At 61.7% G+C, this 55,146-nt stretch carries 57 protein-coding genes and 1 riboswitch (2 of these 58 running past the window's edge); of the genes, 26 read left to right on the top strand and 31 right to left on the bottom strand.

The genetic code is table 11. The features are described 5' to 3' along the window. From FEZ60_RS19915 to FEZ60_RS19905, 3 genes are all read left to right on the top strand, one after another. Positions 1-212, top strand: partial view of a DUF3558 domain-containing protein gene (locus FEZ60_RS19915; RefSeq protein ID WP_172936822.1) — the 3' portion only. The gene continues 304 nt to the left of window position 1, outside the view; only the last 212 of its 516 coding nucleotides appear in the window; its start codon lies off the left edge, out of view; the stop codon is at positions 210-212. 31 nt (positions 213-243) lie between these two features. Beyond that, complete coding sequence (locus FEZ60_RS19910; protein ID WP_172936821.1) at positions 244-585, top strand: hypothetical protein; 342 nt, start codon at positions 244-246, stop codon at positions 583-585. A 392-nt stretch (positions 586-977) separates the two neighbouring features. Next, positions 978-1,874 carry an MBL fold metallo-hydrolase gene (locus tag FEZ60_RS19905; protein WP_172936820.1) on the top strand — a complete coding sequence of 299 codons (897 nt, stop codon included), beginning with the start codon at positions 978-980 and terminating at the stop codon, positions 1,872-1,874. A gap of 17 nt (positions 1,875-1,891) precedes the next feature. On the opposite strand, the gene FEZ60_RS19900 is transcribed toward FEZ60_RS19905, so the two are convergent. The 3 genes from FEZ60_RS19900 to FEZ60_RS19890 form a co-directional block, all read right to left on the bottom strand. Further along, positions 1,892-2,245, bottom strand: coding sequence for a UBP-type zinc finger domain-containing protein (locus FEZ60_RS19900; RefSeq protein WP_095888600.1), 354 nt, complete (start codon positions 2,243-2,245; stop codon positions 1,892-1,894). Positions 2,246-2,306: 61 nt separating this feature from the next. Then, on the bottom strand, positions 2,307-3,746 hold the full coding sequence (locus FEZ60_RS19895; RefSeq protein ID WP_095888601.1) for an ATP-binding protein: 1,440 nt from the start codon (positions 3,744-3,746) through the stop codon (positions 2,307-2,309). 9 nt (positions 3,747-3,755) lie between these two features. After that, entirely contained in the window at positions 3,756-5,432 is a 1,677-nt protein-coding gene (locus FEZ60_RS19890; protein WP_095888602.1) for an FAD-dependent oxidoreductase, read from the bottom strand. Between the two features lie 1,151 nt (positions 5,433-6,583). Between FEZ60_RS19890 and FEZ60_RS19880 the strand changes: the two genes are divergently transcribed. Both FEZ60_RS19880 and FEZ60_RS19875 read left to right on the top strand, forming a co-directional pair. Further along, a complete protein-coding gene (locus tag FEZ60_RS19880) occupies positions 6,584-7,084 on the top strand; it encodes a DUF3558 domain-containing protein (RefSeq protein WP_172936818.1) in 501 nt (166 codons plus the stop codon). 20 nt (positions 7,085-7,104) lie between these two features. Beyond that, on the top strand, positions 7,105-7,452 hold the full coding sequence (locus tag FEZ60_RS19875) for a hypothetical protein (protein WP_242484722.1): 348 nt from the start codon (positions 7,105-7,107) through the stop codon (positions 7,450-7,452). A 56-nt stretch (positions 7,453-7,508) separates the two neighbouring features. On the opposite strand, the gene FEZ60_RS19870 is transcribed toward FEZ60_RS19875, so the two are convergent. Together FEZ60_RS19870 and FEZ60_RS19865 are read right to left on the bottom strand one after the other, a co-directional pair. Beyond that, on the bottom strand, positions 7,509-7,970 hold the full coding sequence (locus tag FEZ60_RS19870) for a 6,7-dimethyl-8-ribityllumazine synthase (RefSeq protein WP_033236033.1): 462 nt from the start codon (positions 7,968-7,970) through the stop codon (positions 7,509-7,511). Positions 7,971-8,016: 46 nt separating this feature from the next. After that, positions 8,017-8,529, bottom strand: a complete 513-nt coding sequence (locus tag FEZ60_RS19865) for an Lrp/AsnC family transcriptional regulator (protein ID WP_033236034.1) — start codon at positions 8,527-8,529, stop codon at positions 8,017-8,019. Between the two features lie 209 nt (positions 8,530-8,738). Here FEZ60_RS19865 and FEZ60_RS19860 point away from each other — a divergent pair, with 209 nt between their 5' ends. Both FEZ60_RS19860 and FEZ60_RS19855 read left to right on the top strand, forming a co-directional pair. Then, positions 8,739-9,857, top strand: a complete 1,119-nt coding sequence (locus tag FEZ60_RS19860) for a Glu/Leu/Phe/Val dehydrogenase dimerization domain-containing protein (protein ID WP_172936817.1) — start codon at positions 8,739-8,741, stop codon at positions 9,855-9,857. A 150-nt stretch (positions 9,858-10,007) separates the two neighbouring features. Further along, the gene (locus FEZ60_RS19855; protein ID WP_172936816.1) at positions 10,008-11,126 is read left to right on the top strand and encodes a class I SAM-dependent methyltransferase; all 1,119 of its coding nucleotides are present in this window, start codon (positions 10,008-10,010) and stop codon (positions 11,124-11,126) included. Between the two features lie 10 nt (positions 11,127-11,136). Here the strand turns inward: FEZ60_RS19855 and FEZ60_RS19850 are convergent, their stop codons facing one another. From FEZ60_RS19850 to FEZ60_RS19820, 7 genes are all read right to left on the bottom strand, one after another. After that, complete coding sequence (locus FEZ60_RS19850; protein WP_045071423.1) at positions 11,137-12,483, bottom strand: hypothetical protein; 1,347 nt, start codon at positions 12,481-12,483, stop codon at positions 11,137-11,139. A gap of 116 nt (positions 12,484-12,599) precedes the next feature. Further along, a complete protein-coding gene (locus FEZ60_RS19845; RefSeq protein WP_045071422.1) occupies positions 12,600-13,088 on the bottom strand; it encodes a hypothetical protein in 489 nt (162 codons plus the stop codon). 172 nt (positions 13,089-13,260) lie between these two features. After that, on the bottom strand, positions 13,261-13,869 hold the full coding sequence (locus FEZ60_RS19840; RefSeq protein ID WP_172936815.1) for a LysM peptidoglycan-binding domain-containing protein: 609 nt from the start codon (positions 13,867-13,869) through the stop codon (positions 13,261-13,263). A 226-nt stretch (positions 13,870-14,095) separates the two neighbouring features. Continuing rightward, positions 14,096-14,899, bottom strand: coding sequence for an ABC transporter ATP-binding protein (locus FEZ60_RS19835; protein ID WP_172936814.1), 804 nt, complete (start codon positions 14,897-14,899; stop codon positions 14,096-14,098). Continuing rightward, positions 14,896-15,699: an ABC transporter permease gene (locus tag FEZ60_RS19830; RefSeq protein ID WP_172936813.1), complete on the bottom strand. Its 804-nt coding sequence runs from the start codon at positions 15,697-15,699 to the stop codon at positions 14,896-14,898. The genes FEZ60_RS19835 and FEZ60_RS19830 overlap by 4 nt, the downstream gene beginning before the upstream one ends. Continuing rightward, on the bottom strand, positions 15,677-16,696 hold the full coding sequence (locus FEZ60_RS19825; RefSeq protein WP_045071414.1) for an ABC transporter substrate-binding protein: 1,020 nt from the start codon (positions 16,694-16,696) through the stop codon (positions 15,677-15,679). Before FEZ60_RS19825 ends, FEZ60_RS19830 begins: the two co-directional genes overlap by 23 nt. Continuing rightward, positions 16,693-17,451 carry a TenA family protein gene (locus FEZ60_RS19820; RefSeq protein WP_172936812.1) on the bottom strand — a complete coding sequence of 253 codons (759 nt, stop codon included), beginning with the start codon at positions 17,449-17,451 and terminating at the stop codon, positions 16,693-16,695. Before FEZ60_RS19820 ends, FEZ60_RS19825 begins: the two co-directional genes overlap by 4 nt. Continuing rightward, positions 17,439-17,534: riboswitch (TPP riboswitch) on the bottom strand. (Overlaps the previous gene by 13 nt.) A gap of 105 nt (positions 17,535-17,639) precedes the next feature. Between FEZ60_RS19820 and FEZ60_RS19815 the strand changes: the two genes are divergently transcribed. Then, entirely contained in the window at positions 17,640-19,208 is a 1,569-nt protein-coding gene (locus FEZ60_RS19815; protein ID WP_172936811.1) for a carboxylesterase/lipase family protein, read from the top strand. A 3-nt stretch (positions 19,209-19,211) separates the two neighbouring features. Here FEZ60_RS19815 and FEZ60_RS19810 read toward each other — a convergent pair whose 3' ends face one another. Both FEZ60_RS19810 and FEZ60_RS19805 read right to left on the bottom strand, forming a co-directional pair. After that, positions 19,212-20,459, bottom strand: coding sequence for an MFS transporter (locus FEZ60_RS19810; protein WP_346343386.1), 1,248 nt, complete (start codon positions 20,457-20,459; stop codon positions 19,212-19,214). Between the two features lie 134 nt (positions 20,460-20,593). Next, positions 20,594-20,869, bottom strand: coding sequence for a GNAT family N-acetyltransferase (locus tag FEZ60_RS19805; RefSeq protein WP_045071408.1), 276 nt, complete (start codon positions 20,867-20,869; stop codon positions 20,594-20,596). A gap of 559 nt (positions 20,870-21,428) precedes the next feature. Here FEZ60_RS19805 and FEZ60_RS19800 point away from each other — a divergent pair. Beyond that, positions 21,429-21,758, top strand: coding sequence for a hypothetical protein (locus FEZ60_RS19800; RefSeq protein ID WP_033236037.1), 330 nt, complete (start codon positions 21,429-21,431; stop codon positions 21,756-21,758). Positions 21,759-21,781: 23 nt separating this feature from the next. Here FEZ60_RS19800 and FEZ60_RS19795 read toward each other — a convergent pair whose 3' ends face one another. Together FEZ60_RS19795 and FEZ60_RS19790 are read right to left on the bottom strand one after the other, a co-directional pair. Continuing rightward, on the bottom strand, positions 21,782-22,423 hold the full coding sequence (locus FEZ60_RS19795; RefSeq protein WP_141486629.1) for a Type 1 glutamine amidotransferase-like domain-containing protein: 642 nt from the start codon (positions 22,421-22,423) through the stop codon (positions 21,782-21,784). A gap of 13 nt (positions 22,424-22,436) precedes the next feature. Continuing rightward, positions 22,437-23,255, bottom strand: a complete 819-nt coding sequence (locus FEZ60_RS19790; RefSeq protein ID WP_172936810.1) for a maleylpyruvate isomerase family mycothiol-dependent enzyme — start codon at positions 23,253-23,255, stop codon at positions 22,437-22,439. A gap of 162 nt (positions 23,256-23,417) precedes the next feature. Between FEZ60_RS19790 and FEZ60_RS19785 the strand changes: the two genes are divergently transcribed. Then, positions 23,418-24,956, top strand: coding sequence for an AMP-binding protein (locus tag FEZ60_RS19785; protein WP_172936809.1), 1,539 nt, complete (start codon positions 23,418-23,420; stop codon positions 24,954-24,956). A gap of 7 nt (positions 24,957-24,963) precedes the next feature. On the opposite strand, the gene FEZ60_RS19780 is transcribed toward FEZ60_RS19785, so the two are convergent. Further along, positions 24,964-25,329, bottom strand: a complete 366-nt coding sequence (locus FEZ60_RS19780) for a DUF488 family protein (RefSeq protein WP_095888751.1) — start codon at positions 25,327-25,329, stop codon at positions 24,964-24,966. A 276-nt stretch (positions 25,330-25,605) separates the two neighbouring features. Here FEZ60_RS19780 and FEZ60_RS19775 point away from each other — a divergent pair, with 276 nt between their 5' ends. From FEZ60_RS19775 to FEZ60_RS19765, 3 genes are read left to right on the top strand one after another with little or no spacing between them, the layout of a single operon-like run. Continuing rightward, positions 25,606-26,715, top strand: coding sequence for a Re/Si-specific NAD(P)(+) transhydrogenase subunit alpha (locus FEZ60_RS19775; protein WP_045071404.1), 1,110 nt, complete (start codon positions 25,606-25,608; stop codon positions 26,713-26,715). Continuing rightward, entirely contained in the window at positions 26,715-27,038 is a 324-nt protein-coding gene (locus FEZ60_RS19770; RefSeq protein ID WP_033236042.1) for an NAD(P) transhydrogenase subunit alpha, read from the top strand. The genes FEZ60_RS19775 and FEZ60_RS19770 overlap by 1 nt, the downstream gene beginning before the upstream one ends. Beyond that, a complete protein-coding gene (locus FEZ60_RS19765) occupies positions 27,038-28,468 on the top strand; it encodes an NAD(P)(+) transhydrogenase (Re/Si-specific) subunit beta (RefSeq protein WP_141486625.1) in 1,431 nt (476 codons plus the stop codon). The genes FEZ60_RS19770 and FEZ60_RS19765 overlap by 1 nt, the downstream gene beginning before the upstream one ends. Positions 28,469-28,526: 58 nt before the next feature. On the opposite strand, the gene FEZ60_RS19760 is transcribed toward FEZ60_RS19765, so the two are convergent. From FEZ60_RS19760 to pdhA, 5 genes are read right to left on the bottom strand one after another with little or no spacing between them, the layout of a single operon-like run. Continuing rightward, entirely contained in the window at positions 28,527-29,165 is a 639-nt protein-coding gene (locus FEZ60_RS19760; RefSeq protein ID WP_172936807.1) for a hypothetical protein, read from the bottom strand. 40 nt (positions 29,166-29,205) lie between these two features. Further along, a complete protein-coding gene (locus FEZ60_RS19755; protein WP_287163581.1) occupies positions 29,206-30,390 on the bottom strand; it encodes an MFS transporter in 1,185 nt (394 codons plus the stop codon). Between the two features lie 29 nt (positions 30,391-30,419). Continuing rightward, positions 30,420-31,433 (bottom strand): dihydrolipoamide acetyltransferase family protein, encoded by a 1,014-nt coding sequence (locus tag FEZ60_RS19750; protein WP_172936806.1) that lies wholly within the window; start codon positions 31,431-31,433, stop codon positions 30,420-30,422. Further along, positions 31,430-32,407 (bottom strand): alpha-ketoacid dehydrogenase subunit beta, encoded by a 978-nt coding sequence (locus FEZ60_RS19745; RefSeq protein ID WP_172936805.1) that lies wholly within the window; start codon positions 32,405-32,407, stop codon positions 31,430-31,432. The genes FEZ60_RS19750 and FEZ60_RS19745 overlap by 4 nt, the downstream gene beginning before the upstream one ends. Continuing rightward, a complete protein-coding gene (gene pdhA, locus FEZ60_RS19740) occupies positions 32,404-33,498 on the bottom strand; it encodes a pyruvate dehydrogenase (acetyl-transferring) E1 component subunit alpha (RefSeq protein WP_172936804.1) in 1,095 nt (364 codons plus the stop codon). Before pdhA ends, FEZ60_RS19745 begins: the two co-directional genes overlap by 4 nt. Before the next feature lie 233 nt (positions 33,499-33,731). Here pdhA and FEZ60_RS19735 point away from each other — a divergent pair, with 233 nt between their 5' ends. Continuing rightward, on the top strand, positions 33,732-34,760 hold the full coding sequence (locus tag FEZ60_RS19735) for a phosphotransferase family protein (protein WP_045071389.1): 1,029 nt from the start codon (positions 33,732-33,734) through the stop codon (positions 34,758-34,760). On the opposite strand, the gene FEZ60_RS19730 is transcribed toward FEZ60_RS19735, so the two are convergent. From FEZ60_RS19730 to FEZ60_RS19720, 3 genes are read right to left on the bottom strand one after another with little or no spacing between them, the layout of a single operon-like run. Continuing rightward, positions 34,757-35,221, bottom strand: coding sequence for a thioesterase family protein (locus tag FEZ60_RS19730; RefSeq protein WP_033236050.1), 465 nt, complete (start codon positions 35,219-35,221; stop codon positions 34,757-34,759). The two genes, FEZ60_RS19735 and FEZ60_RS19730, sit on opposite strands and share 4 nt — an antisense overlap. Further along, positions 35,218-36,441 (bottom strand): benzoate/H(+) symporter BenE family transporter, encoded by a 1,224-nt coding sequence (locus tag FEZ60_RS19725; RefSeq protein ID WP_172936803.1) that lies wholly within the window; start codon positions 36,439-36,441, stop codon positions 35,218-35,220. The genes FEZ60_RS19730 and FEZ60_RS19725 overlap by 4 nt, the downstream gene beginning before the upstream one ends. Positions 36,442-36,477: 36 nt before the next feature. Beyond that, positions 36,478-36,951 carry an Lrp/AsnC family transcriptional regulator gene (locus FEZ60_RS19720; protein ID WP_045071385.1) on the bottom strand — a complete coding sequence of 158 codons (474 nt, stop codon included), beginning with the start codon at positions 36,949-36,951 and terminating at the stop codon, positions 36,478-36,480. Between the two features lie 125 nt (positions 36,952-37,076). Between FEZ60_RS19720 and FEZ60_RS19715 the strand changes: the two genes are divergently transcribed. Then, positions 37,077-37,700, top strand: coding sequence for a LysE family translocator (locus FEZ60_RS19715; RefSeq protein ID WP_116104311.1), 624 nt, complete (start codon positions 37,077-37,079; stop codon positions 37,698-37,700). 24 nt (positions 37,701-37,724) lie between these two features. Next, positions 37,725-38,561, top strand: coding sequence for a sulfurtransferase (locus FEZ60_RS19710; protein ID WP_172936802.1), 837 nt, complete (start codon positions 37,725-37,727; stop codon positions 38,559-38,561). A 3-nt stretch (positions 38,562-38,564) separates the two neighbouring features. Here FEZ60_RS19710 and FEZ60_RS19705 read toward each other — a convergent pair whose 3' ends face one another. Then, positions 38,565-39,026 (bottom strand): DUF6328 family protein, encoded by a 462-nt coding sequence (locus FEZ60_RS19705; RefSeq protein ID WP_033236054.1) that lies wholly within the window; start codon positions 39,024-39,026, stop codon positions 38,565-38,567. Between the two features lie 13 nt (positions 39,027-39,039). Next, entirely contained in the window at positions 39,040-39,858 is an 819-nt protein-coding gene (locus FEZ60_RS19700) for a shikimate 5-dehydrogenase (RefSeq protein WP_172936851.1), read from the bottom strand. A gap of 129 nt (positions 39,859-39,987) precedes the next feature. Here FEZ60_RS19700 and FEZ60_RS19695 point away from each other — a divergent pair, with 129 nt between their 5' ends. Beyond that, entirely contained in the window at positions 39,988-41,559 is a 1,572-nt protein-coding gene (locus tag FEZ60_RS19695) for a molybdopterin-dependent oxidoreductase (protein ID WP_172936801.1), read from the top strand. Between the two features lies 1 nt (position 41,560). Here FEZ60_RS19695 and FEZ60_RS19690 read toward each other — a convergent pair whose 3' ends face one another. After that, positions 41,561-42,232 carry an HNH endonuclease family protein gene (locus FEZ60_RS19690; RefSeq protein ID WP_245006185.1) on the bottom strand — a complete coding sequence of 224 codons (672 nt, stop codon included), beginning with the start codon at positions 42,230-42,232 and terminating at the stop codon, positions 41,561-41,563. A 65-nt stretch (positions 42,233-42,297) separates the two neighbouring features. Beyond that, a complete protein-coding gene (locus FEZ60_RS19685; protein WP_172936800.1) occupies positions 42,298-43,254 on the bottom strand; it encodes an NADP-dependent oxidoreductase in 957 nt (318 codons plus the stop codon). Between the two features lie 40 nt (positions 43,255-43,294). On the opposite strand from FEZ60_RS19685, the gene FEZ60_RS19680 reads away from it, so the two are divergent. The 3 genes from FEZ60_RS19680 (at position 43,295) to FEZ60_RS19670 (ending at position 47,732) form a co-directional block, all read left to right on the top strand. Beyond that, the gene (locus FEZ60_RS19680) at positions 43,295-46,111 is read left to right on the top strand and encodes a DEAD/DEAH box helicase (protein ID WP_172936799.1); all 2,817 of its coding nucleotides are present in this window, start codon (positions 43,295-43,297) and stop codon (positions 46,109-46,111) included. Further along, complete coding sequence (locus FEZ60_RS19675; RefSeq protein WP_033236059.1) at positions 46,108-46,878, top strand: SWIM zinc finger family protein; 771 nt, start codon at positions 46,108-46,110, stop codon at positions 46,876-46,878. Before FEZ60_RS19680 ends, FEZ60_RS19675 begins: the two co-directional genes overlap by 4 nt. 107 nt (positions 46,879-46,985) lie before the next feature. Beyond that, entirely contained in the window at positions 46,986-47,732 is a 747-nt protein-coding gene (locus FEZ60_RS19670; RefSeq protein ID WP_045071374.1) for a GntR family transcriptional regulator, read from the top strand. Between the two features lie 61 nt (positions 47,733-47,793). Here the strand turns inward: FEZ60_RS19670 and FEZ60_RS19665 are convergent, their stop codons facing one another. Both FEZ60_RS19665 and FEZ60_RS19660 read right to left on the bottom strand, forming a co-directional pair. Continuing rightward, the gene (locus tag FEZ60_RS19665; RefSeq protein WP_172936798.1) at positions 47,794-48,255 is read right to left on the bottom strand and encodes a glucose PTS transporter subunit IIA; all 462 of its coding nucleotides are present in this window, start codon (positions 48,253-48,255) and stop codon (positions 47,794-47,796) included. After that, positions 48,252-48,482 (bottom strand): PTS glucose/sucrose transporter subunit IIB, encoded by a 231-nt coding sequence (locus FEZ60_RS19660; RefSeq protein WP_092807539.1) that lies wholly within the window; start codon positions 48,480-48,482, stop codon positions 48,252-48,254. Before FEZ60_RS19660 ends, FEZ60_RS19665 begins: the two co-directional genes overlap by 4 nt. A 295-nt stretch (positions 48,483-48,777) precedes the next feature. Between FEZ60_RS19660 and FEZ60_RS19655 the strand changes: the two genes are divergently transcribed. The 6 genes in view from FEZ60_RS19655 to FEZ60_RS19630 are tightly spaced (at most 57 nt apart) and all read left to right on the top strand, a layout consistent with a single transcriptional unit that may run on beyond the window. Beyond that, on the top strand, positions 48,778-50,121 hold the full coding sequence (locus FEZ60_RS19655; protein ID WP_033236061.1) for a PTS transporter subunit EIIC: 1,344 nt from the start codon (positions 48,778-48,780) through the stop codon (positions 50,119-50,121). 3 nt (positions 50,122-50,124) lie between these two features. Continuing rightward, positions 50,125-51,807 carry a phosphoenolpyruvate--protein phosphotransferase gene (gene ptsP, locus FEZ60_RS19650; RefSeq protein ID WP_172936797.1) on the top strand — a complete coding sequence of 561 codons (1,683 nt, stop codon included), beginning with the start codon at positions 50,125-50,127 and terminating at the stop codon, positions 51,805-51,807. Continuing rightward, complete coding sequence (locus FEZ60_RS19645; protein WP_172936796.1) at positions 51,804-53,006, top strand: amidohydrolase family protein; 1,203 nt, start codon at positions 51,804-51,806, stop codon at positions 53,004-53,006. Before ptsP ends, FEZ60_RS19645 begins: the two co-directional genes overlap by 4 nt. Further along, positions 53,006-53,785: a glucosamine-6-phosphate deaminase gene (gene nagB, locus FEZ60_RS19640; protein WP_092807547.1), complete on the top strand. Its 780-nt coding sequence runs from the start codon at positions 53,006-53,008 to the stop codon at positions 53,783-53,785. Before FEZ60_RS19645 ends, nagB begins: the two co-directional genes overlap by 1 nt. Position 53,786: 1 nt before the next feature. Continuing rightward, a complete protein-coding gene (locus FEZ60_RS19635) occupies positions 53,787-54,521 on the top strand; it encodes a copper homeostasis protein CutC (RefSeq protein WP_172936795.1) in 735 nt (244 codons plus the stop codon). A 57-nt stretch (positions 54,522-54,578) separates the two neighbouring features. Further along, positions 54,579-55,146, top strand: the 5' end (the start) of a protein-coding gene (locus FEZ60_RS19630) for a CoA-acylating methylmalonate-semialdehyde dehydrogenase (protein ID WP_172936794.1). Its footprint extends 950 nt past the window's final position; the window shows 568 of its 1,518 coding nt (coding positions 1-568); its start codon is at positions 54,579-54,581; its stop codon lies off the right edge, out of view.

Below are 55,146 nucleotides of genomic sequence, written 5' to 3'. Positions count from 1 at the left end.
ATATCCGTGACGCTTCTGCGGTAGGTGATGGGGCGATCACCTTTCGTGAGGTGTGGGATGTTGACGGGAGTACATGTTTTGTTGCGCTGCCCGCGGATCAGGGCGCGATATTTGTGAGAATTGATGCATATCAACAGGCTCAGTACCCGGAGGACATCTGCGGTCTGGCCACCAGGCAAGCGATTGCGCTTAAACCGTATCTGCCCAAATGACGCTGCATAGCTAGTGAAAGGGTCAACAGACATGGGGCATCCAATCGGTGACGGATTCCTGCTCAACAGCGATGCTGCCGAGCAGTTACACGCGGCATGTGAAGCGTGGAGTAGTGAACTCAAGGCGCTCAAGATCGACGCCGAGAAGCTTGGAACCCTTGGAGGATTTGGCACCCTCGGTTCGGCTGATGCTCTGAAATCGAAGTTCGAGAAGAAGGCTGTTGCTAGGACCGACTCACTAGTCAATGCGTTGGAAAGTCATATCGCAGTAGTCGATGACATGCGTGCGTACTTCCAGAAGTGCATAGAGGATGCTACGGAACAGGAGCAGGCGAATGTCGACTCACTCAGAAAGATAAGCCCGAGTAACTGAATCGTCCCGCACTACGCGGATTTCTGGCCTCTGATTTGTGAGGGATTACCAGTAGATGGGTGATCAAGAGAAAATGATAGTGGCTTTACGAGCTGCGGCGGAATCTGCAATGGAACAGCATGGTTACCTCTAGTTGGTCGGAGACTTACAAGCATCGCCGCGAATCCGAGAGTGGGGAATGAAGTTTGATGTGCGCACTCGCCACCTAGACTGCAGTCATGTTTTCGAACGAAGTTAGCCGTCGGAGCTTTGTCGTGGGAGCTGCCGCCGCGGCTGCCTCAACCCTTGGAATGACGAACGCGTCGGCTTCCGTTCCAGCTTCAGTGAATCCGACTATCACTGCGCGCCAAAGGTTCTTCGGGCCCGAGAATGTTGATCCATCGACCGGCGAAGTGGATTCGTCAAAGACGATTCTTTCGTGGTTCGGTGTCACGAATTTTGCGATGGCCATCGCGGGCAACGTCGTTCTACTGGACGCATGGGTTCCTCGAGGCGAGTTCTCGAACTATGTACCGACCAGCCCTGAAGAACTGGCGGCGCTAGCTCCGAGCCACATCCTGATTGGTCATGGGCATTTCGATCACGCCGCTGACGCTGCCGAAATTGCCTCGATGTGTGGAGCAACCATCGTTGGAACAGACGAGCATTGCAGTCAGATCGCAGAGCAAGCCACAACTGAGCTCCGAACGCTGCCGCTGGATTCTGACCGAACTGACTTCTCGCTATCCAACGGTGTTGCCGTGCACTCTGTTCGGCACTTGCACTCCGCGCTGCGGGCCCCGCGAGGCGAGCAGTCGCCACTCGTTCTTGTGCCCGATTTCAGTCCGGCCATCGAACATCCGCCGACACCTCACGACACTGCACACCTGGCATCGCATTTCAACGACGCCGAGGGTGGATCGTTGCTCTACCAGTTCGTGATCGGTGACTTCGTACTGACCTGGCACGACAGCACAGGGCCGCTCTTCACCGACGCCCCGGAGATCCTGGAGGCTATGCGAGCGTTGCCGGCGTCCACAGTTCAGATCGGGTCTATTCAGGGTTACAACCAATACTCGAACGGGCTCAGCGACCCGCTCGACTACATCCGAGCACTGCGGCCTTCGCTCTTCGTTCCGGCGCACCATGACAATTGGCTCGCGCCGCTCTCCGCGCCGGCCGTCGCGTACGAAGAGAGACTGCTTCAAGCGCTTGCAGGCTTGCCGACGTCACCCGAACTACGACTGCTCACCGATCCGGCAGACTATGTCCAGCCTTCACGGCTCACGTTCGACATACCGGTGAAGTGACAGACGTAGATTCAGATTCAGTGGATGTGCTCCTGCCAATCAGCTGGCACTCGGCCGGCCGGACCAGGAACCGGCTGGTTGGTGGGATGCGAAGTGGGCGGGGCTAATTCAGGTCCGTCGTAGGCTTCCTGCGTTTCGAAGCTCCAGAACCAATCCTCGCCAGGCTCGAAGCTCTGCATGAAGGGGTGCTTGGTAGCCGCGGCGTGAGCGCTGGCATGTTGTGATGGCGATGAGTCACAACATCCGATGTGACCGCACTGAGTACATCGACGCAGATGCACCCACCAACCGCCAGCAGCGTCGCATTCGACGCACCCGGCACCGCTCGGCGGCACACTCGGATCAATTCCAGCTGGAAGTCCGTCGGTCATGGTCAGTCCCTTCGTTGAAGTGGCTCTGCTTATTCATCGTGCGCGCCGAGTCGGGCGTGCGCTACTCGGCATCGTCGACATGGTTGCGCTCTGGTCCAGAGATCGGCAGGAGAACACGGAAGCGGGTGTCCCCGGGTTCGGATGTGACCCGAAGTTCACCGTGATGTTTGCCGACAACGATTCTCCACGAAATGTCCAGGCCCAAGCCCGTTCCCTCGCCGACCGGTTTCGTGGTGAAGAAGGGCTGGAAGATTCTGTCGATGACGTCGTCGGGGATTCCCGATCCTGTATCGCAGATTTCGATGCAGACTCGATCGCCGTCGCGGCTGGTGCGAACAGTCAAGGTCCCAGTGCCATCCATAGCAGCGACAGCGTTGTCGATCAGATTGGTCCACACTTGATTGAGTTCGCCTGCATACGCATCGATGGGTGGGAGTGCCCGGTCGTATTCCTTGACGACGGCGATGTCACCGATTTTCTGTCCCAACATGATCAGCGTGCTGTCAAGCAATTCGTGAACGTCGATGGTCTGGAAGGGCGCGCGGTCCATTTGCGAATACTGTTTGGCCGCACCGACAAGCGTGGAGATTCGGGTGGTGGAATCGGCGATCTCGTTCATCAGTAGCTCAGACTCGATGGTGTAGTTCAACCAACGGATTGCCCCCTCGAGCACGGACTCGTCCACTGCTGCGGCAACAGTCTCCAGCCAGTTGGTGTCGAGGCCAGCTTGGACGAAGGTTGGTGCTAGGTCCCAACCTTCGCGGATGGAATGGTCCTCGAACCATTCACCCAGGGAGTCTTCTCGATCGGATGCTTCAAGGGGGGTGAGCGTCGGAGCCTTGGCAACAACTTCGGCGACTTCCTCTTGCATATGCATGAGGGTGACAAGTGAGTCGCGATCGTAGAAGCCTGAGGCGATCATCCCCAGTTTGCGCCGCATGCCGGCGACGCGTTCACGCAACGACGCGGTCGCCCGCACTGCTGCGGCTGCGGGATTGTTCAGTTCGTGGGTCAATCCGGCGGAGAGGGAGCCGAGGGCGAGAAGACGCTCACGTTGATCCATGATCTGGCGGGTGTTCTGGTTCCCGAAGAACACTCCTTCGAGAAGGTGCACAGCCATCGGAAACCATTCGCGCACTACAGCGCCGAACTTGTCGGCGTCGAGAACGAAGAAGGTCGACGGCTTCGTTACGCGCAGCGACGCCGAATAGATTTGCGGGACACGATCACCCAAGTACGACGTCCAACCGCCGGAGTAGACGCCTCTCTGGGAGGTGCGCACCATCTCGATGTCTTCGCCGCCGGAGAGTTTCGACATGATCAGCTCGCCCTCGATCAGGACGTAGAAGCACGATGCCGGGTCGCCTTCGAGGTAGACCTGGCCGCGGTCGATTTCAGTGATGTGGCCACTCTGGCAGAGTGTTTCGAGTTGATCGTCGGTGAGCTCCTCGAACAGGAACAGTGTGCGAAGAAGTTCTGGACTGCATTCTGGGACAGACATCAAATCTCCCTATTGTTGAGCGAGATAGCGGTGGACGAACATCACGGCCATCGCTCCTTCACCGACAGCCGACGCGACCCGCTTGGCTGATTCGGCGTGCACGTCACCGGCGACAAAGACTCCGGGAACACTGGTTTCGAGGTGGTGGGGTGCTCGGTCGAGGGGCCACCCTTGCGGTGTGATGCCGTCGGCGGCGAGGTCGGGGCCGGCGACGATAAATCCATGTCGATCGCGAACAACAACGTCGCCGAGCCAATCCGTCAGCGGAGCGGCGCCGATGAAGATGAACAGCCAATGTGCGTCGACGATCTCTTCTTCACCAGTTGCTCTGTTCAGCAGCGTGATTCGCTCGAGGTGATCGTCACCGTCAGCGGCGATTACTTCGGTGCAGGCGCGAACCGATATCTTCGGATTTTTCTCGATCTGCTGAATCAGGTAGTAGGACATGGATGCTTCGAGTGAAGCGCCCCGGATGAGGATCGTGACGGATCGTGCACCGCGTGAAAGATAAACAGCTGCTTGGCCGGCGGAGTTTGCCCCACCCACGATGTAGACATCCTGCTCGCTACATCGCGCGGCTTCGGTGACAGAAGATCCGTAATACACGCCTCGGCCGGTGAACGTGTCGAGACCGGGAGCCGAAAGTTGACGGTACGAAACACCCGTGGCCAAGATGACAGAATGCGCATCAACGGATGTGCCGTCGTCGAAACGAACTGTGCGGGCAGAGCCGTTGATTTCGAGACCCGTCACATCGCGGGCTGTGATGACCTCAGCGCCGAACTTTGTTGCCTGCCTCCGCGCGCGATCGGCCAACTGTGATCCGGAAACACCGTCCGGGAAGCCGAGATAATTCTCGATACGAGAGCTTTGACCGGCCTGTCCACCTGTGGCGCGTCGTTCGATGAGGACAGTTCGCAAACCCTCCGAAGCTCCATAGAGAGCAGCACCCAACCCCGCCGGTCCACCGCCGATCACGACCAAATCGTAGAAGTCCTCGGACAGGGTGGTGCTCAGGCCGAGTTTGTCCGCGAGTTCGGTGTCCGTCGGCTCAACCAGTACGTCACCATTCGGAGCAATGACGACGGGAAGGTTCAATTCGTCAACTCCTGCGGCGGTGAGGAGTCGTTGTCCTTCAGGCTCGTCCGACATGTACCAACGGTATGCAAGTTGATTGCGTGCCAGGAACTCTCGAACATCAGAGGATCGTCCCGACCAACGATGGCCGACGACTTTGGTCTCCTCGGCAGGATGGTGACTGGAACCGGCCCACGCGTCGAGGAGAGCGTCGATGACCGGGTAGAGCTTTTCTTCCGGTGGGTCCCAGGGTTTGAGCAGGTAGTGATCGAGGTCGACGACGTTGATGGCGTCGATCGCGGCCTCGGTATCTGCATACGCAGTGAGCAGAACGCGTCGAGCTATCGGGTAGAGATCCATTGCCTGCTCGAGGAATTCGATTCCGCTCAAACCGGGCATGCGGTAGTCGGCGACGATAACGGCGACAGCGTCCCCGCGAAGCTTCATTTCGCGCAGAGTTTCGAGCGCCTGATCGCCCGATTCGGCGCGGATGATCCGATATTTCTCGCCGTAGCGTTTACGAAGGTCGCGGACGACGGCGCGGGAAACCCCGGGGTCGTCGTCCACGCTGAGGATAGCTGGTTTGGCAGGTGCTTTCGGCGCGCTCACTCGGTGCCCTCCCGACGTTGTAGTCAACCCCTCCAGTATGCGACTGTCACGAGCAGCGTCAATCGCTACAGATGCGCTGCAAGCGAACATGGGGACGTGAACTGGGAATTTGTCGGTAGCGGGAACCGATTGAGTCGCCGGCGCATCAAATAGAGTGAGTTCATACCGAAGGGGGCCCGATGAGAATGTCGATGGGGGGTCGGCTTCTCGTGGCAGGGATATTGGTATGGGCTCTGGTCGGATGCGGCTCAGCCGTGGAGGGGGAGGCTGAGCCGCTATCCGGTCAAGCGGGACTATTCGATCCGTGTACGGACATTCCGGACCGGGCGATTGAGGATGTTGGTCTTGATCCGTTGACAAAGGAAAGAGATCTGGTTGGCGTCGAAGAACTCGGATGGAAGATCTGCTCGTGGACGGGGCCGTGGTATTTCGTTGTCGTTCTGTCGAACGTGTACTCATTGCGAGATGTTCGCGATAACACGGATTTCACTGGATTCGACGATATTCAAATCGGCCAGAGACAAGGAATTCAGTACTCGCGAGTTCACGATCAAGTTGGTGCGTCCTGCTACATCGCGACGCCAGTTAAGCAGGGTTCGATCTGGCTTCGAGTCTCCGGGATGGGCCTACATCCGATCGAAGAGTCCACGTGCACGCTCGCGACGCGATATGGAGCCGAACTTGAAACTTATTGGCCACGTTGAAGACCAAATGAAAGATGGGAACTGTTGTGGCTAATCCTGATGGGCCCTCAGATGGCTCGCAACTCTCACGATGGGCAACTTGGAAAGGCGAAGTTGAAGGCGGTGCGATCTCAGTGGACTTTGAAGTTGCGCGCAAACTCCGTGACAGTTGTAGGGCGTACCGGGCGGAGTTAGATGTTGCGCTTCGTAAGGTTGAGTCGGCGTCAAATGTGAAGGGAATGGGCACGCTTCAATCGGGAATGGACCTGGCACGCAAATTCTCCCTGAAAGCATCTGGAGGCGAGGACTCGCTCGAGAAGTCGCTCCTCAGTCACATCGATGTTCTCAAGGAGATGGAAGCGTACTTTCAGGCATGCGTGACCCGCTATTTCGCTGTTGAGGCGGAGAATATGGATCGTCTAGCGCGGCATGAAGTATCGGGTTCCTAGATTGGCGCGGCTTCGACTTATGCTGGGAGCCATTGTCATTGGGTTGTTTGCGGTGGGGTGTGGTTCAACCGTGGAGGGTGAGCCTGAGCGTGCGTCTGGTCAGGAGGGATTGTTCAACGCCTGTACGGACATCCCGGACTCAGTGATCGAACAAGTCGGCCTCAACCCTTTGACAAAGGACATCGACATTGATGGCGTCGAGCAGCCCGGATGGAAGATGTGTTCTTGGACCGCGTCGTGGTATTTCTTCACAATCATGGCGACGGATTACACACTTGATGATGTACGGAACAGACCGGATTACACGAAATTCGATGAGACGAATATTGGTGATCGAGCCGGACTGTGGTTTCGGCGGGAATCTGACGAAACCATCGACGGATGCTACCTGGCGTTTGCGACATCCAAAGGTTCCGTGTGGCTCAACATTGAAGCAAAGGCGGGCACACCTCACGAAAGTTCTACCTGTGGTCTTGTCGAAAGCTTTGCATTGCAACTCGTTTCATCATTGCCCCGATGAATCTCTGAGAGGTAGGTCCAATGGCGAGTCAGGGCAGCGGCGAACTGTTCGTCGATCCGAACGTGGCCAAACCAATGGTTGTAGCTTGTGATGCGTGGATCGGTGAGCTGCAATTGATGGTCAAGCATTGCGAGCGACTCAGTGATGTGAGGGGGATGGGAACCCTACAGTCAGGGCTCGATCTGGCCGCAAAATTCTCGCGTAAAGCGCGCGACGGCGGTGTCGGGGACTCGTTGGAGAAATCTCTCGACAGTCACATCGCTGTGGTGAAGGAGATGCGAGCCTATTTCCAAGCCTGCATCAACCGCTATGAATCCGTGGACACGGAGAACGCCGCCGCCCATGGGAGGCGCGAGATCCCCGAATAGGCACAAAAAATCTCGCTGAGCCGGAGGGCATCCGACTCAGCGAGACTGTGGAACGACTAGGCGGTGGGCAGAGACTTCAGCGAGGTGACCGTAGCGTCCACGGCGCGCGCTGCTTCGGCGCCCTTCTTCACGAAATGGGTGCTGAAGTAATCGACATGCTCGGCATGCTCGTGGAAGTTGTGCGGCGTCAGAACGACCGAGAAAACCGGAACATCAGTATCAAGCTGCACTCGCATCAAACCATCGATGACGGCGGTCGCCACAAAATCGTGGCGGTAGATGCCACCGTCGACGACGAGGCCAGCAGCAACAATTGCCTGGTAACGGCCCGTCTGCGCCAAACGGCGCGCATGTAGCGGGATCTCGAAAGCGCCCGGCACCTCGAAGAAATCGACTGAATCGCGGGCGTAGCCCAAACCGACTATTTCGTCTGTGAATCCGTCACGTGCACGGTCCACGATGTTGCGATGCCACGTCGCCTGAATGAACGCGATGCGCTGTCCCTGGATGTCACTCATAACGACAAAACTACTGCACCAGGAAGCGTCGTCGCGAATGCATGTCTCAATCCTGCTGCCGCGGGAACGCCGTGGAGCGCCCCCAGCCTGCATCGTTGGTGAGGTGCTCGAGCAGCGGCTGGATTCGGTAGGGAAGAGGATTGGTCAGCGCGATCGTGGTGGTGGAATGAGTGACACCCGGAAGGCTGACGATCTGCTCCGCCAACTTCTGCAGCGCAGCGTGAGTGGAGGTGGCTACCCGCACCAGCAGATCTTCGCGTCCCGTGGTGGCGTGAATTTCGATCACCTCGGGCAACTCGGCCAAGCTCCTCGCGATGGCGCTGATCTTTCCCTGCTCCAGTTCGAGGCCCACAAATGCCTGGATGGGGATGCCAACTTCGGGGAGATCGAGATTGGGGCGGAACCCGGTGAGAATTCCGCCTGATTCCATGCGCTTCATCCGAGCCTGGACAGTGTTCCGGGCGACTCCCAACGAGTTCGCGAGTTCGGCGACACTCATGCGCGAATCCTTGCTGAGCAATCCGAGTAGCTGGACGTCGAGCTTGTCGATGCTGAGCACTTTGTGAACCTTTCTTCAGTGATCGAGGTCACTGGATGATCGTATTGCTTAGTTCAATAGATTTGCATTGACCAAATCGTAGCTCAGGAAGAGCATTGGTTCTACGAATTGCTCAGCGGAACAGTTTGCGTAGATCACTGTACCCATCGACGATTCGTCTCGATCTCACGCCTGTGTCGTACAAGTCCTTTGGAAAGGTCTATCTCACAATGACTCTCACCGCCGAGCCTGTGAACTCCGCCCACATCTCCGACGACACCGCCGGCGTATTCGATCGCGCAGACTATCTTCGCGATTACCCACACGAGCAGGTGAGCTTCTTCCAGGATCCGGCGAGTGGACTCAAGGCGATTGTTGCAATCCACTCCACGACGCTCGGGCCGGCGCTCGGCGGCACCCGGTTCTACCCGTACGCGGACGAATCTTCCGCTGTCACAGACGTTTTGCGGCTCTCTCGCGGAATGACCTACAAGGCCGCAGTTGCGGGTGTTGATCTGGGCGGCGGAAAGGCCGTCATCATCGGCGACCCGGCAACGGCGAAGTCTGCCGAATTGCTCGGCGCCTACGCAAAATTCGTTCAGACACTCGGCGGCCGCTACATCACGGCCGGAGATGTGGGAACCAACTCGGACGATCTCGACGTGATCGGGCTCGGAACGGACTTCGTGGTGGGTCGCAATGCGAAGGCAGGTGGCTCGGGCGACAGCGCGCCGATGACGGCCCTCGGCGTTTTCCAGTCACTGTTGGCGGCTGCGCAGGCTCACTGGGGCTCGCGTGATCTGGCCGGAAAGACGGTGGGAGTCGAGGGCACCGGCAAGGTTGGGTACGAACTCATCAAGCTGCTCCTGGCCGACGGCGCGACCGTGCTGGCCACTGATGTCAACGCGACGGCACTCGACCGCGTGAAGGCGGATTTCCCGCAGGCGCAGATCGTGGACAGTGTCATCGACGCCGATCTCGATGTTTATGCGCCCTGCGCAATGGGTGCGACGCTTTCGCACGCCACAGCAGAGGCAATCACAGCCGCGGTGATCTGCGGCGCAGCCAACAATCAGCTGACCGAACCCGAGGTCGAGTCCGTTCTGAGCGAGCGCGGCATCACGTGGGTACCTGATTATGTCGCCAACGGTGGTGGCCTCATTCAGGTTGCGGGCGAGCTGAAAGAGCATACGGCTGAGCAGGTCAGGGCTCAGGTGGAGAAGATTTTCGACACGGTAGCCGAGATTCTTGCCAAGGCGAAGGCTGAAGCAATCCTCGCGGGCGATGCAGCAGACTCCGTCGCCGAGGCGCGTATCGCACAGGCAGTTCGTTTGCGCACGGCGAGCTGAGACGCCCCGCGCGAGGTCATTAATTCGGCCGGTCCCGGCTAGTGTGGAACCAGACAGGCAGATGTGCAGAACTGGAACACGCGAGCCGGGACCGGCCGCAGTGCGTCGAACGCCCTATCCGCTCCATGTCCGACGCCGGAAGGGCCTTTGATGACCGAACAGTACGTTGTGTGGACCGAGAACGATACCGAGCGCCGTGCGCTCTGGGGGTCCACGAGCGGGGCACCGGCCCCCAAGCGGATACTGGTCGCAGACGACACGATGAAGGCGGACGAAGCCTACCGATTGGCGTGCGAGGGAACAGCCCTTCTATGGCGCGGTGACTTCCAGAATGCGCGTCAACTGTCCAAGGCTGTGGCTGCCCGGATGGATCGCAAACCGCGCAGAGACTCGGATAATCCGGCACAGGCCTTCCATCTTCACCGCCAGACACAGGGCCGGCGCGCACAGATTCTCGGCATGCTCCTGATTCCCCTCGACGCGGATCTCTCGATCCCATTGCGTCGTGCGCCCGACGCACACGTAGCGTTCACCGAGGCATTCGGCGTCACGGATCAGCCGTCGGTTCGTTCGCTGCGTGATCTGTTGGGTGCAATCGGCGCGCACGAGTGGAACCGCAAAGGCGTTCTGATTCCCGCGTTGGACGCTCGGATACATCCGGCATTCGGAGTGTTCTCGCCCGTGCGCGGTGAGTACATCGACCTGGTGGCCGCTGCGCCGTTGCCGTCGACCGAAAGCGCTTTCGACATCGGTACCGGCACGGGGGTGTTGGCCGCTGTGCTCGCTGCGCGTGGAGTCACAGAAGTGACGGCGACGGATCAAGATCCCCGGGCCCTGCAGTGCGCGCGGTCCAACCTCGACAGGTTGGGTTACAGCGATCAGGTGACAGTGATCGAGGCGGATCTGTTCCCGGAAGGTGTTGCGCCACTAGTGGTCTGCAATCCGCCGTGGATTCCGGCCAAGGCAACCTCACCGATCGAGTACGCGATTTACGACCCGGCCGGAGCGATGTTGAAAGGCTTTCTGACCGGAGTGGGGGATCATCTCGCGGAGGGCGGCGAGGCCTGGCTGATTCTCTCCGATATCGCCGAACACCTGGGCCTGCGCACGCGGACCGAACTGCACGCGATGATCGCAGCAGGTGGATTGACGGTGATCGATCGCATCGACGTCAAACCGACGCACGCCAAGGTGAGTGACCGAACGGACGCTCTGCATGCCGCGCGTGCGCGTGAAACCACCTCGTTGTGGCGGCTTCGTCGACGCTGAATTTCCGACGTCAGGACGGGTCGTCGAACAGCGTTTCCTGAGTGGGGTCGGCAAATAACCCCATTTGTTCGGGCTGCGGTTTTGCCGGCGGATCTGACTTGGCATCGGGCAGCACAACCAGACGAAGTGCGCCGCGCAGCCGATCGACCATGCGTTCCCACGTACTTACCTGATCATTGAATCCGGCGGCTTCTTCAGCGTCGTCGCGGCTGTGTGCGTCGACGGCTTGGCTCCGCAACTGGATCTGCCACTCGTTGCTGATGTGGAGCAACTGCAGGATCAGGTCGCGGTCGCGTCCGCACACGTCGGCGACGGCCTCGAGGTCATCGGCAACATCGAGATCGAGATGAAGCAGCGTCTCGAGTTCCGGCGGCAGATCTTCCATGGTGAGCTCGGGTTGAAGTGTGCCCGACTCGCCGCCCTTGTTCGCGAAGAAGAGATCGCCGCCCAAGCGCGACGCGAACTCGTCGTCGACGGTACGAAGGAACGACGTCAACGAGGCGCACGTATCGGTGAGATGTTTGGGCACAAACGGTGAGCCCGCGACTTCGAGGAAGACGGACAACCTGTCGTCGATCAGAACGAACTTGATCCGGGACCATTTGCGGTTGAGGTCCGCGATGACCTCGCTGGCGCGGGTGCGATCGCTGATGTCCTGTACCAGCGGTGAGAACAGTTGAACGTCAAGCGAATCCGAGAGCGGTCCGACGAACATGACGGTGGAGCCGACGCGAATGGGGATGTCTCCGTCGCTGTCGCGTTCGGGGAGGCTGCCGAGCATGGGAACCAGGGCAAGGGTGACAAGTTCTTTGAGATGGTCGACGTCGTTGGGCAGGTACGCCGCAGCGGGATCGAGCAGCGGTAACTCGTCGACGGTGGTGGCCGACGGATCGAAATCCGGTGTCAGCTGATTGCCGGTGAGATCACTGGACAGAAACGCCGGGTGATGGACACCGAAAACCGTGCGAAATGCCGCAACGGTCATCGAAGCCAGTTGGTCCGACCAGTTCTGCCTCTTGTCGACGCAGAAGGCGGGGGAGCTGTTGTCGGTATCGGGACCGTCCGACGGGGGAGCCCAGCCGAGCGCGACGAGAGTCTCGAGGCCGGACTCGTCGAGGGCGAACCGCGGGTGCAGAAAATTGTTGGAGGGAACCTCACACCGCACCATGTCGGTGTCCCAGATCAGGAACTGGACGCAGGGCGCTCCGCCTTCAGCGGTGTCGATGTCGGAGGTTGCAGCCTCGACAGCAAGGACGTCACCGTCCACCATGATCGAGATGTGGTCGGCCAGGCGTGCCTGAAATTCCGCCCACGCTCGGTCGACACTGATATCGAGGTCGAATCCGTGCACGGCCATCAGTCACCTCCTAACGCAACGCTGAGACCTATACGGTAACGCGAGGTGCCGACAAAGCAGCTGTTTGCAGGTAGGGGATGTAACGCCGGTCACCGTGATAGTTCACGGCGAATGTCTCAGTCTCCGCTGGACGGGCGCTCTGAATCGATGGTGACGACCGGGATTCCTGTGCTGGTCGGGACCGTCGTAGAAGTCACGGTTCCGGACGGGCGCGCGCTCGACGGCGTCGCTGACGCAGGAGTGGACGAAGCAGGCGTCGATGACACCGCAGTGGTGGAACTGGTGCTTGATACAGCAGTGGTGGACGTTGTCGTCGACGCCACTACGGATGTCAGCGGTACGTTGCGCGGGGCCGTGAGCTCGGGTGCGACCTGCCACGTCGGTGTCGGTGGAATCACGACGGTAGGTACGACTATCGAGGTGTAGAACGAGGCAGGTTCGATATCCGCGAGTGAGTCGACGGTGACGGTGGAAACCAACGCGGGCGGGGTGACGATCGGGCCGCCGCCGCCGAATGCTCCGGCTGCTCCACCGAAGAGGAAGCCGGAAGCGACAGAAATGCCGGCAACTGTGAGCGCGCCGACCATGACAGTTCTGTCTCTCATGCACAACCTGTTCTCCGGGAGCAGTACGCAAAGCACTGTAGGCGAAATCGAACAGTAGTGGCACATCGAAAACTATTGGGTGGGACGCGAATAAGTGTGTTGTAGAACACAAAGGCCGCTTCATGTGCAAAACCCCGGGCGTTGAACGCCCGGGGCCTCGCGGCGAAACAGGCTATGCCGGGAGGGTCAAAACCTGGCCGGCGTTGATGAGATCCGGGTTGGCAATACCGTTGGCATCGGCGATGCGCTGGTACTGGTTGCCGTCGCCGTAGAAGCGCTCGGCGATCGCCCAGAGAGTGTCGCCGCCCTCGACGGTGTAGGTCTGCGCTGCCGGAGCGGCGGGAGCCGGTTCGGGCTCCGGTGCTGCCGGGGCAGGCTCCGGGGTGGGCTCAGGTGCGGGAGCTGCGACGGCGGTGTCAGTGGACCACAGGATGCGGTCGCCTGCGGACAGAACGACGTTGCGATCGTTCTGCACCGAGAGGGAGACCCCTTCGTTGCCGGAGGTCTGCGATGCCCAGACTGCGTCCCCGTCCTTGTAGAGGACGAAGTTGCCGTCGGCCTGCACGTCCGCGCGGTTAGCGCCGGATCCGTTTGTGCCGGCTGCCCAGACTGCGCGGCCGTCCTCGGAGAGAACCAGGTTGCCGTCTTCCTGCAGGGTGAGGGCGTAGGAACCGTTGTCGGACTTGAGTTCCTGGCCGATAGCGAGACTCTGGCCTGACTGCAGTGTGCTCACACTGTCCCTTTCCAAATCTGTTGCGGTGGGGTCCTGCCACGCAAGCATCACTCGCCAGTTACCTTGCGGTGAGTGGTTGCGTAGGCGGTCCACACTACGTTACCGGAGAGTTTTGTGGAACGTCCGACACACATACTTGAATTTCGGCGAGCGCGATCTCTCTGGTAGTGAGCAGTTTTGGTCGCCGAGAGATTTTTCCGGGGGTTGACCTGGGCGTCGATCAATCGGTCTGGCCTGAACACTCGGTGAACTGCGTGTGACTCTCAGCTTATCTTCAGTAATCGCCAGGAGGGGACTGATCGGACAACGCGGCCAAAGTCTCGCTGTGCAGCACCCGGAGCAATTCGCGCTCGACCGCGGCAAATTCTGGCGAGGTGATCATGTCCAGTTCGCGGGGACGCGGAAGTGGCACGTCGACGACGCGTTTGACCGTGGCGGGCCTTGCGGAGAGAACGACGACGCGATCGGACAGATAGATGGCCTCACGAATGTCGTGGGTGATCATCAGAACTGTCCACATATACTGCTGCCACACATCCTGGAGCCAGGACTGCATTTCGGTTCGGGTCAACGAGTCGAGGGCGCCGAACGGTTCGTCGAGCAGCAGAACGGGCTTGCCCTGAACTACGGTGCGCAGCAGGGCAGCCCGCTGGCGCATGCCTCCCGACAGCTGCGACGGAGTGGCATTCTCGAAACCCGATAGTCCGAAGGCGGCAAACAGCTCTCGTGCCTTGTTGCGTGCGGTTTTCCGCGGCACACCCTGTACTTCGAGTCCCAGTGCGGTGTTGTCGAGAACCGAACGCCACGGAAACAGGAGATCCTTCTGAGGCATGTAGGCAGTCGGGATGCCGCTTCCCGAGTCCGGTAGACCAACGTTGACGGTTCCCGACGTGGGTGTTTCGAGTCCGGCCAGGACATTGAAGATGGTGCTCTTGCCGCATCCACTCGGTCCGATGATCGACACGAATTCGCCTGGGGCAGCGTAGAATGACACGTCGTCGAGAACCTGTCGCGTGTCTGCCCGGGTGCTGAATTCCTTGCTGAGTGAGGCCACGTCGACAATGCGTTCGGTGCTCATCGCGGTGTCCTTTCGCTCAGAGCCCACGGCGCAACGACGCGTTCCACCGCAAAGGTCAGTAGGTACAAGGTGACACTGATCAGAGCGGTCACCAGAACCGCAGCAAGGACCAGGTCGGTGCGGAAGGAATTCTTCTGGGTGCTCATGTAGATGCCCAAACCGGAGGTCGCGCCGACGTATTCGGAGAACACCGCCCCCACGACGGCGTAGGTGATACCGATGCGCAGCGCCGTGAAGAACCGTGGAATTGCCGACGGGAGTCGCACGTACCGGAATTCTTGCCAGCGGGAGGCACCCATGCTGCGCAGGAGGGCACCGGCTTCACGATCGGCCGCGGCAAAACCCTCGATCAAACCGATAGTCATCGGGAAGAACGTTGCCAGCGCGATCACCAGAACCTTCGGCAACAGTCCGAATCCGAACCAGATGATCATGAGTGGGGCGATCGCGATGATCGGCAACGTCTGCGAGACGACAAACAGTGGAACCAACGCGCGCGAGAGCCATGGTGAAAAGTCCACCACCACAGCAAGAATCCATGCGAGTGCCAAAGAGACGGAGAATCCGATCAGCGTCACCTGAAGCGTCGACAACGCATGGCCGGAGATCACGTCGCGGTTGTTCCACCCCTGCGAGAGCACTCGGCCCGGCGACGGCAGAACTTGGGGACGGATACCGCTGACATCGACGTAGATCTGCCAGGCCGCAACGAGCAGGATCACCACGGCGAGCGCAGGCAACGCTCGCCGTGTGACGGATCCCCATCGAGTCGCCACTTCAGGGCGCGTCGAGGTACTCATTGGTGAAGTATTCCGACCAATTCGGTTTCTGAGTCAGCGTATTGCCGTCCGGGCCTGCCAGTAGGCCGTTGTCGAAGAGGAAACCCGAATAGCCGGACCATGTTTCGAGATTCTGGGTTCCGACAACGCCGTTTGCGTCCAACATGTAATCAGCGGCAAGCATCCGTTGGCTGTCCCGCACGAGGTCCTCGTCGGTGAAGGCGCCGGGATTGGCATCGATGAGATCCTGTGCAGCGCGATCGGGATCCTCGGCGGCGGTCTGATATCCGCGCTGCACGGCCTTGACGAACTTGGCAGCTTCCTCGGGGTGATCCTTCATCCACTGCTGATTACCGTTGATCACAATGGAATACGCGTCGGGAAATCCGTAATCGGTGTACTGGAAGTAGCGCATCGGGGTTCCGTTGCGCTCCGCTTCGAGACCTTCCCACGCAAAGTAGGACACCGTGAAATCAGCCTGCCCCGAATACACGGCTTCGTAGGCCGACGTACCCAACGTGACGGTCGTGAAGTCGCCGGTCCCGCCGTCATTGCGAATCACCTGTTGCAGCGTTTCGACCTCGCCGGGATCGCCGAAGCCGGCGTAGACCTTGCCGTCGAGATCTCGCGGACGGGTGATGTCCGATCGGTCGGCTTTGACGCCGATTCCCGTGGCACGGTGCTGAAGTGGCGCGATGACGGAGACAGTGTCCGCGCCCGCAGCGCGAGCGAACGTCGCCTGGCTCTGGGTGCTGATCCCGAACTCGGCGTTGCCGGCATCCACCAGGGTGTCGGGGGAGGTGTTGTTGTAGGGAAGGATCGACACGTCCAGTCCGGCGTCGTCGAAGTAGCCCTCCTGCATCGCGACGTAGAGCCCGGTGTGGTTGGTGTTCGGAGTCCAGTCGAGTGCAAACCGGATGGCATCCGAAGATTCTGTGCCACTGGAACATCCACTGATCATGGTCAGTGTGGCTGCGAGAGCTGCGGTCGTGGCGAGAACACGCCTTACCGAGATCATGACGCGGGCCAAGGCTGCGGGTGCAATGCCGAATCCCAGAACATCAGCTCGAATCGACTTGCGATTCGGAACGCCTCGCTCATCGCTTCTCGATCTGCTTCGGTACCGGCGTCGGCTGCTGCGTCGACGAGCTCCCGTGCCTTCGCGACGGACTCGTGGAACTCCGGCGCGTCGTAGGTGCTGACCCACTGCGCGTAGGGATGCGTCGGATCTGCGTCCAGAACTTCCCGCGCCGACGCGGCCAGGTCGCGGCCGACCTCGGCGTAAATCCAGAAGCAGGGGAGTACCGCAGCGGCCGAGACGGCGTACGGCGCGGTGGCGGCAGTCGCGATCAGATAGGACACGTATCCCAAGCAGGCTTGTGAATGCTCGAGTCGACTGGTCTCGGCCGGCAGAATCCCGCCGGTGAGAAGGCCGTCGTGCAGTGACGACTCGACCGTGGCTGCCGTGGATGCGGAGTTGGACCAGAATCCCGCTGCCTGCGGGTTCGGTGCGTGAGCGGCGACAAGAGACAGCGCTTGGGAGTACCCCTCGAGATAGAGCTTGTCTTGCTCGATGTAGGTGCGGAACGCGTCGAGCGGCAAGGTGCCGTCGCCGAGTCGGCGCAGGAATTCGAGTGAGTCGATGGACTCACGCAGCACTTTTGTCTCGTCCCAGAGGCGGTCGGTGAATCGGTCCGAAGTCGATTCGATGAGCGCCGTGTTCGAGACGGACGTATTTTCGGCAGAACTGTATGCAGGCTGTGTGGTAGCCATGACATCCCTTCGTCAGCATTACCTGATCAGGTTCCCGGGTTTGATCTCAGCCCCGCCCATGCGGAGCACCCCGTGTCAGAACAAGGCGACCTTAACACCGCCGCTTTTCGTTGCTCGTCCCCACCTCTCGGAAATTGGTAGGTTTGGGACAGATTCTCTCAAAGTCGAGGTCGTGAGGAGATTCAGGCATGGACACCGAGATTCGACCGGGAGACACAGGCCAGAGCACCCTTGTCGTCCATACCCCAGCCGGTGACGTCCGGGGATATGCCGATGGTTCGGTTTTCGCCTGGAAGGGTATCCCGTACGCGGCCGCCCCGACCGGGGAGCGAAGGTTCCGAGCGCCACTACCGGCCGAACCATGGGACGGCGTGCGGGATGGCCGCGCCTTCGGTCCCGTCGCACCGCAGGGGCAAAGCCCGGCGGTGCCGATAGATCGGGCGTTTGTGGTCGACGAGGATTGTCTGTCTGTCAATGTGTGGGCGCCACGCCCCGACGGCACACCTCGGCCGGTCATGGTGTGGATTCACGGCGGTGCCTATTGTCTGGGTTCTGCAGCCCAGAGCATCTACGACGGTCGGCACCTGGCGGAGACCGGTGACGTTGTTCTCGTCTCGTTCAACTACCGCGTCGGCGCGATGGGGTTCCTTGACTTGTCTTCCTTCTCGACACCGGACGTGGTGTTCGAGTCGAATTGTGGCTTGCGCGACCAGATTGCAGCGCTCGAGTGGGTGCGTGACAACATTGCTGCGTTTGGCGGTGACCCGGGTGAGGTGACGGTATTCGGGGAGTCGTCGGGTGCCGGTTCCATCACGACGTTGATGACGTGCCCCACGGCCGAAGGCCTATTTCATCGCGCGATCGCTCAAAGCCCGCCGGCCACATCGGTATACGGACGTGATCGCGCGCGCTCGGTGGCACTCCGCTTCCTCGAACTTATTTCGATTGCCCCAGTCGATGCCGGCGATCTGATCGACGCCGATCTCGAACTGATCATCAAGGCCGGTGACGAACTGGTCAACGAAATCCCGACCCGCATTCCAGGCACCCTCGCCATGGCCCCAGTGGTGGATCGAGATCTGGTGCCGCACTACCCCGTTGCAGCTTTCCAGAAGGGGTATGCCCACAGAATCCCACTGATCATCGGATCGAACAAGGACGAGGCGTCGATCTTCAAATTCATGAAATCGCCGTTGATGCCGGTGAGTGCGCAGTCGGTGGAGGCGATGCTGCAGGCACTGGCCGACGACCACCCGGACATTTCGCCGACGCGGCTGGCCGAGATCATGTCCGCCTATCCTGATCACGCCAAACCCAGCGGTGCCTTGGCGCTCTCGCGTGACGCGGCGTTTCGGATGCCGACACTATGGATTGCCGACGCGCATGCACGGCACTCGCCGACGTGGCTCTATCGATTCGACCACGCCACGCCCATGCTCAAGGCCGCGCGCATCGGAGCTGGGCACGCAACCGAATTGCCTTATGTATTCGGCAATTTCGGAACCCTGGACGTCGATCCGACATTCTGGTTGGGTGGACGCAAGGCTGCAATGGAGGTGGCCGGTCGGATACAACGACGGTGGCTGGCATTTGCCCGGCATGGAGTGCCGGCCGCGCTCGACGGGTCCAAACACTGGCCGCCGTATGACGAAGAGGCCCGATCCACGCTACTGATCGATTCGCCGGACTCGTTGGTCCACGACGCTGACGAGGTGCTGCGCATCGCCTGGGGGACCGAGGTGATGGGATTCAAATAGCGGTCAGGGGTGATCGAGTTCGCGCAGCACCGGAAGCGCCGCGCACACGATCGCGATGACAACGATCGGAATCGACAGTGCCACAAAGGTTGATGCAATACCGAGCTGATCGAGAAGTGGGCCGACAACGAGGTATCCGAGTGGACCGGCGGCGTAGGCCGTCGACGTCATCACACCGACAACCCGGCCTCGCATGTGCTCGGGGCTGCGAGTCTGCATGGCGTAGTTGGCTATCGGCCCCACCGGGCCGTACACAAGACCTTGCAGGCCCGCCAGGACCAGAATCACCCACAACGGCGGGAGCAGGGCCATCGCGAGCATGGCAACGCCGAGCACGCCGACTGCACAGATCATGATCAGTCGCCGAGACATCAGGGGAGCAAGCGGCGCGTACGCCAAGGCGCCCACGATTCCACCGATCGCCAACGCCATCAACACCGACCCGAGCTGTGCGGGTTGATCGAGCTCGGTGAAATACACGGGGAAAACAACACTCTCCACCGGCATGTACAAAGCCACGACGGCCATGTCGACCAGTGCCAGAGCTCGGAGAAGCTTGTTGTTCCACACGAACTTCAAGCCCTCGAGTGTGCCGTGCCAGATGGACGCCGGACGTAGGCCGGGGTCTGGTGTTCCGGCGTCGGCCAGACGGATGAAGGCAACGACGATGATCGAAAGCACGAACCCCGCCGCAGTCACCCAGAGGGTGCTGACCGCGCCGATCGTGGCGATCAGGACGCCGCCGACTCCGGGACCGATCAGATACGCGACGTTGTAGTTCGCCTCGTACAGGCTGTTGGTCCGATCGAGCTTCCACCCCGCGGCGCGCGTCGCCGCCGGCAGCATCGATTCTCGCGCTGCCATGCCGGCCGGATCGAATGTTGCACCGAGCGCAGCGAGAGCGGCGATCACCGGAATGCTCAGACCTGAGGTGACCGCGAAGATGGGAATGGCCGAAGCCGACACAGCGGACAACGCGTCGGACACCAGCGAGGTGCGCCGACGACCGAATCGATCGACGAGAGTGCCGGAGAACAAACTTGCGATCAGCAGTGGCACGGCGGCGGCACCGGCAACAATTGCCGCGTCGGTGGCGCGCCCGGTGCGCTCGAGAACGAGCCAGGGGATGACCACCATGGAGATGCCGTTTCCGATTGCGGAGAACAGCGTCGCGAGGTTGATCAGAACCAACGGAAGGTAGTGGATCTGTTCGGACGTGCCCGCGCGTCCGAGTCGGGGCGTGACAGTCACGGACATTCCTTCCGGGCAGCGGGGCAGCAAAAGTGCTGTTTCCACCAACACTGCCCGACGCGCGTCATGTCCGCGACTGATTTTTGACGGCTCGCTCGGCCTCGGGGTCAGTTATCCCCGAGGCAACAAGCGAGTTACAGGAGGATCTGAAACTCCGGATTCTGCGCGACGAACTTTTCGACGTACGAGCAGGACGGGACGATCTTCTTGCCGTCCGACTGCGTTTGTGTGAGGGCTTGCCGCACGACGACGGCAGCGAGCCCACGGCCACGGAACTGCGGATAGGTGACGGTGTGGTGGAAATCGCGCACACCATCCGATTCGGAATACTCCGCAAAACCTGCGAGTTCGTCGTCCGAATAAATATCGAAGCGGCTCTCGTCGACGTTGTGCACGATCTTGTCGGTCATTGTTGGTGGCTCCGTATCGGTGAGGGATGTCTCCTCGACGGTACTCGGGTCTGTGGACGGCGCGAGAGGCGCTTCGAGTCAGCGCTCTTCGATTGCTGCTCGCCCAATTGGACAGCCGTTCAAAGCTGATCGTGTAGCGCGTTGTGTCGTCAGAAATAGGCTGTGTACTAGGGATTCTTGGTGTGAAGATGCACGGGAAAACGGCGATACACGTGATTTGCTACCGTAACGATCCCACCTGGTGAGATAGTTGAAAAAGATTTTTTCGCAACCGGGCGTGTTGCTCCCATGGAGGCCGAAAAAACGGGCAAATCGCAGGTCAGGCCGACTGGCTCCAGATATGGACCAATGTCGTGAAGGCGATGGCCTTAGGTCTCGAATAGGCACTGACACGGCAACGTTTTCCAGAGCGCAACCCAAACGAAGCCTTGGGGGGTTAGCGTGTGCATCGTCGGGGATAAACGAAGCGTTACAGGGTCACCGGAAAAAAGGTCTCGGGTGCATCCAGGCAACGGGCAGTCGTCACATCGTCGTCGAACACTTCGAGGAAGGAACGCACATGATTTTCGGACAGCGTGAGTCGAACAGTTACCTGGCTGCAATATTTTCGTACGACTTCCTCGATGAGCACATCGGATACGAGACGATTGCACGCATTCACCGCGGCGAGATCGATGACTGGATCCGCGACCTTGCGGCATCCGGACTCTTTTCCGCGGCCGAGGTTCGAGCGGCAGAACTCGCGTGGCACAAGAACCCACGACTCCTTCTCGACGCGCTCCTCGAAGATGCGGACGAAGTGTCGGTCAAGCGGTGGGAAATCGCGTGGGCGCGACTCGATCGCCAGTCACATAGCGTTCACCCGGCGCCCGTCGCCGAGCACGGTTGAAGGGCAACTGACGACTGAGGTCGTCAGATGACGTCTGCCTCGCCGCCGTCGACAACCACAACCTGCTGATCGCTCAGCACCCTAAACGGAATCCGTTCTTTTGTAAGTATGGCGACTGTTCGTGCCGTGGCCGCAGGATCCTCGAGTACAGAACCACCGCCGTGCGGAACAATCGCGAAATCGACGAGTCCGAGCCCGGTCCACACCGGCTCGATTCCGCACGTGGCCAGTACATCGGAGGGATCATCGGTGACGTCCAACCCGGTCAAGGTCGGTGTGGCCACAGCAGCGCCGGCGCTGTATCCCGCGTAGGCAAGATCTCCATTACGGACAAGGCGTTCGAGGACGTCGTCCGCTCCCGTCCGCGCTAACTGCGCCCGCAGGACAAAGGTATTTCCGCCGCGGACCCAGACGCAGTCGAACGTCCGCAGTGCGCGCTCCAGTGCGTCGGGTGAGTGAGCGTAGTCGCGGATGTCGAGTTCCTCGGCGTCGTATCCCGCTCGGCGTAGTGGTGTCAGTTCGCTGGTAACCGCGGACGCTCGGGCGGCTGCCGGCCAAGCGTCTGCGGCCGCCGCGATGACGGCGATCCGAGCGCCAGGGCCGACCAGTTCCGCGAACCGTGTGTGGTGGTCGCCGAACCGGTACGACGCCAGGAACAACTTCATCGGACGGCGTGGTTCAGATCGTGAACGCAAGGTTGTCGAGGATGCGTTTGCCGAGCGCGTGATCGCCTACGATCGTGACCTCGTCAAGATGATCAGCCGCGCGGACCCGTCCGCAGGCAAGTCTCGTGAAGAGCGCCGAACTCATCCGCACGGTCACGGTGGGTGGCCCATCGAGCGTGGGAACCAGAGCGGCGCGACCGTCGACGGCGATGTGTAGTTCGCGGGCCAGGGGGCCGCCGAGATCGAAGGTGATGCTGGAGCCGTCCGGTGCCTTGCCCCGTTTGCCGACAACAAATCCGAGGGAACTCGAGATTTCCTTGAACGCCAACTCGGCGCGCGGACCGCCCTCGTCTCCGGGAGCGCTGACAGCGTCGCGGATGTCGAGCTCGTGTAGCCAGCAGTCGAACAATCGAATTCGCATGAAGCGGCCGTACGGTGCCGGGCCGACGGGCGTGGAAGACTCGGCATTCCAGTCGGATTCGCTCAAAGCGCGAAGGGTGGCGGTACGAGCCGACGTGATCTCGCGATACTGCTCGAGGAGTTGCGGCGACGGGACCCGTCGAAGTCCCTCGACCCAGCGCTCGTTGAATGCGCCGATCTCGTTGTGCACGTGGGGGAGCGCGTGAACATTGACGTCGGTGGTCGGCGGTTCGATTCCCGAGAGAAGCGATTCGGTTCCGATCAGGTGCGCGGTGATGTCATGCACCGTCCACCCCGGCAAATTGGTGGGGGAGAACCAGCCGTCGCCGTCGAGGGCGGACAGAAGCGAGTCGATGACCTGCCATTGCTCGATCAACAAACCGGTGACGGATTCCTGGGGCCAGTCGCTCATAAGACTTTTCTCCGTAGATTTCGATGGTTCACTGACTTCTCACTGTAGGGCGAGAAAGTTCGGCCGCCGAGCCAACGGTGCCGTTCTGCCGAAATCGAATCGGACCGCGCCGCCTTGTGATAGACCGGGGTGGACGTACGAGAAGCTGATTGAGGAGTGCACGTGTTTCCTGGAAATTTTGTTGCTTCCACACCGGACAAGCCGGCGATCATCCGTCCGTCGACCGGTGAGTCGATCACGTATCGGGAACTCGACGAGCGATCGATCGCACTGGCCCGGCATCTGCGCGGGCTGGGAATGAAGCCTGGCGATCATGTTGCACTCATATCGAACAACGACCTGCGTGCGTTCGAAGTGTATTGGGCCGCACTGCGGTCCGGCTTCTACATCACCGCAGTCAACTGTCACCTGACGGCGCAGGAGTCGGCGTACATCGTCGACGATTGCGAGGCGAAAGTACTGATCGCGTCCGCTGGAGCAGCACACGCTGTTCCGACAGATCCGGCGCTGACGCCGCGAGTTCTCCACAGATTGGCGTACGGGGGTGAGCTGGCGGGATTCGAAGACTACGACGCGGCTGTCTCGGCGCAATCGACGGAGCCTTTGGATTTGCAACCCCGCGGCACGGACATGCTGTATTCCTCGGGAACAACCGGTCGCCCCAAAGGGATCAAGGGAGATCTGCCGGAAGGTGAAGTCGACGTCACGATGGATCCGTTTACCGCCGTGTTCGCGCCGATGTACGGATTCGATTCCAGCACAGTCTATTTGTGCCCGGCGCCGATCTATCATGCTGCGCCGCTGCGGTTCTGCGGGGTCATCAACTCGGTGGGCGGCACAGTGATCTTGATGGACAGCTTCGACGCCGAGACGGCGCTGTCTCTGATCGGCGAGTACGGCGTCACGCACAGTCAGTGGGTGCCGACGATGTTTGTGCGGATGCTCAAACTTCCCGAGGAGACACGACTCGGATACGACGTGTCGAGCATGAAGGTGGCCATTCATGCCGCGGCACCGTGCCCGCCGGAGGTCAAAGCGTCGATGATCGACTGGTGGGGTCCGGTGATCAACGAGTACTACGCGTCGACGGAAGGTGCGGGCGCGACATTCATCAACAGTGAGCAGTCGCTGTCGCACCCAGGTTCGGTCGGTCGCGACGGAGTAATGGGAATTGTCCACATCTGCGACGATTCCGGCGCGGACCTTCCCGTCGGTGAGATCGGCACAGTCTTCTGGGAACGTGAGAAGCTGCCGTTCCGCTATCACAACGATCCGGAGAAAACTGCGTCCGCGCAGCACCCCGATCATCCGAACTGGACCACGAGCGGCGACATCGGGTACATCGACGACGAGAGGTTCCTCTATCTGACCGACCGGGCGGCATTCACCATTATTTCGGGTGGCGTCAATATCTATCCGCAGGAGTCGGAGAATGTTCTGACTCTCCATCCGAAGGTTTTCGACGTCGCGGTAATCGGAGTTCCCGACGAGGAGATGGGCGAACAAGTCAAGGCCGTCGTCCAGTTAGTAGACGGAATTGAACCCTCGGCAGATGTCGCCGAAGAATTGCTGAAGTACGTGCGCGACCGCGTTTCGCATTTCAAGGCGCCGCGTTCCATCGACTTCGCCGACGAATTGCCTCGAACTGCCACTGGAAAACTTGTCAAGCACAAGCTGCGATCCCACTATGTGAATAGTTGACCAATCGTTACACGATTGTGCGGAGATAGTCGGCCAGTACCGACGCGTGGCTGTGGGCGAGGTCCTTGCTCGCCGTGAGCAGCACGATGGGGCGCGTGTCCGCTGTGGGTGTGACGCGCTCCAGGTACTCGCGGACGGGACGTGCGTCGAGTTCTGCGAGATATTTTGCGGAAAACGTGTCGAAGCGAGTCGCGTCGTGGCCGTACCACTTTCGTAGTTCGGTAGAGGGTGCCAATTCCTTGGCCCAGTCGTCGAACGGCAACTCGTCGCGTCGTATCCCGCGCGGCCAGAGTCGATCCACTAACAGTCGCACTGACTTTTCGGCGTCGGACATTTCGTAGACCCGTTCTACGACAATTTTTCGACGCTTCACGATCGACACCTCATGCATCGATTGTGGTTCACATCGTGGAATAGGTCGACACCCCGATGTGATGGGGCTCACATTATAATGACTTGTATCTAGGTAAAGATACTGTTCGGACTCGATTCAGATGAAGAAAGTAGTTCTCCGTGTTCACTTTCCACGGAGAAGTCTGGCTAGTATCAGTCACCATTCACCCAAAAGCGGGTCATCTTCCGCTCATCCCATGTTGGCCGCCGCTCATCGCAGCAGGCGAACCACCAACCGCAGAAGGTAATGGAACAAATGGAAACATCGAAGAGCGCACAAGTGCGTCCGTCGGTCGGCGTCCCTCGGGAGTCGAGTGACGGTGAGCGTCGGGTCGCGTTGGTGCCGAAGATCGTGGCGGCTCTGATCGGCAAGGGCGTCGACGTTGTTGTCGAGTCCGGTGCCGGTCTGGGTGCCTTGATCCCGGACGAGTTGTACACCGCTGCCGGCGCGAAGATCGGCGATCCGTGGACCGCCGATGTTGTGGTCAAGGTCGCGCCGCCGTCGTCGGACGAGATCGGCAAGATCAGCTCCGGCGCCAAGTTGATCGGGTTCCTGAACCCGCGCAACGCGGACAACCGCATCGCCGAGCTCAAGGCTGCCGGGATCGAGGGGTATGCGGTGGAAGCTATTCCGCGTATTTCCCGTGCCCAGGTGATGGACGCTCTGTCCTCGCAGGCAAATGTGTCCGGCTACAAGGCTGTGTTGCTGGCGGCGTCGGAGTCGACGCGATTCTTCCCGATGCTCACCACGGCCGCCGGTACGGTCAAGCCCGCGACGGTGCTTGTTCTCGGTGTCGGTGTTGCCGGTCTGCAGGCACTGGCCACGGCCAAGCGTCTCGGTGGCCGCGCCACCGGCTACGACGTGCGACCTGAGGTAGCCGATCAGGTGCGCTCGGTGGGCGCTCAGTGGCTCGATCTCGGTATCGACGCAGCCGGTGAGGGCGGATACGCCCGTGAGCTCACCGACGACGAGCGCGCGAAGCAGCAGCAGGCTCTCGAAGACGCCATCAAGGGTTTCGACGTTGTGATCACCACGGCGTTGGTTCCGGGTCGTCCCGCTCCGCGTTTGGTGACCGCGGCCGCTGTGGAGGGCATGAAGCCCGGCAGCGTTGTCGTGGACCTCGCCGGTGAGACGGGTGGAAACTGCGAGTTGACCGAGCCGGGTCAGACCGTCGTCAAGCATGGCGTCACGATTTGCTCGCCGCTGAATTTGCCGGCGTCGATGCCCGAGCATGCCTCGGAGCTGTACTCGAAGAACATTTCCGCGCTGATCGAACTGATGTTGGTGGAAGGCGCACTCGCGCCCGATTTCTCCGACGAGGTACTGGCCGGTGCGTGCGTCACCCGTGAAGAGAAGGGCGCCTGATGTACACATCGTTGTTGTCGAATATCGCGATCCTGGTGTTGTCCGGGTTCGTCGGTTTCGCGGTGATCTCGAAGGTCCCGAACACTCTGCACACCCCGCTGATGTCGGGTACCAACGCCATCCACGGCATCGTCGTTCTCGGCGCGCTCGTGGTTTTGGGCAAGGTGCACGATCCGTCCATCGGGTTGCAGATCATTCTGTTTGTCGCACTTGTCTTCGGAACGGTCAACGTTGTCGGTGGCTTTGTGGTCACGGACCGCATGCTGGCGATGTTCAAGGCCAAGCCCGCCGCCAAGACTGTTTCGAAGGATGGTGACCAGTAATGGAATACCTGGTCAATGGTTTGTACATTGTCGCGTTCTCGATGTTCATCTACGGTCTCATGGGTCTTACCGGCCCGAAGACCGCGGTGCGCGGCAACCAGATCGCCGCTGTCGGCATGCTCATCGCCGTCATCGCGACGCTGATCTCCATCCGTGACACGGAGATGGGGAACTGGATCCTCATCGCAGCCGGTCTGATCATCGGCGTTGTACTCGGTGTTCCGCCGGCGCTGCGCACGAAGATGACGGCCATGCCGCAGTTGGTGGCACTGTTCAACGGTGTCGGCGGCGGTACCGTCGCGTTGATCGCGTACGCAGAATTCCTCGACTCGGACGGTTTCACCGCGTTCAAGCACGGTGAGTCCCCGACGGTGCACATCGTCATCGCGTCTCTCTTTGCTGCGGTGATCGGTTCGATCTCCTTCTGGGGCAGCGTGATCGCGTTCCTGAAGTTGCAGGAAACCCTGCCGGGTCGTCCGATCGGCATTGGCAAGTTGCAGCAACCCCTCAATGCTCTGCTGCTCATTGCCGCTGTTGCGTTCTCGGTGATCATCGGTATCAAGGCGATCTCCCCGGAAGGCCCGACCAGTTCCCTCTGGATCGTCGGTGTCCTCGTACTTTCGGGCATCCTCGGCTTGATGGTGGTGCTGCCTATCGGCGGCGCCGACATGCCCGTCGTGATCTCGCTGCTCAACGCCCTCACCGGTTTGTCGGCTGCTGCAGCAGGTTTGGCGCTCGACAACCAGGCCATGATCGTGGCCGGCATGATCGTCGGCGCGTCGGGCACCATCTTGACCAACCTCATGGCGAAGGCCATGAACCGTTCCATCCCGGCTATTGTTGCCGGCGGTTTCGGTGGCGGCGGCGGAGAAGCCGCATCCTCCGACGGTGTCGTGCGCACCGCGAAGGCGACCTCCGCGGCCGATGCTGCTATCCAGATGGCGTACGCCAATCAGGTGATCGTGGTTCCCGGTTACGGTTTGGCCGTGGCGCAGGCTCAGCACGCCGTCAAGGACATGGCGAAGTTGCTCGAGTCGAAGGGCGTCGAGGTCAAGTACGCCATTCACCCCGTTGCCGGTCGCATGCCCGGTCACATGAATGTTCTTCTCGCCGAGGCGGATGTCTCGTACGACGCGATGAAGGAAATGGACGACATCAACGACGAGTTCTCCCGCACCGACGTCACGTTGGTGATCGGCGCGAACGATGTCACCAACCCGTCGGCGCGTAATGATCCGAACTCGCCGATTCACGGGATGCCGATCCTGAACGTGGATCAGTCGAAGTCGGTCATCGTGCTCAAGCGTTCGATGAACTCCGGCTTCGCCGGTATCGACAACCCGCTGTTCTTCGCCGAGGGCACGTCGATGCTCTTCGGTGACGCGAAGAAGTCCGTCGCCGAGGTCACGGAAGAACTCAAGGCTCTGTAAGTTTTTCTGCTTCAGAAAAGGGCGCCTACTCACGAGGGTGAGTAGGCGCCCTTTCGGTTTACAGGTGGATGCGCCGATCGCGGGAGAACGCGATGGCTGCCGTATCCGGTCGTGCTGCTTCACGTTTCGCGGCGACCGGCGAGTGCTCCATCAGAATGGCTGCCACACAACCCCAGGCCGCTGCGATCAGGAGCCCGGCAACCACACCGAAGATTCCGCTCATCTCGGTGGCGACCACACTGACCGCGACTGCGGCGACTCCTGAGATACCCAGTCCGACAATGACGGGTCGCCACCGCGGCGCAGAGATCAGAACCGCCGAACCGTACAACGCTGCTGCGGCAACAACATGCCCGCTGGGAAGCAAGGCCGTCGGCGCATCCGTGAGCCATGAACCCAGCGCAGCACTGGTCAGATTTGCGCCCACCCCGAGCATGAGTATGGCGCCGATACCGTACGGCAATGTGCGGATCATCGATACCGCGGCGAGGGCGGCGGTGGCCGTCAATACCGCCGTGACGTCCACGATGCGGACGATCTGATCGGCAACGGATCTCAACGATTCCGGAACAGTGACCGTCGGTGAATCAGGTCGGAGAAAGTACAAAATACCGAGCGCTGCGGCACACAATGCGGCAAGGGCGAGGAAGCGGGTTGTAGCGGACGGGGAGTGGGGGGCGGAGGTCGAGACGGTCACATGTCCAGCATCCCTGCTTTGTCTGTGACAAGCGTGAGGATCAGCTGTGATCTCGGTGGGTGGTCGAAGAATCGCGACGAACGACACCGGCGGACAGTGCTGCGACCAGCACACAGAGAAGTGGAATGAGCATCGCTGTGGTGAGTGGCACAATCTGGGTCGCCCAGCCGATCGTCGCGGGGCCGGCAAGAAACCCGATGTAGCCCAAACCCACAACCCGAGACATGTTGGTACCAGCAGATCCTGAGCCCAGGTTGCCGGCGGTCGTGAAGATCTGGGGGATGCATCCGGACAGTCCGGCGCCGAAGAGTGCCCAGCCGAACAGCGTGAGCGGAAGCCACCCGGAAAGAACGACTGTCAACATTCCCACCGAGGCGATCATGGCGCCGTAGCGAACAACCGCGACGGGGCCGAGTGCGGCGCTGATGCGATCCGCGGTGAATCGGCCGACTGTCATCATCGCGGAGAAAGCTCCGAAGGACAGGGCTGCAACGGCATTCGAGACACCAAGATCTTCCTTGACTTGCAGCGCACTCCAATCGTTTGCCACACCTTCGGCGAGCATGAGGACAAACGCCAGTGCGCCCAGTGCAAGCACCTTGGCAGAGAAGTGGCCGTGCGGTTGTTCCGTTGCGACGTCGTCGGCGTGGTGCAGGGCGCGGGGCAGCAGCGGCCGGGAGCAGATTGTGACGGCACCAAAGCCGAGCAGTGATGCGGCGGTCAGCGTAACGGAGGGTGCAAGGCCGAGTGCCAGAGTGCCCGCTCCGATGACCGAACCCACCACTCCGCCAACGGAGAACATGCCGTGGAACGCGGACATGATCGGCCGCCGGTACAACTGTTCGGCCTCGACGGCTTGGGAATTCATCGAGACATCCAAGGCGCCGTTGGCAAAACCGAAAGCCACCAGTGCAGCGCCCAATTGCCACGCGTTGGTGGCAAATCCCGGACCGAGCACGGCGGCGGACAGGCCGGTTCCCGCCAGGATTACCATCCTTCGGCTCCCGTAGCGGTCGGCGAGCGGGCCACTGAGCTGCATGCCGGCAATGGCGCCCACGGCAAGCAGGAGAAGCAGAGACCCCAGCGTGGAGTGGCTGATGCCGACGCGGTGCTCGATCGACGGGATGTGCACCACCCACATCGCGAGCAGGAAGCCGTTGATACCGAAGATGCCGAAAATGCCGGCGCGTGCGCGTATCAGAGTGGGAGAGGGGGCGATGCTCACCGTGACAGTCTGCCAGGACTGAGGTTGCGTCACAGATGGGCGAGAAGGACCGCCGGGTCGGCAAGCATCGACGCCACGAGCGTGAGGAACTGCGACGCCTGTTGTCCGTCGAGGGCGCGATGGTCGAATGTCAGCGAGAGCGTCGCAACCTGTCGAATGACAATCTGCCCGCCGCGAACCCACGGTCGCTCGTTCACGCTACCCAGAGCGAGGATGGCAGCCTCGCCCGGATTGAGGAGTGCAACACCACCGTCGACGCCGAAGACCCCGACATTCGTGATCGTGACCGTGCCGCCGGTGAGATGTTCGACGTCGGTTCGGCCGGCGCGGGCCGTCGACGTCAGTTCGGTGATGAGGCGTGCGATTTCTCGTAGTGTCAGGCTGCCTGCGTCTTTGATGTTGGGAACGAGGAGTCCGCGGTCCGACGCCACGGCAATCCCCAGATTGATCCGTGGATGCACAACACTGCGTTCGGCCGCCTCATCCCACGTCGCATTGACACTCGGGTGCGACGCGATGGCAGTCACCAGAGATTTCGCTGCAAGAGTCAACGGTGTGACCGAGCAGTTCTCGAAGTCTGCGGATGTGCGCAGTGTGTCTAATAGTTCCATCGACGCGGTGACGTCGATCGTGACGAATACCGTTGCCTGGGGTGCGCGGGCGCTGCCGGTCATCGCCCGTGCCATCTCTCTGTGCTGCGCGGGTGCGGGCGGGACTCGCTTGCGCCGGCGGCTTGCATGCGCCGTCGCCGGACCGTAGCCGACCAGGACCGGTGGAGCCGACGTACTCGCACCAGCCGGGTCCGTACTCTCGATGCGAATGATCGGCGCCCCCACTGGCACCGCCTCGCCGGGTTCGGCAAGAAGTTCGGTGACAACTCCGGCGTACGGCGACGGAAGTTCGACTTGTGCCTTGGCGGTTTCGACGTCGGCAATCACCTGATCGATGCTCACGTGTTCGCCGACATCAACGTGCCACGACACCAATTCGGCGCTTGTGAGACCCTCACCGAGATCGGGAAGTCGGAACTCCGCGGTAGTCATGCGGCCAGCACTTCATCGAGTGCGTCGAGGATTCGATCCGCGTCCGGTAGGTGGAACTGTTCGAGTTTGGCTGGGGGATAGGGGATGTCGAAACCCGTCACGCGTCGCACAGGAGCCCTGAGGCCGTAGAAGCACTCGTATGCGGCATGCGCGGCGATTTCGGCGCCCATCCCGAGAAACATCGGTGCCTCGTGGACGATGACAAGCCGCCCGGTCCGTCGTACCGACTTGTCGAGCGTGTCGAAGTCGATCGGGGAGAGTGATCGAAGGTCGATCACTTCGAGGTGATGGCCTTCGTCCTCGGCGATGTCCGCTGCTTCCAAGGCTGTAGCCACCATAGATCCGTAGGCTACAACAGTGGCATCGCTGCCGGGGCGGATTACCCGCGCACTGTGCAGTGGCAGTGGCGGTTCCGCGCTCAGATCCACCTCAGCCGAGTCCCAGTAGCGCCGCTTCGGTTCGAGGAATACCACCGGATCGTCGGACTCGACGGCTTGCCGGATCATGTGGAACCCGTCGGCCGGATTGCTCGGGTACACCACCCTCAGCCCCGCAGTGTGGGCGAAGTAGGCCTCCGGTGATTCCGAATGATGTTCCACGGCACCGATTCCGCCGCCGCTGGGGATGCGAATCGTGATGGGTGCGCGCACCCGACCCTGGGTGCGGTAGTGGATCTTCGCGACTTGCGAGACGATCTGGTCGAAGGCCGGGTAGACAAATCCGTCGAACTGTATTTCGCACACCGGCCGGTAGCCGCGCAGCGCCAGGCCGAAAGCGGTTCCCACGATGCCGGATTCGGCGAGTGGCATGTCGATGACTCGGTTCTCGCCAAAATCCTTCTGCAGTGCATCGGTGACCCGGAAAACGCCGCCGAGCCGGCCGACGTCCTCGCCGAGGATCACGACATGGTGGTCACTCTCGAGTGCGCGTCGTAGCCCGGTGTTGAGGGCGGTCACCAGATTGACGAGCGTCATGACACGACCTCCTGATTGTCGAAACTTGCCAGATACTCCTGGTGCTGCGCACGTTCGTGATCGATCAACGGATGGGGTTCGGTGTAGACGTGATCGAACAGTGCCGAGGGCGGTGGATCAGGAAAGCCGATTGTGTTGCGTCGTAGAACGGAAGCGACTTCGTCGGCAGCCGAGGCAATCTCGGTGGCTACCTTGTCATCGAGAAGTCCGCGCGAGGTGAGAAACAACCGCATCCGCTCGATCGGATCGCGGGCCCGCCACTGCGCCATGTCCGTGTCGGAGCGGTACCTCGATGGATCGTCGGAGGTGGTGTGTGGACCCATGCGGCAGGTGATCGCTTCGATGAACGTCGGCCCGCTTCCCTCACGGGCGTGGGCCAGCGCCTTCCGAGTGACTGCCAAGACGGCGAGTACGTCATTTCCGTCAACGCGATACGACGGAATGCCGTAGCCTTCGGCGCGGTGTGAGATCGGTGTGCGGGACTGCAGTGAGACCGGTTCGCTGATGGCCCACTGATTGTTCTGACAGAAGAAGACAACGCCGGCGCGGAAGCTGGCGGCAAATCCCAGTGCTTCGGCGATATCGCCCTGGCTGGTGGCGCCGTCACCAAAATAGGCGATGGTGGCGATTTCTGCGCCGTCGAGGTGAGCACCCAGTGCGTAGCCTGTTGCGTGAAGTCCCTGGGACCCGACAACGATTGCCGGGTTGGTCACATTGAATTCTTCTGGGTCCCAGGCAGAATGGGCACACCCGCGCCACAAGACCGTCAGCGCGTGGGGCGGAACTCCGCGGCAGTAGGCGACGGCGTGCTCACGATAGGAGGTGAATGCAAAATCGTCAGGCTCCAGAGCGCGTGCTGATCCGACCTGCGCGGCTTCCTGGCCCAAGAGCGGTGCCCATAAACCGATTTCGCCTTGGCGTTGAAGTGTTACCGCGGTGGTGTCGATTCGGCGACTTATCACGAGGTCGCGGTACAACGACAGGTAATCGTCTCGATCCAGGTTTGCGATCAGACGGTCGTATTCCGGTCGGCACACCCGCGCGCCGTCCGGTTGAATGAGTTGGACTGGATAATCGAGGTTGTCGATCATCGTGAGTTCACCTCGGTTTCTGCTCCTGCCCGACGCGCCTTGTGGGCGATTCGAGCAATCCCGATGCGATATTCAGTTTTTCGGTGCTGTACTTCCAGCATCCCCCTCGACGCAGAATCCGCAAGTACTTGCGGGTTTCGAAGAGGGACAGACCGTCACAGTTTCCGAACCGGTGGGTAACAAAGGTGTCGGAACCACCCGCCGCAACGATTTCTCCGGCTAGCATCGGTGCGGTGAACGCAGTCGGACTGAACGAAGATGCTGTTTCAGGGTGGATCGCCGAGCTGGGCGTCGGCGCCACCACGCCACTGACTTTCGAGAGGATCGGCAACGGTCAATCCAATCTCACGTATGCCGTCACCGATGCCGGCGGTGCACGGTGGGTGCTGCGCAGACCTCCGCTCGGCACCTTGTTGGCCTCGGCGCATGACATAGTGCGTGAGCACCGAATCCTGTCGTCGCTGCAAGGTACGGCCGTCCCGGTGCCCAAGATCATCGGAATCACCGAGGATCCGGCTGTGACGGATGCGCCGCTGGTTCTCATGAGTTACGTCGACGGGGTTGTCATCGACGGTGTACCGGTTGCGCAGAAATTGACGGTAGAGCAGCGGCGGAATGTCGGGTTGGCGTTGCCCAAGGCTCTCGCCACTATCCACGGCGTAGATCTCGAAGAGACTGGATTGGAAGATCTGGCCAGTCGTAAGCCGTTTGCGGAGCGGCAGCTCAAGAGATGGTCAGCGCAGTGGGAAAAGTCGAAAACCCGAGATATCCCCGACGTGGAGCGGCTCGCGGACATTCTGCACCGAAACATTCCCGAGCAGACCGAAGTCACCCTGGTTCACGGCGATTTCCACCTCAACAACATCATCACCGATCCGGCTCGAGGCCAGGTGCTGGCAGTGGTGGACTGGGAACTGTGCACGCTGGGTGATCCACTGGCGGATCTTGGTGCGCTACTGGCGTATTGGCCCGAAGCGGGCGACAAAGTTGCCGGGCCGTTCATGGCGTCGACGCTCGAAGGTTTCCCCACTCGCGACGAACTGGTCGACGCCTATGTTGCCGCCACCGGTCGCGACGTGTCGGCCGTGGGCTACTGGCACGTGCTGGCGCTGTGGAAGTTGTCGATCATCGCCGAGGGAGTACTGCGCCGCATTCTCGACGACCCACGCAACCGCGCCGAGCACGGCGGTCCGACCTCGACTCTGATCGACGGAGTTGTTGCGCGCGCAGTCGAGACCGCCGAAAAGCTGGGATTGCACTAAGCGGGGCTGACCTCATTGGCAACAAGCGAACCGGCCGCCTCTTTGATCGCGGCCGGTATCGCGACCGGTGTGCGAGTGACTGCGTCGACGTAGACGTGGACGAACCGTCCCGTGGCAGCGGCGACCCATCTCCCCGCGGCGTCTTCGTGGAAGATCGCGAGCGCGTACACGATGCTCTTGGTGCCCAACTTTTCGATCGAGATGCCGACCTGCAACTGCTCCGGAAACGTGAGTTCACTCAGGTACCGGCACGATGTCTCCGCAACAACCCCGATGGCCGGCAGCGTGCGGATGTCGACGCCGGTGGCGGACATGAGCCACGCATTCACGGCTGTGTCGAAGTACGAGTAGTAGGTCACGTTGTTGACGTGGCCGTAGTGGTCGTTGTCGTCCCAGCGGGTCGGTACCGGCCAGCGGACGGGAAACTGCTCGATCGAGATGACGGTATCTGCTGCGCTCACGATCTCGACCTTAGCGAGGTCAGTGGACCACTCGTCAGCACGGCTCGGACGATCAACCCGACGAGCAGTGCCCAGAATGCCGAACCGATCCCGAGAACACTGACGCCGGACGCGGCGATGAGGAACGTGACCACCGCACCTTCACGTTCGGTGGCGTCGCTGAGCGCAGCGGTCAACGACGCTGCCAAGGTTGCCATGAGTGCAAGCCCGGCAACGGTTTCCACCACTCCGGCTGGTGCCGCAGCAACAAGAGCTGCGACTGCGGCAGAACCTGCGGCCAGCACCAGGTAGGCCCAACCGGCTGTGCTCGCCGCGATCCACCGCCGCTTCGGATCAGGGTGCGCCGTCGGCGCTGCCGCGAGGGCGGCGCTGATCGCGGCGAGGTTGATGGCGTGCCCGCCGGCGGGGGCTCCGAGAACGGTGCCCAGGCCGGTCACGATCATGGACGGTCGCCACGGAACCGTGTATCCGAACGATTTCATCACCGCCACACCGGGGATGTTCTGCGACGCCATCGTGACGATGTACAGCGGAATCGCGATTCCGATCAGCGCCTGCCAGGACCACGACGGCATGGTGAGATCGACGCGGGGAATCATCGCACCGACGTCGAGCGTGTTGTTGTCGGTGGTCGTCAGGCTGATGCAGATCACGACGGCTGCGGTCAGAAATGCCAGTGGAACCGCCCACCGTTTGGAGAACCGTTGTGCCGCAAGCCAGACCACGATGACCGGCACTACAGCCAGCGGTGCGTCCCGGACCGCGAATATCGGAGCCAGGCAGAGGGGGAGGAGAACCCCGGCGAGCATTGCCTGTGCCAGCGGTGTCGGGATCGCCGCGATGATCTTGCCCAGTGTCGGCCACAGTCCCGTGAGAACAATGGCAATTCCGACAACGACAAATGCGCCGACCGCAGCAGGCCATCCGCCGTGCACCGCGCCGGCGCCGGCCAGCAGCGCCGCACCAGGCGTCGACCAGGCCAGGGTGATCGGGATCTTGTACCGGCGGGAAAGCCACAGCATGCCCAGTGCCTGAGTCACACACAGAACCAACAGACCTGATGCAGCCTCGGTGGCGTTGGCGCCCACGGCGCTGAGGCCGGTGAGGAGTACTGCGAACGAACTGGTGAATCCCACGAGCGCTGTCACGATCCCCGCGCTGATGGGCTGTGCGTTGCTTACCGTCGCTTCCGGTTCGGTCGTAGATGGGGAGTCCGACATGGTCAGTGATTCTGCCCGACGCCGGAGCAACGGTTCTCAGCGATCCGGCCGGATGGGCGCTGTGACCGCTTTGCCGTAGATGAGGTGAGTCTGCGCGTGCCACACTTCCGGATGGGCGGCCAGGTGATCGATCAGCACCCTCTGCAGATGGGCACTGTCGCGCACGGCGACGTGGAGAAAGAAGTCTTCCGGTCCCGAGACATTGAACAGCGCAAGCGTTTCCGGAAGCGCCAGCGCATCGGCAGTGAACCGGTCGACAAGATCGCGGCGGTGGGGACGCAATTGCACGGCGATGATCGCCTGCATCGACCGGCCAACGGCGGCCGGGTCGACAACGGCATGGATTCCGCTGATCGTTCCGTTTGCCCGCAAGCGCCGCACACGTTCGTGGCACGAGGACGTCGCCAGTCCCACTCGGTCGGCCAGAACCTTGTTGGTGATCGACGCATCTTTCTGCAATTCGGCCAAAATCTTCCAGTCCACCGAATCCAGAGGCTCATTCTTCGTCATTCTCCGGATTGTATCCGGATCTGTTTTGAACTATCCGGATCCAGTTGCACACTCCCTCTATGAACGCATGTGTCGAATCCGCTCGGGTGTGAGGCAATTCGGATGAGTACCACACGGAGACACCGATGAGTACCACTCAGTGGCTTGCTTTTGGCTCCCTGCTTTCCATCGTCTTGTTCACACCTGGCCCGGATTTTGTCCTGATCCTGCGGCATTCCCTGGCAGATCGTCGGACCGGTGCCGTGGTCGCGGCGGGCGTGATCACGGGATTGGTTGTCCATACGGCCGCCGCGTCGCTCGGCCTGTCGGCCCTTGTCGCGACTCGACCGCAACTGCTCTCGGCCCTCACCTATGCCGGCGCGGCATATCTGACCTGGTTGGGGATCTCCGCAATTCGTAGTGCATTCAAAGCTCGAAGTGGTGGCGACACGTTAGTGGCCGCGTCGGAGCCGACCCCGCCGCTGCGGGCATACCGTTACGGGTTCCTGTCCAACCTTCTCAACCCGAAGGCGCTGTTGTTCTTTCTCGGCCTGCTTCCACAGTTTGTCGAACCAGGCGAGGGCGCGGGCCTGCGTACCCTGACGTTGGCCGGCGCCACAGTGGTTGCCGCCGCGCTGTGGTGGGCAGTCGTGGTGGTGCTCGCAGCCGGCGCCGGACGCAAGCTCAGGCGACCTGGCGTCGGAAAGCGCATCGACGTGGTGAGTGGAGTCCTACTTGTCGCGCTTGGTGCTTTCTTCGGTGTTGCCTGAGACGATCGTGCAAGTATGAAGGACATGACTGCACCCGTTCTTGTCGATGTCACCGAACTGGCCTCCCTTATCGAGGCCGGCGCCGCGCCGGTCCTGCTCGATGTTCGGTGGGCGCTGGGTGATCCTCACGGCGCCGAGCACTTCCAGTCAGGGCATATTGCCGGAGCGGTATTCGTGGATCTCGACACCGAACTGGCCGCTCCGGCGTCGAGGGAATCGGGGCGTCATCCCTTGCCTGCCATCGAGGACCTGCAGGCCGCTGCACGTCGATGGGGGATCAACGACGGAGATTCGGTGGTCCTGTACGACGCGACGGGAAACACCGCAGCGGCGCGCGGGTGGTGGCTGTTGCGATGGGCCGGACTCGCTGATGTCCGTCTGCTCGACGGTGGGTTGCAAGCCTGGGAATCGGCCGATTTCCCGGTTGCGGTCGGTGCCGGTTCAGCAATCACCGAGGGCAACGTGACGCTCGACGCCGGACATATGCCGGTTGTCGATATCGACGAGGCGGCCGGGTGGTCGGCGAGCGGTGGTGTGCTTCTCGACGCGCGAGCCGTTGAGCGGTACCGCGGCGAGGTCGAGCCGATCGACCCAGTGGCCGGGCACATTCCCGGTGCGGTCAGTGCACCGACCGGTGAGAACATCGACGGCAATGGAAAGTTTGCCGGCACCGTAGCCTTGCGTGAGCGGTTCTCCGCAGCGGGTGACGGGGACCGCTTTGCCGTGTACTGCGGATCGGGAGTGACTGCGGCGCATCAGATTGCGGCCCTGGCGATAGCGGGCTACGACGCAGCCTTGTTCCCCGGTTCGTGGTCGCAATGGTCCAACGACAGCTCGCGCTCTGTCGCCACTGGAGCGTAGTTCTCAGCTGTCGTCTCGTCTGATCAGTGCGGGGACGAAGAACCAGAGCGTGGTGAACATGACGGCGGCGCAGGCGGCCAGAATCTTTGCGCCGACGCCACCCACAGCGATCTCAGCGATCAGGAGCACGGTGCCGGTCATGGACGCCGCGAGAAAACCGGTGCCGCACAAGGCAAATCGGTTGGAGATGGTCAGGATGCGCTGACGGTATCCGCCCCGAAAGAGGACTCGATGCCACACTGCCGGTGCCATCAGTAGGCCGAAGGAAATGGCAACCAGCATGACCGTGACCAAGTGAATGGTTTTGATGTACGTCGATTCGTCCTCGTAGCGCTCGGTGAAGGCCACGGCCAGCAGAAACGCGAACAAGATCTGAACACCGGAGAGAGCGACTCGTAGTTCTTGCAGCAGCTCGTTGAAGTTCCGAGCGAGTTGCACGGGAGGGCTCTCCCCGGTGTCGTTCATAGTGTCGAGTTTGTCACGCCCGCGAGTATTCAGAGGCGCGTTGGATCTGTTCGGCACTGGGGCGGACCCCCGTGTACAGCGCAAACTGCTCGGCAGCCTGGAGTGCGATCACCGAGGCGCCCGTGATCACCGTCTTGCCGAGTTCTTCTGCCAGGAGGATCAGGGGAGTGTTCTCTGGCATTGCCACCACGTCGAAAACGACCTCCGCGCCGCGCACCACCACGTCCGGGAACGACAGCGCATCTGCTTCGGGGCCGCCCGCCATCCCGATCGGAGTGGCGTTGATCAGAACGCCGGGACGCAGATCGTCGAGGTCTTCGCGCCACTGGAATCCGTACTGTGAGGCGAGCGCGCCACCGGCAGCCTTGTTGCGCGCCACCACGGTGACGTCGGTGAAACCGGTGTCGCGAACCGCCGCGACGACGGCTTTGGCCATGCCACCACTGCCGGAGACCGCGACCGAGAGTGATGTGTCGACCTTGTTCTCGCGCAACAGGTTTGCCACAGCCTGGTAGTCGGTGTTGTAGGCGTGCAGGATGCCGTCCTCGTTGACGATGGTGTTGACGGAGTCGATTGCGGACGCGCTGTCGTGCATGACGTCGACATGAGCGATCACCTGCTCCTTGAACGGCATCGACACTCCGCAACCGCGGATGCCCAGTGCGCGGATACCGGCAACCGCTGCGGGAACGTCAGTGGTGGTGAATGCCTTGTAGACGAAGTTGAGGCCCAATTCCTCGTACAGATAGTTGTGGAATCTGGTGCCGATGTTGCTCGGTCGTCCGGATAGCGACATGCACAGAAGTGTGTCCTTGTTGAGGTCGACAGTCATGGCGTCAACTCTAATCCGGGCTACCGTGAACTTCAGGGCCGTGATGAGACCCATCCACGCCGGGATCTGCTCCGAATACGAGGTAACCGATCCCACGCATCACTCGTACCGAGCAGAACCGAGACGCATATGGTCACTGACAGCATCGAGGAACACCCGGCCGCGCAGTCACGGCCGCGTCGCAGGTTTGCAGCCCGTGCCATCTCCGGTGTACTTGCCGTAGCCGTGGTTCTGGGGGTAGGGCAACTGGTCGCCCTGCTGATCAATCCGGACTCCTCGCCGTTCTATGCAGTCGGTTCGACCACGGTGGATCGAACGCCGGCATGGGCACGCGAGTTTGCGATCGAGACCTTCGGGACCAACGACAAACCCGCGCTCTTCATCGGAATGTCGATCCTGATCGCGCTGCTCGGCGCACTAGCGGGCGTACTCGAGCGTCGCCGACGCCCGGTGGGTAGTGCGATCCTGATTGCTCTCGGATTGGTGGGTGTCTATGCGGCCTTGAGCCGTCCGACGGCTGACGCGATGTACGCGTTCCCCACGATCGTGGGTGTTGTTGCCGGCGTCGTCACGCTGAGGTTGCTGATCGGGCAACTCGACGTAGCGCCCTCGCCTGGTGTTCCCGAGACGTGGCTGCCGCGTCGACAGTTTCTGATGCTGGCCGGGGTTGCCGTTGCCGTCGCTGCGGCGGCCGGTGCTGCCGGAAAGTTCGTGGGGCAGCGCATCGCCGGGGCTTCCGCGAACCGTGCGGACTTCGTTGTTCCGACTGCTGCCTCGGCAGCGCCACCGATTCCGGCCGCCGCGAACATCGGTGTTGCCGGTGCGTCGACGTACATCACCCCCAACGACGATTTCTATCGGATCGACACGGCACTTCTTGTCCCGCAGCTCACGACGGACTCGTGGGAACTGCGCATCCACGGCATGGTGGACCGCGAGCTGACTTTGTCGTTCGACGATTTGGTCGCCCGGACGCCGATCGAACGGGTCATCACCTTGACATGCGTGTCCAACGAGGTGGGCGGCAACCTCGCGGGCAACGCCACCTGGATCGGCTACCCGATGAAGGACATCCTCGAGGAAGTGGGCGTGCACCCGGACGCGGACATGCTGCTCTCGACCAGCGTCGACGGATTCACTGTCGGCACCCCGGTTGAAGTGGTGACCGACGGACGCGACGCCATGCTTGCCGTGGCGATGAACGGGGAGCCGCTGCCGTTCGAGCACGGATATCCGGTCCGTCAGGTCGTACCCGGTTTGTACGGTTTTGTCTCCGCGACAAAGTGGGTCACGGAGTGGGAACTCACCAGGTTCGACCAGGTGGACGCCTATTGGACGCAACGAGGATGGGGTGCGCAGGCGCCGATCAAAACGGCGTCTCGGATCGAAGTGCCGGCGTCCTTGGCGCCCGTGAATGCCGGGCAGATTCAGATGGCGGGAACAGCGTGGGCCCAGCATCGCGGTATCAAGGCGGTGGAGGTTCGTGTCGACAACGGGCCGTGGCAACCCGCAACCCTCGCGCAGGAGTATTCGATCGACACATGGCGTCAGTGGTCGTGGATGTGGGACGCGGCGCCGGGGTTGCACACCGTGCAGGTCCGAGCGATCGATCTGGATGGAAACGTTCAGGTCGAGGAACGGACTCCGCCCATCCCTGGCGGTGCAACGGGCTGGCACACAAGGTCTTTCACGGTGAAGTAGGTCAGCAGCGCGCTTCTTCGAGTTCGCGCAGCGTTGTGTGGTCGGCTCGGCTGATCGGTAGTCCGTAACTCACGGCTACGGCGAGGTACTTCCAGGCGTAATAGCAGTGGTACGCAGGATTAGGTGGGAGCCACTGCGCGGGAGTGCTGTCACCTTTCGACTGATTGTCACTTCCCTTGACTGCCAGCAGGTTCAATTCCGTGTCGTTGGCGAACCGCAGGCGCAGGTCCATCGGCCACGTACTTGCCCCGAAATCCCAAGCCGCGGCCAGGGGATAGACGTGGTCGATCTGGACTGCACTTGCCTGGCTGCGATCGAACACGATTCGATCACCGGAGTACGGATCGGTCATCACACCGGACAGTACGACGCAATCGCGGGTTCCGGGCTTGAACGTTGTTTCCGAAAGGTCCTGAGCCAGAACGTTGTTACGGGTATCGCAGCCGTCGTGACCCATCGGGGCGTCCTGGTCGTCGGACCATGCGGGGCCGAAGACACACGCCTGCCCACTCTTGCAGCCGCGCTGATATCCGCCGGGGTGCGGGCGCTGATCGACGACGGATACCCGATTGAGCAAATCCTCGAGCTGAGTGGTGGTGGGGCTGCCCGGCGCAGAACTCTCGTTGCCGATCCAGCCGCAGGACGAAAGCACACAGGCGAGGATCGTGACCACTATCGCCCACGAACCCCTGCGTCCCACCGTGCCCCTCTCGCTTGACCCTCGCACTTGATCGAGATTCAATCACCAGGTTCCGACAGATCGGCTTCGGATGCGTGGTCGAACTCGATTACCACTTTGCCCGCGCTGTGCCCGCTCTCGACAGCAGCAAGGGCTGAGCCGGCCTGCTCGAAGGGAAAGCGCTGCCTCACGGCGGGGTCGAGGGAACCATCGGCCACCAACTCCGCGACCGCCGTGAACACCGCGGTGGTGCGCCGACGCTCTACTCCGCTGCCGCCCAGTTCGGTAGCAGCGACGGAATCGGCGATGCTGATAAGCGGGGCGCCCGGACGCCGCAATGAAGCGGCCCTCTGGAGGGGCTCCCCGCCGACCAGATCGAAGACACCGTCGACCCCGCTGGGCGCGAGAGCGGCAACGGCATCTGCCCACAGATCACCGGAGTCCACCCACAGCGATCCGGTTTCCTCGACGGCGTCCTGCTTGGCTGCGCTGGCCACACCGAGCACAGTGATGCCGCGCGATCGGGCCAATGCGAGCGTGCTGGTCCCGACTCCACCGCCCGCGCCGAGCACCAGCAGCGTGGCGCCGGCCGCGAGGTCTAGATCGTGAAGGGCGTCGAACGCGGTTCCGCAGGCAACGGGTATCACGGCGGCGTCGGCCCAGGACGCCGCGGTCGGTTTGCGTGCGGCCTGGGAGGCATTGAGCACGGTCGCCTCGGTATATCCGCCGAATCCTGTTGCGGTGGAGCCGAAGACCTCGTCGCCGACGTCGAACTCCGTGACCCGTGGTCCCACGCTGGTGACGACACCTGACACCTCGCGGCCGAGCACTGCCGGCAGTGTCACCGGCACGGTGTCCTTGCGGGTTCCTGCCCGGACCTTCCAGTCCGCCGGATTGACGCCGGCAGCGCGGACGGACACCACAATCTGCCCGGCGCCAGGTGGCGGCAGGGAAACGTCGAAGAACGATTGAGTCTGCGGACCGCCGTACTCGGTGAAACCGTATGCCAGGACCATGACAACAGCCTATGTCGGTAGCACCTGATTGGATGGTCGGATGCTGCATGGACTCTGGTCACCGGGATCGGGGCTCAAACTGTGGGTAGACGGACACGAGGGCGCCGGGGTCGATGATCCCCGCGACCCGGTCAGTGCTGTCCTGCACCGAAAATTCCGTCATCGAGTAAGTATCGCGATGCCTTCCGTGCCGGGTGGGCCGCTGCAGAGTGAGTACGCGGCGGTGGCGCTGGCACCGGGTGATGCCGTTGACCTGCTGCTTCGGATCAAACCTGCGGACGACCGGGTTGCCGGCGACCTGCATTACCTTGTCCACGTTGTTCGGGGGATCGAGCGTTGGGTGCGGGCAGGGCGGGTTGTTCCCGAACTGGGCCGTGCCGAGGGGAGTTGGTGGCCGCGCTGGCGGCTGCTGATCGACGAGCGTCAGCGCGCGTGGCTGGGTGAGTTGGTTGTTGCGATGCCCCCGGTGCAGCGCGCAGTGGGATCACCTCGAGCCGTGTTGGACGACGTTGTTCTCGAACTGACCGATTCGGTTGTTCGCCGAGTGCTCGGCGAGTCGGTCGACACTCCCACGACCGGGCTGTGGGCGGCATTGGTGCGCGGCGACGCATTCGACAACGCGGAATTGCGAGTTGCGTCGTCTCTGACGCAATGGCGCGGCACTCTCACCGCACATGAGCCCGACTTGGTCCTGCGTTTGATCGAACCGGAACTGAGCGAGGACGCCGATATCGATGCGGAAGCACTCTGGCGACTGCAAGTGTGCCTTCGGCCGGAAGGTGAAGCCCCCGAACGGATCAGGCTGCACCGTGCCGATGCCGCGCGCCTGCAAGTAGGTAGCCGCAAACTCGAGGAAGCCATCGCCGCCTACCCGCGCTTTCGGGATGTGCCGCGCGACGACGACAGCTTGGACCTTCTACTGCCGACAGCTGTGGTGATGGATCTGGTCGGCCACGGCGCTATCGCCTTGCAGGAGAAGGGAATCACGCTCCTGCTGCCTCGGGCGTGGAGCGTCGTGTCGCCGTCGTTGCGCGTGAAAGTCACCTCGGCATCCTCACCGATCGTTGCCGAGAATCGTACGGTCGGCCTGGATCAGTTGGTGGAATACGACTGGGAGTTGGCGCTCGGAGACAAAGTGCTCACGCCGGAAGAAATGGCGCGCCTGGTCGACGCGAAGTCGGATCTTGTTCGCTTGCGCGGTGAGTGGGTCCAAGCTGACCGGGAGGTGCTTGCCCGGGCCGCTCGTTTTGTCGGCGAGCGCCATGCGAGTGGCGACCGGGCCATCATCGAATTGATCAAAGACCTGATCGCCGACGACCTCAAAGACCTTCCCGTCGAAGAAGTGACGGCAACGGGGTGGGCGTCGGCGCTGCTGAACAATTCGGTCGAACCGGCAGAGGTTCCGGTTCCGGCAGAAGTCAAAGCGGTACTGCGGCCTTATCAGCGGCGAGGACTCAACTGGTTGGCGTACATGAGCGCTCTCGGGTTGGGTGCGGTATTGGCGGACGACATGGGGTTGGGAAAGACGCTCCAACTGTTGGCGCTGCTTGCGCACGAGAAGTCCACGACGCCAACGCTGCTGGTGTGCCCGATGTCGGTGGTCGGCAACTGGCAACGCGAGACGGCGCGGTTTGTTCCGAGCCTACGGGTGTACGTCCATCACGGTTCCGATCGCGCAACGGGCGCGGCGCTCGAGGCCGCAGTACGCAGCCACGATCTGGTGATCACGACGTACGCATTGATGACGCGTGACGTCGCTGCCCTGAAGGATCTCGATTGGCGCCGCGTTGTGCTCGACGAGGCCCAGCACATCAAGAATGCCAAGACATCGCAGGCGCGCGCCGCTCGCAGCATCCCGGCGGCACATCGGGTCGCACTGACCGGAACTCCGGTGGAAAACCGGTTGGACGAGCTGCGATCCATCCTCGACTTTGCCAACCGTGGTGTGCTCGGTTCGGAACAGATGTTCCGCAAACGCTTTGTCGTGCCGATCGAACGCGAGAAGGACGAACTTGCCGTTTCGCGGCTGCGCGCCGTCACGTCGCCGTTTGTCCTGCGGCGAGTCAAAACCGATCCCGCTGTCATCTCCGATCTTCCGGAAAAACTCGAGATGACGGTCCGCGCAAATCTCAGCGAAGAGCAAGCTGCTCTCTATCGCGCGGTAGTCGACGACATGATGGCCCAGATCAAGGGCACGGAAGGTATGAAGCGCAAAGGCGCAGTGCTCTCCGCTCTCACCAAACTCAAGCAGGTCTGTAACCATCCGGCGCATTTTCTTCGCGACGGATCTGCGGTGATGCGCCGCGGTCAGCATCGTTCCGGCAAACTCGGATTGATCGAAGACATCGTCGAATCGGTGACTGCGGAAGACGAGAAGGTGTTGCTGTTCACGCAGTTCCGCGAGTTCGGGGAACTGGTGGTGCCCTACCTGTCCGAGCGGTTCAGCACGGGGGTCCCGTTCCTGCACGGCGGTGTGTCGAAGGCCGGCCGTGACACCATGGTCGAGGAGTTCCAGAGCGTCGGCGGTCCGCCGATCATGGTGCTCTCGCTCAAAGCCGGCGGAACGGGACTCAATCTGACCGCCGCGAATCACGTTGTCCATATGGATCGGTGGTGGAATCCCGCGGTCGAGAATCAGGCCACCGACCGTGTGTTCCGCATCGGCCAGAATCGAAATGTCCAGGTCCGCAAGATGGTCTGTGTCGGGACATTGGAAGAACGGATCGACACGATGATCGACACGAAGAGCGAATTGGCCGAGCTGGCCGTCGGAACAGGGGAGAACTGGGTGACGGAGATGAGCGTCGAACAGCTCGGTGAATTGCTCCGACTCGGTGACGACGCGGTAGGCGAATGAGTCCGCGCCGTGGCGGTCCCGATTTCAGTGAATACACCGGCGCGCGTAAGCGAGCGGCGCCGATCAAGTCTCGTCCCGCTTTCGGTCGGACGTTCTGGGGCAAGGCATTTGTCCGGGTCATCGAGCAGATCGGTGACAAGGGCCGGGTCTCGCGAGGTCGAACTTTTGCTCGCACAGGCAAGGTCTTGCCGCTCGATATTCGGCCGGGACGCGTGACCGGTGAGGCGTGGGGGACACAGCTCGAACCGTTCACCGCCACTCTCGCAGTCAGCACTCTCGACAACACCGATATCGACGACATCATCACCAAACTCCGCCGGGTCCCAGGCTCATTGGCCTCGCTGGTCTCCGGGGTGGTTCCGGACATGCTCGCCGCGCAACTCCTGCCGGACGGGCCGGGCGCGTTCCAATTCGACTGCACCTGTCCCGACGAGGGATGGCCGTGTAAACATGCTGCGGCTGTGGCCTTCCTGACTGCCGAGCGGATCGATACCGATCCGCTGCAACTTCTGATCCTGCGCGGGGTCGATCTCAGCGATCTGATCGGGGGAGTGGAAGACGAGACCACGATCGCGGTCGACGTAGAAAGCTGGTTCGGGGACTCGTCCCTTCTGCCAGGATTGCCGCGAGTCGAATTCCGGGCTGCGATAGACGATCTGGACGTGAACGCGTTGCGGGCCTCGGTGGCTGCGCTGGGATTGGATGTGGCACAGCAAAACGTCGCGCTCGCCGAACTACGGGCAATTTACCGGCAATTGGACTCCTGAGCTCAACCACTAGGATCCCGGTGCCTGTTCCAGTATCGTGAGGTGGATAGGTCCGGTAGGGACCTGTCGACGATAGATTCTTTCACTTCACGAAAGGGGCAGCCGCCGTGATGCCCGTACATCTGCGCGACAGCGCTATACCCAAACACGAGCAACTGCGAAACATTTTGCTGCACAAGTGCACCCGCGAGTTGCAGCCGGGTGACCTGATGACCAGTGAGCGAAACCTGATGCAGGATTACGGCGTCAGCCGAATCACGGTTCGTGAGGCGATCGGTCAACTTGTCAACGACGGATATCTTGTGCGCGTGCGTGGCAAGGGAACCTTTGTCGCTCACCGCCAGGTTCAATCCAAACTGCACCTCGCGTCGTTCACCGAGGAAATGCGAGCCCAGGGACACGTTCCTACCACTGTGGTCCTCGTCAACGAGGAAGACACCGTGCCCGATGCCACGGCGTCGGCGCTCGGAATGGAGCCGGGATCGTTGGGCTACCACGTCAAACGCCTGCGCTTGGCAGACGGTGAACCGGTGAGCGTCGACGACGGTTGGTACAACCCGCAGCAATTGCCCGGGCTCACCGACCTCGACCTGACCGGGTCGATCTACCGTGCGACGGCCGACAAGTACGACAAGCCGATCGACCGCGCGGAACAGACCGTCAGCGCCGACGGTGCAACCATCGAGATCGCCACTCTGCTCGGGACGAAGAAGGGGGCACCCGTGCTGTACTTCGACCGAGTGTCCTTCAGTGAGGGCGCGCCGATCGAGCACACGTGCAGTTGGTACCGCTCCGATCGTTATCAACTGCAGATGGAAGTACAGGGAAACGAACGAGCGGGCACACGCGCCTGATCGCAACCCGAACAGCAGGCGGGCGCATCCTCTTTCGAGGGTGCGCCCGCCTCGCTCGTATTCAGGCAGACCAGTCGAACAAGATGTCGCCGGTCTTCACTTCTTCTCCCACAGAAGGGGATTCGACGGTATCGGGTTTGGAGTCCATGACTACAACCGGGCAGATTGCCGAGTGGCCGGTGGTATCGATGAACGCCGGATCGAAGCTGACGACAGGGTCGCCGGCCGCGACGGTGTCACCCTCGGATGCGATGAGCGTGAAGCCCTTGCCTTCGAGCTTGACGGTGTCGATTCCGATGTGAACCAGTACGCCCGTTGCCTTCTCGCCGAAGATGACAAATGCGTGGGGATGGAGTTTGAGGATCTTCCCGGCGATGGGCGCGACAACGGTGAGGGGGCCCTGGTCGCGGGCAGGTTCGAGGGCTACCCCTGATCCGACCATCTGCTGGGCAAAAACCGGGTCGGGAACGTCGGCAAGTGCAAACACACGGCCGGGAAGCGGAGCGAGGACGGAGACGGTCACAGGATGTCCCCGATGTCCTCGGCGAGGATGTCGGCCTCGGGTCCGACGATCACCTGGACGACGGAGCCGGCCTTGAGCACGCCGTGCGCGCCTGCGGCCTTGAGAGCAGCTTCGTCGACCTTGTCGCCGTCCTTGACCTCGGTGCGCAGGCGGGTGATGCACGCTTCGATTTCGACGATGTTCCCGGCGCCGCCGAGGCCCTTGATGATTGCTTCCGCTTTCGACATTGCTGCTCCTGTGTGTGGTCGTAAATGCGTCGGTTGTTGTCGCTGGTGAAGCACTCTGGCTGATAGCGGGACGTGAGTCAACACGTAACTTAAATCACATTCCGGTCTTGACATCTGCGCTTCATCAGGCAAAACTACAACTGGTTATGACCGGACAGTACCCGTTAGCGGTGCAACGCCACAACAGTTTCGGCAAAACGATTTTCCGGCTCCTCGCGGTGGGCGAGGTGTCCACTTCGCGTACCTAAACCAGCAGGCCGACCCGTTGCGGCCCAGCGAGCAGAGAAGGTCAACGATGACGCTCGACGACACTCCCAAGAAGGAATCAACGTTCTTCGCCGGCGTACAACGCCTCGGCCGAAGTTTGATGTTGCCCATTGCCGTTCTCCCGGCTGCCGGCATCCTTCTGCGACTCGGCCAAGACGACCTGCTCGGCCGGTTCAGTCCGCTCGAGAGCGCGGCCACGGTGATTTCCGCTGCCGGTCAAGCCGTGTTCACGTGGCTGCCGCTGATCTTTGCCGTCGGCATTGCGATCGGGTGGGCCAAGAAGGCAGACGGATCCACCGCCCTTGCCGCGGTGGTCGGGTACATAGTGATCGACGGTGTCTTCAAGGCGATGTCGCCGATCGTTCTCGAAGGAAAAACCGATCCAAACGGGGATCAGTCGTTGATCAATTACGGCGTACTCGCCGGCATCGTGATGGGTCTACTCTCCGCAATTCTGTGGCAGCGCTTCTATCGAACAAAACTGCCCGACTACCTCGGATTCTTCAACGGCCGACGTTTGGTTCCGATCCTGACCGCCGTTACCGGCCTGCTCGTCGGCGTCCTCATGGCGTTCTTGTACCCGCTGTTCAACTCCGGACTGAACTGGGTCGGTGAAGCAGTTGCCTCGAATACCGTTGTCGGCGGCGGCATCTACGGCGCAGCCAACCGTCTGCTCATCCCGACCGGCCTGCACCACATCCTCAACTCGGCAGTGTGGTTCCTGATCGGCGACTACCAGAACGCCAGCGGTCAGATCATCCGCGGCGACCTCAACCGGTTCTTTGCCGGTGACCCTACTGCCGGGACGTTCATGACCGGATTCTTCCCGATCATGATGTTTGCCCTGCCGGCTGCGGCGTTTGCCATCTGGCGCAATGCCAAGCCCTCGCAGAAGAAGCTTGTCGGCGGCATCATGCTCTCCACCGGCCTCACCGCCTTCCTCACCGGCATCACCGAGCCCCTCGAATACTCGTTCATGTTTGTTGCGTGGCCGCTGTACGTCATCCACGCGCTTCTGACCGGTACGTCGATGGCGTTGGTCAACGCACTGGGAATCCACGACGGATTCACCTTCTCCGCCGGCTTCTTCGACTACGTCCTGAACTTCGGCAAGGCCACCAACGCCTGGATGCTCATCCCGATCGGACTTGCGTACGCGCTCATCTACTACTTCCTCTTCAGCTTTGTCATCAAGAAGTGGAACCTGCGCACCCCCGGCCGTGAGGAAGAAGCCGAGGTTGCGGCAGGCGAGCCTGATGCTGCGCTCCTCGAAGCCGAAATGGCGCTCGCTGCCGAAGGCGACACCCGGACCGACGCACCACTCGTCGCAGAAGTGGAGAAGAAACTCGACAAGGAACTGGAAGGGCGCTGACACATGACAACGGCAACAATCACCGAACGGAACCAGATCAGTGCACTCGGAGTCAGTGCCGGGGTCGTCTGCGCACCCTGGTTGAGTTTCGCAGTGCCCGAACGTACTTCGGCGCAGGATCCGATCACCGGCGAGCCGGAGTCCGAACTGGCCAGAATTCGAGCGGCGCTCGACACCGTCAGTGCGGAACTCCTGCGCCGCGCCGAATCCGTCGACGGTGTCTCCGCGGACATCCTGACCACGTCGGCGGCGATGGCACGGGATCGGGCCATCGTCGGCGCGGCGCAGAAGAACCTCGAATCAGGTCTGCCGACAGCACATTCGGTGACGGTTGCCTTCGACGGCTTCTGCGCAAAGCTCGACGCGGTTGGCGGGTACATGGCCGAGCGGGCAACAGATCTGCGTGACCTCGCTCAGCGGGTGGTCGCAGTGCTGCGCGGCGAACCGATGCCAGGAATCCCCAACCCCGGTTACCCGTACATTCTGGTGGCCCGGGATCTGGCGCCCGCCGACACGGCAACGCTCGGCGACACCGACGTGGTCGGATTGCTCACCGCAGAGGGCGGGCCAACCAGTCACACCGCCATCCTCGCCAAGTCACTCGGCATTCCGGCGGTGGTGAACTGCGCGGATACCGATCGGCTGGTCCCGGGTGCTGTTCTGATCCTCGACGGTTCGAGCGGGACGGTGACGATCGATCCGAGCCCCGAGCAGTGCAGTGAGGTCGCCAGGGAAGCATCGGCCCGTGCTGCTCGCGCCGCGACTGCCAGCGGTCCCGGACGTACCCGCGACGGTTTTGCCGTGCGCTTGGCGGCAAACATCGGGACCGTGGCCGATGCCGAACGTGCGGGCGCCGCCGACTGTGAGGGTGTTGGCCTGTTCCGTACCGAATTCTCGTATCTCGGTCGCTACGATGCACCCTCCGTGGCGGAGCAGACCGCAACGTACAGAGCTGTTTTCGAGCACTTTGCCGGACGCGCCGTCGTGGTGCGGACCCTCGATTCCGGTTCCGACAAACCGTTGCCCTTCCTGGATCTCGGGGTCGAGGAGAATCCGGCGCTCGGAATTCGGGGGCTCCGCGTGGCAAATCTGTATCCGGACACCCTGGTAACCCAGCTCGACGCACTGGTTGCGGCTGCCGATGCAACCGGCGCGGATCTGCGCGTCATGGCACCGATGGTCGCGACGGCCGATGAAGCTGCGGGCTTCGCGGAACTCGCCCGATCCCGTGGGGTCGGCAAGGTGGGCGCGATGATCGAGGTTCCGGCTGCGGCCCTGCGCGCACGAGATCTCCTCGAACATCTGGATTTCCTGAGTATCGGAACCAATGACCTGAGCCAGTACACCTGTGCGGTCGACCGGATGACGGGCAGCCTCGCACACCTGCTCGACCCGTGGCAGCCGGCAGTCCTCGACCTGATCGCGATGGTCGGCCAGGCCGGAGCCGTCGCAGGCAAACCTGTTGGTGTGTGCGGGGAATCGGCGTCGGATCCGCTGTTGGCGCCGGTGTTGGTCGGTCTCGGGGTGTCGAGTCTGTCGATGTCCGTCGCAGCGATCGGGGCCGTTCGCGCGGAATTGTCGGCGCTCGATCTCGAGGTATGCCTGCAGATGGCGTCGGCGGCTCGTAATGCCCGAACGCCGGTCGACGGCAGGGCGGCGGTCGCGCGCATCAGGAATTCCTCGTGACCGAGTCACTCGTGCTGCGCGGCATCGTTGTCGGCGGTTCCTCCGGGAGCATCGACGACGGCATCGTCGTGGTCGACGGTGAGCTGATCAGCTGGGTGGGGGCGGCGAAGGACTATGCCTTAGCTGATGGCCCGGATCCCGCTGATGTTCCGGACGCAACCGACTGCGTGATACTTCCCGGGCTGATCGACGTCCACAGTCACGGCGCCGCGGGAGCGGGTTTCCCCAACACCGACGCGGCGGGCGCCCGAGTGGCCGCGTCGCATCACCGTGAGCACGGGACGACCGGTCTGCTGGCAAGTTTGGTGTCGGCACCCCGGGCGGATCTGATGCGCCAAGCCTCGATGTTGGCCGACCTGGTTGAGGACGGCGAGATTCTGGGTATCCACCTCGAAGGGCCGTTTATCAATTGTGTTCGATGTGGTGCCCAGGATCCCGCAGCGATAGTTTCCGGGGACCCTGACCTGCTCGAAGAGGTGTGCAACGCGGCCCGCGGGCACGTGCGTTCGATGACTCTGGCACCGGAGACGGAGAATTTCGGGAAACTGCTCGACGTCATGCGTCGACGCGAAATTCTGCCCAGCTTCGGACACACCGACGCCGATGCGGCGACTACGTCGACCCGGATCGGACAGGCGGCTCGCAGCGGTCGGGTGAGCGCAACACACCTGTTCAACGGGATGCCGCCGTTGCATCACCGTTCGCCGGGTCCGGTGGCGGCGTGCCTCGCGGCCGCCGGGAGAGGAGAGATGGTGGTGGAACTGATCGCCGATGGTGTGCATCTGGCTCCGGAAACGGTGTCCATGGTGTTCGATACCGTCGGCGCAGACCAGATCACGCTGGTCAGTGATTCCATGGCTGCCGCCGGAATGGCCGACGGAAACTATCAACTCGGCGCTCTGGATGTGGTGGTGAGCGGTGGCGTCGCCAGACTTGCTACATCCGACGGTTCGGACGGGGCCATAGCCGGCGGAACGGCACGACTGCTGGATGTGCTGCGTAGCACCGTGTTCGACAGCGGAGTTGCACTCGCCGATGCCGTCACCGCTGCCACTCGCACCCCGGCAACACTGCTGGGACTGCACGATTCACATGGATCGCTGACTGCCGGCTACCGCGCCGACATCCTGGTCACCGATCGTCACCTGCGCCCGGTGCGCGTACTACACGGCGGTCGGGCCGCCGGAAAGGAAATCTGATGGAAATTGTCATCATGCCAACCCCGCTGGAGGTCGACTCGACGGCAGCAGACATCGTCGAAGGCTATGTCCGACGCGGTGCTACGACGCTTGGGCTCGCAACAGGTTCGTCGCCGATCGGGACGTACCGTGAGCTGGCGCGTCGTCACCGGGTGTCAGGACTGGACTTCTCGCAGGCTCAGGCATTCTTGCTCGACGAGTATCTTGGACTGCCGAAAAGCCATTCGCAGTCGTACTATTCGGTGATTCGCGCCGAATTCGTCGACCACGTCAATCTGGATCCGGAACGGGTGTTCAGCCCAGACGGTGAAGCAGCAATTCCCGATGCCGAAGTGGAACGCTACGACCGTAGTATCGCCGAAGCCGGGGGAGTGGACGTCCAACTGCTCGGAATCGGCACCGACGGACACATAGGTTTCAACGAACCCGGTTCCGCTCTGTCGTCGAGAACCCGGGTCAAGACGTTGACGGAGCAGACGCGAATCGACAACGCTCGTTTCTTCGAGCGTCCTGACGATGTTCCTCATCACGTTCTCACCCAGGGCCTCGGAACTATCAGTGATGCACGGCATTTGGTGATGATCGCGACCGGCGAAGGCAAGGCCGACGCGATTGCTGCAGCCGTCGAAGGCCCGTTGACGGCATTTTGCCCCGCATCGATCCTGCAGTGGCATCGCCACGTCACGGTGGTCATCGACGAAGCTGCGGCCGGGCGGTTGAAGCTGGCCGACTACTACCGGTACGCGCTCGAGAACAAGCCACCCTGGCAGGCGTACTGACATGAGCGCTCTCGAACTTGCCGTTCAGGATGTTCGTGGGGCGCAGATCGCACTCGCCGTGGGGGCGGCGCGTGTTGAACTCTGTGCGGCACTGGGTGCAACCGGTGGTCTCACCCCCAGCTACGGATTGATCGAAGCAGTTGTGGCAGTGGGTGTTCCGGTGCATGTCCTGATCCGGCCACGGGCTGGTGGATTTGTATACTCTGCCGACGAGATGGTGGTGATATGCCGTGACACACGCGCCGCAGTGGCAGCAGGTGCGTCCGGGATAGTGATCGGCGCTCTGACCGAAACCTCCGCGGTCGATGTCGACGCGATGCGTTCGATCATCGGCTGCATCGACCCGTCAACTGTCGAAGTTACCGCACACCGGGCCGTCGACGTGGTGCCGGACAGAAATGTGGCACTCGACGTCTTGGTGGATCTCGAAGTAACCCGGGTCTTGACGTCGGGCGGTGCCCCGACCTGCGTAGAAGGGCTGGCGGAGCTGGGGACCCTGGTCGATCACGCCGCGGGGCGGATCCAGATCATGGCCGGTGGCGGCGTCCGGATTCCCGATATTGCCGCAATTGCGGCGACCGGAGTCGACGCGATCCACTTGTCCGCTCGCGCGATCGTCGAAGGTTCCGGTGGGCCGGGCGGTGGTAGCGGTGGATACGAGGTCACCGACCGGGAAATTGCGCTGTCCGCGGCTTCGGCCCTAGACATACATGGACATCCAACTATAGGATGGTAGACATACTCAGCGCTGCTTCTCGGGCAGTCCACAACGAGCAAGGAACGGGTTAGCACAATGGTTGACAATGCGGCAGTTCAAGAGTTGACGCACTTCGTCGGTGGCAAGCGGGTTCCCGGAGCTTCCGATCGATTTGCAGACGTCTTCGATCCCAACACCGGTAAGGTTCAGGCGCGCGTCCCGCTCGCAAGCAAGGCCGAAACCGAAGCCATCATCGCCAATGCAGAAGAGGCGCAGAAGGTCTGGGCTGCTTTCAACCCGCAGAAGCGCGCCCGCGTGCTCATGAAATTCCTCCAGCTCGCTCAGGCTGAGATGGATTCCCTCGCTCGCCTCCTCTCGTCCGAGCACGGCAAGACCGTCGCCGACGCCAAGGGGGACATCCAGCGTGGCCTCGAGGTCATCGAATTTGCCGTCGGTGCTCCGCACCTGCTCAAGGGCGAATTCACCGAGAGCGCAGGCACGGGTATCGACGTGTACTCGATGCGTCAGCCGCTGGGCGTCGTTGCCGGCATCACGCCCTTCAACTTCCCCGCGATGATCCCGCTGTGGAAGGCCGGCCCGGCTCTCGCCGCAGGTAACGCCTTCATTCTCAAGCCGTCCGAGCGCGACCCCTCCGTGCCGCTGC

The sequence above is a fragment of the Rhodococcus sp. MS16 genome (assembly GCF_013277795.1).
GTDB lineage: Bacteria > Actinomycetota > Actinomycetes > Mycobacteriales > Mycobacteriaceae > Rhodococcus_F > Rhodococcus_F globerula.
The sequence above is the reverse complement of the archived record's forward strand: the minus strand, read 5'-3'. Positions and strand labels throughout refer to the sequence as shown.

Excerpts from the sequence above, each read along its gene's own strand:
- FEZ60_RS19910 (WP_172936821.1), top strand. The coding sequence starts at position 244 with ATGGGGCATCCAATCGGTGACGGATTCCTGCTCAACAGCGATGCTGCC.
- FEZ60_RS19900 (WP_095888600.1), bottom strand. The coding sequence starts at position 2,245 with ATGACCGACGGACTTCCAGCTGGAATTGATCCGAGTGTGCCGCCGAGC.
- FEZ60_RS19895 (WP_095888601.1), bottom strand. The coding sequence starts at position 3,746 with ATGTCTGTCCCAGAATGCAGTCCAGAACTTCTTCGCACACTGTTCCTG.
- FEZ60_RS19880 (WP_172936818.1), top strand. The coding sequence starts at position 6,584 with ATGCTGGGAGCCATTGTCATTGGGTTGTTTGCGGTGGGGTGTGGTTCA.
- FEZ60_RS19875 (WP_242484722.1), top strand. The coding sequence starts at position 7,105 with ATGGCGAGTCAGGGCAGCGGCGAACTGTTCGTCGATCCGAACGTGGCC.
- FEZ60_RS19870 (WP_033236033.1), bottom strand. The coding sequence starts at position 7,970 with ATGAGTGACATCCAGGGACAGCGCATCGCGTTCATTCAGGCGACGTGG.
- FEZ60_RS19860 (WP_172936817.1), top strand. The coding sequence starts at position 8,739 with ATGACTCTCACCGCCGAGCCTGTGAACTCCGCCCACATCTCCGACGAC.
- FEZ60_RS19855 (WP_172936816.1), top strand. The coding sequence starts at position 10,008 with ATGACCGAACAGTACGTTGTGTGGACCGAGAACGATACCGAGCGCCGT.
- FEZ60_RS19850 (WP_045071423.1), bottom strand. The coding sequence starts at position 12,483 with ATGGCCGTGCACGGATTCGACCTCGATATCAGTGTCGACCGAGCGTGG.
- FEZ60_RS19845 (WP_045071422.1), bottom strand. The coding sequence starts at position 13,088 with ATGAGAGACAGAACTGTCATGGTCGGCGCGCTCACAGTTGCCGGCATT.
- FEZ60_RS19840 (WP_172936815.1), bottom strand. The coding sequence starts at position 13,869 with ATGCTTGCGTGGCAGGACCCCACCGCAACAGATTTGGAAAGGGACAGT.
- FEZ60_RS19835 (WP_172936814.1), bottom strand. The coding sequence starts at position 14,899 with ATGAGCACCGAACGCATTGTCGACGTGGCCTCACTCAGCAAGGAATTC.
- FEZ60_RS19830 (WP_172936813.1), bottom strand. The coding sequence starts at position 15,699 with ATGAGTACCTCGACGCGCCCTGAAGTGGCGACTCGATGGGGATCCGTC.
- FEZ60_RS19825 (WP_045071414.1), bottom strand. The coding sequence starts at position 16,696 with ATGATCTCGGTAAGGCGTGTTCTCGCCACGACCGCAGCTCTCGCAGCC.
- FEZ60_RS19820 (WP_172936812.1), bottom strand. The coding sequence starts at position 17,451 with ATGGCTACCACACAGCCTGCATACAGTTCTGCCGAAAATACGTCCGTC.
- FEZ60_RS19815 (WP_172936811.1), top strand. The coding sequence starts at position 17,640 with ATGGACACCGAGATTCGACCGGGAGACACAGGCCAGAGCACCCTTGTC.
- FEZ60_RS19805 (WP_045071408.1), bottom strand. The coding sequence starts at position 20,869 with ATGACCGACAAGATCGTGCACAACGTCGACGAGAGCCGCTTCGATATT.
- FEZ60_RS19800 (WP_033236037.1), top strand. The coding sequence starts at position 21,429 with ATGATTTTCGGACAGCGTGAGTCGAACAGTTACCTGGCTGCAATATTT.
- FEZ60_RS19795 (WP_141486629.1), bottom strand. The coding sequence starts at position 22,423 with ATGAAGTTGTTCCTGGCGTCGTACCGGTTCGGCGACCACCACACACGG.
- FEZ60_RS19790 (WP_172936810.1), bottom strand. The coding sequence starts at position 23,255 with ATGAGCGACTGGCCCCAGGAATCCGTCACCGGTTTGTTGATCGAGCAA.
- FEZ60_RS19775 (WP_045071404.1), top strand. The coding sequence starts at position 25,606 with ATGGAAACATCGAAGAGCGCACAAGTGCGTCCGTCGGTCGGCGTCCCT.
- FEZ60_RS19770 (WP_033236042.1), top strand. The coding sequence starts at position 26,715 with ATGTACACATCGTTGTTGTCGAATATCGCGATCCTGGTGTTGTCCGGG.
- FEZ60_RS19765 (WP_141486625.1), top strand. The coding sequence starts at position 27,038 with ATGGAATACCTGGTCAATGGTTTGTACATTGTCGCGTTCTCGATGTTC.
- FEZ60_RS19750 (WP_172936806.1), bottom strand. The coding sequence starts at position 31,433 with ATGACTACCGCGGAGTTCCGACTTCCCGATCTCGGTGAGGGTCTCACA.
- FEZ60_RS19745 (WP_172936805.1), bottom strand. The coding sequence starts at position 32,407 with ATGACGCTCGTCAATCTGGTGACCGCCCTCAACACCGGGCTACGACGC.
- pdhA (WP_172936804.1), bottom strand. The coding sequence starts at position 33,498 with ATGATCGACAACCTCGATTATCCAGTCCAACTCATTCAACCGGACGGC.
- FEZ60_RS19725 (WP_172936803.1), bottom strand. The coding sequence starts at position 36,441 with ATGTCGGACTCCCCATCTACGACCGAACCGGAAGCGACGGTAAGCAAC.
- FEZ60_RS19720 (WP_045071385.1), bottom strand. The coding sequence starts at position 36,951 with ATGACGAAGAATGAGCCTCTGGATTCGGTGGACTGGAAGATTTTGGCC.
- FEZ60_RS19715 (WP_116104311.1), top strand. The coding sequence starts at position 37,077 with ATGAGTACCACTCAGTGGCTTGCTTTTGGCTCCCTGCTTTCCATCGTC.
- FEZ60_RS19710 (WP_172936802.1), top strand. The coding sequence starts at position 37,725 with ATGACTGCACCCGTTCTTGTCGATGTCACCGAACTGGCCTCCCTTATC.
- FEZ60_RS19705 (WP_033236054.1), bottom strand. The coding sequence starts at position 39,026 with ATGAACGACACCGGGGAGAGCCCTCCCGTGCAACTCGCTCGGAACTTC.
- FEZ60_RS19700 (WP_172936851.1), bottom strand. The coding sequence starts at position 39,858 with ATGACTGTCGACCTCAACAAGGACACACTTCTGTGCATGTCGCTATCC.
- FEZ60_RS19695 (WP_172936801.1), top strand. The coding sequence starts at position 39,988 with ATGGTCACTGACAGCATCGAGGAACACCCGGCCGCGCAGTCACGGCCG.
- FEZ60_RS19685 (WP_172936800.1), bottom strand. The coding sequence starts at position 43,254 with ATGGTCCTGGCATACGGTTTCACCGAGTACGGCGGTCCGCAGACTCAA.
- FEZ60_RS19680 (WP_172936799.1), top strand. The coding sequence starts at position 43,295 with ATGCTGCATGGACTCTGGTCACCGGGATCGGGGCTCAAACTGTGGGTA.
- FEZ60_RS19675 (WP_033236059.1), top strand. The coding sequence starts at position 46,108 with ATGAGTCCGCGCCGTGGCGGTCCCGATTTCAGTGAATACACCGGCGCG.
- FEZ60_RS19660 (WP_092807539.1), bottom strand. The coding sequence starts at position 48,482 with ATGTCGAAAGCGGAAGCAATCATCAAGGGCCTCGGCGGCGCCGGGAAC.
- FEZ60_RS19655 (WP_033236061.1), top strand. The coding sequence starts at position 48,778 with ATGACGCTCGACGACACTCCCAAGAAGGAATCAACGTTCTTCGCCGGC.
- ptsP (WP_172936797.1), top strand. The coding sequence starts at position 50,125 with ATGACAACGGCAACAATCACCGAACGGAACCAGATCAGTGCACTCGGA.
- nagB (WP_092807547.1), top strand. The coding sequence starts at position 53,006 with ATGGAAATTGTCATCATGCCAACCCCGCTGGAGGTCGACTCGACGGCA.
- FEZ60_RS19635 (WP_172936795.1), top strand. The coding sequence starts at position 53,787 with ATGAGCGCTCTCGAACTTGCCGTTCAGGATGTTCGTGGGGCGCAGATC.